Here is a 57,671-nt window from a genome sequence, read left to right as displayed (position 1 = left end):
TTCACCCGCTGCTGTTCGCCACCGGAAAAGGTGGTGGGCGACAGCGCCCACAGCCGTTCGGGGATGTTCAGCTGCGCCAGCAAATCCCGCGCCCGGTTTCGCGCCACATCAATATCCACGCCCACCGCCAACAGCGGTTCGGCCACCACGTCCAGCGTTGGCACACGCGGCACCACACGCAGGAACTGGCTGACATAGCCCAGCACCTCGCGCCGCAATGCCAAAATCTCGCGCGGTTCCGCGCTGGCCACATCCACCCCGCCCACGCGGATCGTGCCGCCATTGGCCAGATAGTTGCCATAGATCATCCGCATCAGCGTGGATTTCCCCGCACCGGACGCCCCGATCAGCGCCACGCATTCCCCCGGTTTCACCGTCAGGCTGGCCCCTTCCATCACCGGGATCACCGCGTCGCCCTGATTGTGCAAAACGAACTGCTTTGACAGGTTTTCGATCTGGATCATTCCATTAACCCTTTGTTAGAAAAAGAAATGTTTCGCACGCGAAACACTCATACCTGCAAAACCGAGCTGACCAGCAATTGCGTATAGCCATGCTGCGGATCGTCCAGAACCTGATCCGTCAGCCCGGTTTCCACCACATGCCCGTCCTTCATCACCATCAGCCGATCCGCCAGCAATCGCACCACCGCCAGATCGTGCGTGACGATAATGGCGCTTAGCCCCATTTCCCGCACCAAACCGCGCAGCAGGTCCAGCAAACGCGCCTGCACCGAAACATCCAGCCCCCCAGTCGGTTCATCCATGAACACCAGACGCGGCCCTGTCACCAGATTACGGGCGATCTGCAATCGCTGCTGCATCCCCCCGGAAAAGGCGCTGGGGCGGTCGTCCACGCGATCCTCGGCAATTTCAACTCGGCCCAGCCAGTCAATCGCCTGTTCGCGGATGGCACCATAGTTCCGCGCGCCCACGGCCATCAGCCGTTCGCCCACGTTACCGCCCGCGCTGACCCCCATCCGCAGCCCATCCCGCGCATGTTGATGCACAAAGGCCCAGTCGGTCCGCCCCAGCATCCGGCGTTCGGGTTCGCTCATCGTCACTGTATCGCGCAGCCCATCCGTCCGCGTATTGAAAAGAACCTCGCCGGTATCCGGTTCCAGATGACCGGCGAGACAGTTCAGGAGTGTCGATTTCCCCGACCCGGATTCGCCCACGATCCCCATCACCTCGCCGGGATACAGATCAAAGGACACGTCCTTGCAGCCAATGCGGTTGCCATAAAATTTCGACAGGCTTTTTACCTGAAACAGGGGGGTCATGCCGCGTCCTCCTCGAACGGTGTGCCCTGCACCCCGATATGGCCAGCAGCGCGACGGCCCCGGCAGAAATCCGTATCCGAACACACGAACATCCGCCCGCCCGCATCGTCCACGATCACTTCGTCCAGATAAGAGGTTTCGCACCCACACAGATCACAGGCGTGATCGGCCTTGCTGGCCTCGAACGGGTAATCCTCGAAATCCAGACTGACCACATTGCAATAAGGCGGCAGCGCATAAATCCGTTGCTCGCGCCCTGCGCCGAACAATTGGATCGCGGCCATTTCCAGCTTGGGGTTGTCAAACTTCGGGATCGGGGACGGGTCCATGACATAACGCCCTTCGACCCGCACCGGATAGGCATAGGCCGTGGCAATCGCGCCATTGCGGGCGATGTCCTCGTATAGCTTCACATGCATCAGCCCGTATTCTTCCAGCGCGTGCATCTTTCGCGTTTCGGTTTCGCGCGGTTCCAAAAACCGCAGCGGTTCGGGGATCGGCACCTGATAGACCAAAATCTGATCCTCGCGCAGGGCTTCTTCGGGGATACGGTGGCGGGTCTGGATCACATCGGCATCGCTGGTGCGTTCCGTTGTGTCCACCCCTGCCGTGCGTTCAAAAAACTTGCGGATCGACACGGCATTGGTGGTGTCATCCGCGCCCTGATCAATGACCTTCATCACGTCTTCGGGCATCAGCACGGCGGCGCTGACCTGCACCCCGCCGGTCCCCCATCCATAAGGCATCGGCATTTCGCGGCTGGCGAACGGCACCTGATAGCCCGGCACCGCCAGCCCCTTCAGGATCGCCCGGCGGATCATCCGCTTGGTCTGTTCGTCAAGGTAAGCGAAGTTATACTCTTGCATCGCCCCACCCTTTCATCTTGCTAAAAATACTCAATTCCGCCGCGCCCGGCGCAGCATTGGCCTTGCGGGCCTGTATGATCCGGTTCATTCCGCCGCCTCTTGCAATGCGCCCATCGCGTCGGCCCGCATTTTGCGCACCAGTTCCAGTTCAGACTGGAAATCGACGTAATGCGGCAGCTTGATATGCTCCAGAAAGCCGGTCGCCTGAATATTGTCAGCGTGGTACAGCACGAATTCTTCGTCCTGCGCCGGGGCGCCTGCGTTATCTTCGCCCAGTTCCTTCCAGCGCAGCGCCCGATCCACCAGTGCCATCGAAATCGCCTTGCGCTCGGTCTGGCCGAACACCAGCCCATAGCCACGGGTGAATTGCGGCGGCTCCACTTTGGAGCCTTTGAACTGGTTCACCGTTTCGCATTCGGTCAGTTCGACCTCGCCAATTTCAACGGCAAAACTCTGTTCGGGAATGTCCATTTCCACGGCACAGGTGCCGATCCGCAATTCCCCCACAAAGGCGTGGTTTCGCGCGTAACCCCGCTGCGTGGAGTAAGCCATGCCAAGGATAAACCCTTCGTCGCCACGGGTCAGCGATTGCAGCCGCAGCGCCCGGTCGGCGGGCAATTCCAGCGGTTCGCGGGTCAGGTCGCGCGGGGCGGTATCCGATTGCGGTTCTGACTGGATCAGCCCCTCTTTGTTCAGGAATTCGGTGATATGCGGCACCGGGGCCGGTTCGGTTTCCCGTGTCGGGGCTTCGGGCACCGTGCCATCGGCGGCCAATTTGAAATCCAGCAGGCGGTGCGTGTAGTCAAACGTTGGCCCCAACACCTGCCCGCCCGGTGCATCCTTGAAGGTCGCGCTGACGCGGCGGATGCAATCCATATCCGCCGTTTCCACAGGCCGCGTCGCGCCGAAACGCGGCAAGGTGGTGCGATAGGCCCGGATCAGGAAAATCGCCTCGATCAGATCGCCCCGCGCCTGTTTGATCGCCAGCGCCGCCAGATCGGGATCATACAGCGACCCTTCGGCCATCACCCGGTTGACCGCCAGCGTCATCTGTTCGCGGATTTGCGCCACCGACAATTCCGTCACCGATACATCGCCGCGCCGTTCTTCGGCCAGCCATGCGTGGGCGGCATCAATGGCTTTTTCGCCGCCTTTGACTGCTACATACATCAGGCCACCTCGATCCTGGTGCTGCGGGGCAATGCGGCCAGCGCGTCCCCACAGGTAAAGAAGAAATCCAGCCCCAGCGGGAACTGTGCTGCGTTGCGTGCTAACTGCGCAGGGTCCGGCAGGTTCAGCGCCGCGCTATCCTTGATCCCTGGACCGCGCAGGATTGCCCCCGCCGCCGTCAACGCGGGCATTTCCACGATCAGCGTCGCGCTGCGATCCGGGTATTCCGCCATACCGATCCGATAACCGCCCAGCGGCATCAGATCGTCCCACGCGCCAAAGGCAAAGGCGCAAAATTCCCGGCCCGCAAACGGCGCACCCGTGTGAAAGGTGATCCAGTCACGCACCTGCGGGCAATCCAGCGCCCCGGCCAGATGCACCGGCGTTTCCCCATCCAACAGAACCAGCGCAAGCACCCCGGCGGCTTTGGACATGGGCGCGGGCGGCTCTGCGCCGTCGACCTGTTCAATCAGACCGGGACGGGCCATTGCATTCATTGCGGCCCGAAACGCACGAGCGGATTGCTGCGGGGCATCGGAAAAGCCCCCGGTCAGCGCCGTTTCTGTCATTGCTGTCTGCTGCATCAATCTTCCCCCCGTACCATCGTGAAAAATTCAACCTTGGTCGCGGCGGCCTTGGCCGCGCGGGCATTGCGACGCGCCTGTATTTGATCCGCCAGCGGGGTCAGAATGGCGGCGCGGACATCCGCAGCCCCCGGCCCCTGCATCAGCGCATCCACCTGCGCCGCGATCCGGGCCTTGTCCTTGTCCCGGCCCTGCACATAGGCATGACCCACCGGCCCATCCGTCAGCCGCAGCGAACAGCGGGTCACGGTCATTTCCCCCAGATTAAAGGCCGCGCCCGTGCCGCCCATCCGGCCACGCACCATTGCGCCGCCGATTTCCGGGGGCCGCAGCCAGTCGAAACCGGGCTGCGCCCCATAGTTCGCCCACAATCCGGCCAGCACCCCCGACGGGGCTTTGGCCAGCAGGCTCATCCAGTTTTTGCGTTCTGCATTCGGGTCCATCTAGACACCTTGCCAATTTGTCCATTTAACTATACAACTAGACAAATCATAGACCCGAGTCGCCCCACCCGTCCAGCGGGGTTTTGTGAAATATTGGTGAAACCTGATGACACGCACCCCCGTCTGGCGCGCAATCGCCACCACATTGACCGATGAAATCGCCGCCGGGCATTACCGCCCCGGCGACAAACTTCCGACCGAGGCGGAACTGTCCGCCCGTTTCGGCGTGAACCGCCACACGGTCCGGCGGGCGCTGGCGGAATTGTCGGATCAGGGGTTAACCCATGCGCGGCGTGGCGCGGGGGTGTTCGTGATGGCCGAACCCACGGATTACCGGATCGGCAAACGGGTGCGGTTCCACCAAAACCTGACCGAAGCAGGCCGGATGCCTGCCAAGCGCATTCTGGCAATCCAAACCCGCCCCTGCGACACTGACGAGGCCGAGGCGCTGACCCTGCCGCCCGGCGCATTGGTCCATGTCTACGAAGGGTTATCGCTGTCAGACGGCACGCCTGTGGCGCTGTTTCGGTCCATCTTTCCGGCGGAACGCTTTGCTGACCTGCCGGAACAGCTGGAAACCTATCAATCCGTGACCAGGGCGCTGACCGCTGCCGGGATCACGGATTACACCCGCGCCAGCACCCGCCTGACGGCCAAGGTCGCCACCGCCACGCAGGCCCTGCATCTGGGTATTTCCGAAGGCGCCCCAATCCTGCGCACGGTGGCAATCAACGTGGACCCCGATGGCCATCCGGTTGAATATGGCCATACATGGTTTGTCGGGGATCGGATCACGCTGGTTTTGGGGGACTGATAAAATCCGGCGTAATGCTTCTGGTTGTCACACCGCCGACACGCAAAACCCTTAGAACAGGGAAAATTGTGCAAGGCAGGGCAAATCAATGAGCCGGATGCTACCCCCCCTGCGCCTGACCGGCGCAACCATCCTGCGCGATGGGTGTCTACAGGATCGGTCCGTTGTGATCGAAGATGGACGGATTTCCAAAGGGCCGCGCCCGGCTGTGGACCTGCGCGGCTATTACATCCTGCCCGGCATTATCGACCTGCATGGCGATGCGTTCGAGCGCCATATCGCCCCGCGCCCATCCGCCCCGTTTCCGATTGCCACCGGATTGCTGAACACGGACCGCGAAGCGGCAGCCAATGGCGTGACAACCGCATGGCTGGCACAAAGCTGGTCTTGGGAAGGTGGCATTCGCGGCCCCGATTATGCAGAAATGTTTCTGGCGGCGATGGATGACTATCGCGCCCATGCGCTGACCGACCTGCGGGTTCAAATTCGATATGAAACCCATATGGTTGATACCGGCACCCGGCTGTTGGCGGCAGTGCAACGGCATGGGTTGGATTACGTTGTGTTCAACAACCACCTACATGAAGCCACGGATTACGAACGCGAAAATTCGCTGGCGCTGGCGCAATGGGCCGCCCGCACCGGCCGCACCGGGGCTGAATTGCTGGACGTGGTGCGCGATGCCCTGTCGCGCAGCCGTGATGTGCCTCGCCACCTGTGCCAACTGGCCGAGGCCTTTGACGCGCTGGGAGTTCTGTACGGATCACATGACGATATAGATGCCGAAAGCCGGGAACGCTTTGCCATGATCGGGGCGCGGATCTGCGAATTCCCCACCGCACGCGGCCCTGCCGCCGCAGCCAGCGCAATGGGCGACCCGGTGTTGATGGGCGCGCCCAACGTGGTACGGGGCGGATCGCAATCGGGGAATATCGCGGCAGAACGGTTGATCCGGGACGGGCTGGTGACGGCGTTGGTGTCGGATTATTTCTATCCGGCCCTGTCCCGCGCAGCGTTCCGGCTGGTACAGGACGGCGTGATGGACCTGCCTGCCGCATGGGCGTTGATTTCCACCAACCCCGCGCAGATCATGCGTCTGCATGATCGGGGGCAGATTGATTATGGCAAACGGGCCGATCTGGTGGTGATCAACAAAGCAACCCACGCCATCGAAGCCACAGTCGCCAATGGCTGCCTGTCCTATCTGGCGGGCGAGGCGGCCAGACGGTTCATGGAAGCTGAACAACCGATGCGGCTGGCGGCGGAATAATCCGGCACCGCAGCACACCCAACTGGGTTATTCGTATTTTTCCAGGAATGCCTCGGCGCTCTGGCTGCGGAAATCCATCAGTGCCGCCCGCAGGCGGGCGTGATCCCAATCCCACCACGCCAAGGCCATCAGCCGATCCGCCACCTGCGCCGGGAACCGTTCGCGCATCGGCACTGCCGGGATACCGGCCACGATCATGTAGGGCGGCACGTCCTTTGTGACCACCGCGCCAGACGCAACAATCGCGCCATGACCAATCGTTACCTCGGGTTTGACCTGCACGTTATGGCCCAACCATGTGTCATGGCCAATCGTGGCGCGGCGGGCATGACGATGGGCAAAAAATGACTCGTCCCGCTGTGCATCATCCCAGTAATCCTGTGACCGATACAGGAAATGGTGCAGGCTGGCGCGTTCCATCGGGTGATCCGTGGCCCCGATCCGCACGAAAGCCGCGATATTGGCGAATTTACCAATATCCGCGTTGGCAATATCTGCATAACGGTCACAATAGGAATAGTCATCCATATCGACATGGCCCAGACGGCTGCCCTTGCCAATTTCGCAGAAGCGGCCAAAGGTGACTTCGGTCAGTTCCACATCCGCATGGATCAGCGGTTCGTGTTCTTGTAATTTCGCCATTTCATTCTGCCTTACAGCAATCCCAAGTCAGGATTGCCTTGTTACCCTTTGATCAGCTTGCGGCGCAGCAGGCCGGACAGCCAATCCATCACCATCACCATCAGGATGATCAGCACGATGTAATAGCTGACTTCTTCCCAATCTTTTTGGGTAATGATGGCCTGTGTCAGCAACAGCCCGATCCCGCCGCCAGTGATTGCGCCGATGATGGTGGCGCTGCGGGTGTTGGATTCCAGGAAATACAACACTTGGCTTAGGAAAACCGGCGTCACCTGCGGGATCACACCGAAACGGTAGCGTTGCACAGGTTTCGCGCCGGTGGATTGGATACCTTCGATCTGTTTGCCGTCGACATTTTCCAAGGCTTCGGAAAACATTTTCCCGAAACTGCCCGTATCCGTAATCAGGATCGCCAAAGCGCCTGTTAGCGGGCCGGGGCCAAACGCGCGGGCCAGAACGATGGTCCAGATCAGCGCATCAACACCGCGGAAGAAATCGAACAGGCGGCGGGCGGCAAAGCGCAGGGGCATCAGCGGGGTAAAGTTCCGGGCCGCCAAAAAGGCCAGCGGCAAGGCCACCATTGCAGCCCCAAAGGTGCCAAGAAACGCCATCAGGATCGTTTCAAACAGCGCCCATGCCACATCAGCGTGCCGCCACATGGCGTTGCCCCAGAAATCATCCCAGATCGCCCCGGCTTCGCCCGAAACGGCCTTGGACAGCAGGGTGGGAAATCCCATCCCGTGATAGGGGCTGTCCAGCGTGAAGAAGAACAGTTCCCAGCCAAAGGCGTATTTGAACACCTCAACCCGGTTGCGGGTCACAGTCACGCGGGCATCCGGCAATGTTACCATCAAACGGTTTTTCGAGGCGCTGATCATATCCGGCAGCGGCCCGGCGGGCAGATCGGCATTCACCCCATCGCGGTCCGGACGGGCAGTCACGGTCAACCCGTCCTGTTGCACGATCCGGGCAAAGCCCTGTGCGAACTGAACGCTGTTGCCCCGGCCCAGATCCACCACGGTCATCCCGTCACGATCCGACACCCAATCAGGGCGCATCCCGTCAGGATAGGTGCCTTTGCGTTCGCCTTCGATGGCATAGGTGATGTCGCCGCTGCGATTATCCAGCGTGACATGGGTTTTATAGCTGTAACTGTCGCGGATCAGCGTCTTGCCATTGTCCAGATTGGCGCGGTCCGCCAGCCCCGGAATATCGAAGGCAAAGAAAATATAAGCCAGATAGACCAGCACCGCAGCAGGCAGGGCAAACCCCAGCAGACGTTTGCGCAGAAACAGCGTATCGGCCCGGCCTTTCAGATCGGTGATGACATCAGTGGTGACGGTGGTCATAGGGTGGCCTCCAGCCGGGCGCCGTGGGTCAGGCGGTCGCGCAATGCGGACGAAATTTGATCGACGATGACAATCGTGCCAAACAGCAGCAGGAAAATCGCGGCGGCTTCGTCATACTGCCCCTTGCCCCAGCTCATTGCGTTTTTCAGGTCATAGCCAATACCGCCCGCGCCAACGAACCCCAGAATGGCCGAGGCACGAATGTTGATTTCAAACCGCAGCAACGCATAGGACAGATAATTGGGCGCGACTTGTGGCATGATCCCCAGCACCATGCGCTGAATCCAGCCCGCGCCAACGGATTGCAGCCCTTCAACCGGCTTGAGCGAGGCGTTTTCATTCACCTCGGAAAACAGTTTCCCCAAGGCACCGGCGGTATGAAATGCGATGGCGATCATCGCCGGAACCGGGCCGCCGCCCAGCACAAAAATCAGCACCAGCGCCACAACGATTTCAGGCATAGCGCGGGTAATATCCATGATACGGCGAAACACCGGGATCAGGCGCGGCCAGCGGGCCAGCCCACGGGTGGACAGCAGCGACAGAACAATCGCGATCATCGCGCCAAACAGCGTGGAAGCCGCCGCGATATTGACCGTTTCAATCAGCGAGGGCAGGAAATGCACGAAATGCGCAGGCAGGTCCGTCAGCTTTTCGCTGGCTTCGCTTAGCACTTCGGCCGGGAAATCAAACAGGCGATGCAGGCCGGACCAGAAGCCGCCAGCGTTACGATCATCGGCCAGAACAAAACCTGACACCATCAACGCAACGAACACCGCCAGCATCAGCCCGGAATACAGGCGTTTGCGGTGTGTCATCTCCAGATAGGCAGAGCGGATTTCCGAGGTCGGGGTGTGGGCGGATATATCGGCCATAGGAACCTGTCACATGGGAAAACAGGCCCCCGGCGTATCGGGGGCCTGTTTCAATAAAAGAAAGTGCTTAGTTGGACTTCAGCTTGCGAGCTTCGATGATCACTTCGTAAGCGTCATGCGTGATCGGCATGAAACCTTTGGCTTCGCCCGCTGCAACGCTGTAGAAGCATTCGTCATCCATCGACTTCAGCGACGCCATCAGCGCAGTCATTTTAACTTTCACGTCTTCCGGCAGCGCCTTACGCAGCACAACGGGGCCTTCCGGGATCGGCTTGGATTTCCAGATTTCGACCAGGTCGTTCATGTCGACCAGACCGGCATCCACGGCCTTGCGCAGTGCGCCGGAATTATAGCCATCTTCCCATTCGCCCAGACCATCGGCCCAGCTTACACCGGCGTCGATGTCGCCGTTATACACTGCAACGATGGTTTGTTCGTGACCGCCGGTGAATTTGACTTCGCCGAAATAATCGCCCGAGGTCATCGACGCGCCAGTGGCCTGCGGGATTTCAATCGACGGGATCAGGAAGCCCGAGGTCGAGTTCGGATCACCAAAGCCGAACACTTTGCCTTTCATGTCGGTCAGGCTGGTGATGCCGCTGTCTTTGCGGGCAAAACCAATCGAGTAATAGCCATAACCGCCGTCGTTGTTGACCTTCACCAGCACGGGTTCCACGGCTTCGGGGTCCGACAGATAGGTTTTGGCATAGCCCGATGCACCCAGCCAAGCCATGTCGATGGTGCCGCCCAGCAGGCCCTGAATCACGCCGTTATAATCGGCAGGGGCGAACAGTTTGGTTTCCACGCCCAGCAGATCCTGAGTTTTGGAACGCAGGCATTCGTTGCTGTTCAGACGGTCTTGGGCATTTTCACCGCCCAGAATGCCGATGCGGAATTCTTTGATTTCGTCAGCCATGACCGGGCTGGTCAGGGCGGTGGTTGCCAGAACGGCGGCGATCAGTTTTTTCATCTGTTTCTCTCCGAGTTGAGATGTCGTTCGTAAAAGATCAGGCCAGTTGGGCCTGTTTTGCCAAAATGGGGCGATCCAGCGTGTCGATGCTGGTGCTGGTTGCGGATTCGGAAAACGACCCATCCGCGCCATAGATGTCCCGCGCGGCCCCGGTGGTCAGTTGCGCCGGGGTTCCATCGAACACCACACGCCCGGCGCGCATACCGATCACGCGGTCGCAATAGCGGCGGGCCGTGTCCAAAGTGTGCAGGTTGGCAATAACCATGCGCCCGTCTTCGTCGTGAATGCGGCGCAGGTCATCCATGACGATCTGGGCATTCATCGGGTCAAGGCTGGCAATGGGTTCGTCTGCCAAAACGATCTTGGGATCTTGCATAACGGCGCGGGCGATGGCCACGCGCTGTTGCTGCCCGCCTGACAGCGCCTCGGCCCGTTTGGCGGCATGGGCGGCAATCCCCAGACGATCCAAAATGTCGATGGCACGGTGAATGTCCGCCTGCGGGTACAGGTTGAACATGGTCGCCAGCGCCGAACGCCGGTTCAGCGTGCCATGCAGCACGTTGGACACCACATCCATGCGCGGCACCAGATTGAACTGTTGGAAAATCATCGCGCAATCGGCCTGCCAGCGACGTTTGTCCGCGCCTTTCAGGGCGGTGATGTCGCGCCCGTCGAAATGAATCGACCCCGACGTTTCGGTTTCCAGACGGTTCAGCATCCGCAACAGGGTGGATTTCCCCGCGCCAGACGCCCCAATCACGCCGATCATCATCGGGCGATCAATTTTAATCGTGACGTTATCGACGGCTTTGTTCGCGCCGAACGCTTTCGTCAGGTTTTGGATGGTCAGCATAATTCACCCCGTTTCTGAAGCTGCGGGGTACGGGCTGACCAAAAAGAATTCTTGACGAAGGGGTTAAAGTTTTATGACGAAAATCGCGGGTTAGGCGATGGAAGACACCTACTAAACCATTGATTAAAAAATAAAGTTAGCTAATCCTGCGGCTACTCGGTACATGACAATTTTATGAATTTCGTCTGCGCAGGGTATAAGATTGCACAATATGGCGCGGCAAAATCCAGAAACAGCGCATGTAACGCATGAACAAACGGCCCGGATTTTCCAGCATCCGCCACAGCCATTCCATCTGAACCTGACGCACCCATTTGGGGGCGCGCTTCTGTTGGCCCGCCAGAAAATCCAGCCCCGCCCCGATAGACGCAAACCCAACCGACGGCGCAACCGACCGGCCCCGCGCGGCAAACAATTCCTGTTTAGGGGCGCCCAGCGCGATGAAACACAGGCCAACGCCCGCCTGTTCCAACTGACGTAGAATATCATCCGCCTGCGCGCCCTGCGGATCAAACCCAAAAGGCGGCGCGATCCGGGCCACAACCCGTAGCCCCGGCACCTGTCGTTCCAATTCCACGGCTGCGCGTTTCAGGCTGTCGTCAGTGGTGCCAACCAGCCCAATCGGCACCTGCATATCCGCCGCCAACTGACACAGGGGCAGGATCAGATCAGATCCGGGTAATAGCTGCACAGACTGCCCCGCGATCCGGGACATCCAGACAATAGGGTTGCCATCGGCCACCACCAAATCCTGTGCCTTATAGGCTGCGCGAAAATCCATATCGCGCCGCAGCTTCACCAGATGATCCAGATTGACCGTCGCCAGCGCAAAGCCCTGTTTCGCGGCGAACCGATCCCGTAGGCGGTCGCTTAGCGTGGGCCAGTCGGGAATATTCACTGTCAGTTCATAGGTTCCGATTGTGAATTTCACCGCTATCGCCTTCCTCGCGCCTGTTATCAGCCCACAGGATACGCTGTCCGGCCCCGTTAGCAATCAGAAGATACCCAAAAGCCGCTTTCGGACAGACAAACTGTTGCCATTTTCTTATGTTGTTTTGCGGCAGAAGGCAGATTGATACAGTCAGGCAAAACAATGCGGGTGGGCGCTGGAATAACAGAACGGCACAGCGGGGGTGCAGCATGAGCGGTGTTGCCCTGATCGGCTGCGGATTCGTGGCGGACCTGTACATGAGGTCGCTTCAGGCATCCGGGATTCCCGTATTGGGGGCGTATGACCTGCGTCAGGACCGGGCGCAGATATTCTGCGACTACTGGAAGATTCCCCGGTTCGACAGTTTGGACGATCTGTTAGCGGCACACCCCCATGATGGGGTGGTGCTGAACCTGACCAACCCATCGGCACATTATCAGGTGAATCGCACCTGTTTGCAGGCCGGGCATCACGTTTATTCCGAAAAGCCGCTGGCGCTGGACATGGCACATGCGCTGGAATTGCACGAACTGGCCGGGGAACGCGGGCTGATGCTGGCATCGGCCCCCTGTTCGGTGTTGGGCGAAGCGGCACAAACACTGGCCAAGGCCGTGCGCGATGGCGTGGCCGGGACGCCTCGGCTGATCTATGCGGAACTGGATGACGGGTTCATATCCCAAGCCCCGGTTCAGGACTGGAAAAGCGAAAGCGGCGCGCCGTGGCCGTTCGAGGATGAGTTTCGCGTGGGCTGTACGCTGGAACACGCGGGCTATTACCTGACATGGCTGATCGGCATGTTCGGAACCGTGCGCAGTGTCACGGCAGCATCCGCCACGGTTGTTCCCGATAAAATGGGCGTCACAGGGACCGCGCCGGATTTTTCCGTGGCAACGCTGTTTTTTGAAAACGGCCCGGTGGCGCGGCTGACCTGTTCCATTGCCGCCCCGCACGATCATCAGATTCGGGTGATTGGCGACAGCGGTGTACTGGCGCTGAAAAAGGCGTGGGATAACGGAGCAAAGCTGCGGTTCCATCGGCGGATGCGGATTCGGCGGCGGCTGGTTGATATGCCACTGGGGCGGCGCATTCGCCTGTCTGGCCCAACCCACCCAAAGGTGGGGCGCTGGGGGGCCGCTTCGATGAATTTCGCGCTGGGTGTCGCGGAAATGCTGGACGCGATCCGCGAAAACCGCCCCTGTCGCCTGTCTGCGGATTTTGCGCTGCACCTGAACGAAGTGACCCTTGCCATTCAAAACGCCGGGGACGGGACTGGCGCGCAAATCATGACCACACGTTGCGACCCGCTGGAGCCAATGTCATGGGCCCGATGACCATCATGATCACCGGAGCCGCCGGGTATGTGGGCCGCGCCTGCGTGTCCGAAGCGCGGGCAGGCGGGCATCATGTGGTAGCCGTGGTACGGCTGGCCAGCGTTGCCCCCGATGACTGGACCGGCGACGATGAAATCGAAATCGTCGAGGCGGACCTGTCCACCCCCGATTGTGTGCCTGTGCTGAATATGCTGGGCGTTGACGCGGTGATTCACGCCGCCGCCAGCCTGACGGGCAATGATGCCGAACAAGAGCGCACGACGCTGGCAGGCACCCGAAACCTGTTGCAGGCGATGGAAACCGCAGACGATCCGCCGCGGCTGGTTTTGGTCAGCTCAATGTCCGTCTATTCCGGGATGGGACTGAAACCCTTTGCCGTGGTGGATGAAACCACCCCGCTAGAGGACAAAGGCACCGCGCGGGATGCCTATTGCAGGGCCAAGCTGGAACAGGAACGGATCACCGCCGAATCCGCGATGGATCTGGGGGCAGAGCTGCGGATCATGCGCGTTGGTGCCGTTTATGGCCCGGAACGGTTGTGGAATGCGCATATCGGCGCGGGTTTTGGCCCGCTGTTGCTGCGGTTGGGCCGTGACGGGGAAATCCCGCTGGCACATGTAGATTATGTGGCCCACGCCTTGATCCGCGCCGCCGAAACCCCTGTGCCGGACAGCCCCGATGGCGCGTTAGAGGTGCTGAACGTGGTCGAGGACGATTTGCCAGATCGCGTGCGCTTCCTGAACGCCATGTCACGCAGCGGTTGGCCAAAGCTGTTACTGCCGATTCCGTGGCGGGTCTTTGATGGGCTGGCGTGGCTGTTACAGGTCTGGCCCTGTCGTCCCGGCCTGTTGCGGCGTGAAACACTGCGGGCGCGTATGTTCCCAGTGACCTATCCGAACACACGGCTTAGGGCGCGGTTGGGGCTAGGCCCGTCAGATTTGTTTGAACGATCCTTTGCTTTGGCGATGGGCGATAAAAGGACCGGGGAAAACTGATGGTAAAAATCGCCTATCTGACCGGGGAATATCCCCGCGCCACCGATACGTTCATCCAGCGCGAAGTTGCCGCCCTGCGCGATCAGGGGATGGAGGTTCTGACCTGTTCCATCCGGCGCACCGGGGTGGAACATCTGGTTGGCCCCGAACAAAAGGCCGAAGCGGCCCGCACCTTTTATGTATTGGCGGCGGCGAAACGCCCGCTGCAATTGCTGCGCAGCCATGCACAAGCGTTGATCCGATCACCGGGCCGGTATTGGCGCGGGCTGCGGCTGGCGTTGCGCACCTCGCCCGGTGGGGCAAAGGCAGGGCTGTATCAACTGTTTTATTTCACCGAAGCGGTGGTTCTGGCGGATCATTTGCGGCGCAACGGGGTGCAACATCTGCACAACCATATCGCCAAGGCCAGTTGCACCGTGGCGATGCTGTGTGAACAGGTCAGCGGCATTCCCTACAGCTTTACCCTGCATGGGCCGGACATCTTTTTTGAACCGATCCGCTGGCGGCTGGATGAAAAAATCGCGCGGGCGTCCTTTGTCGCCTGTATCAGCGAATTTTGCCGGTCACAGGGGATGGTGTTTTCCGATCCGGCCCATTGGGATCGGCTGCATATCGTACATTGCGGGGTAATGCCCGACCGATACGCCCCCCCAGCCAACCGCACCGGACAGCGGGCGCTGTTTGTCGGGCGGCTGGCCGCGGTAAAGGGGCTGCCAGTGCTGTTTCAGGCGGTACAGAGCCTGATTAAGACCCTGCCTGATTTTCACCTGACGCTGATCGGGGACGGGCCGGAACGTGCGGCGCTGGAACGGATGGCAGCGGATATGGGCCTGTCTGGGCATCTGTCCTTTGTCGGATATAAATCACAGTCCGAGGTGGCGACCTATCTGGGCCAAAGCGACCTGTTGGTTCTGCCCAGCTTTGCCGAAGGTGTTCCCGTGGTCCTGATGGAGGCTATGGCCGCGCAATTGCCCGTGGTCACAACCCAAATCGCCGGGGTGCCGGAACTGGTGCGCGATGGGGTCAGCGGGCGGTTGGTGCCGCCCGGCGATGCGAATGCCCTGCATGACGCGCTGGCGCAGGTGTTGGCCGATCCCGAACAGGCGGCGAAAATGGGCGCGGCGGGCCGGGCGCATGTATCCGCGCAATACGACATCACGAAAGAAGCGGGATGGCTGGGCAGCCTGTTGCGTGGCTATATCGCAGGCACCCCACCCACAACCAAAAGACCAAAGGACACGGCATGAGCAGCATCGCAGCAGTTGCCATTGGCCGAAACGAAGGCGACCGTCTGGTGCGCTGCCTGACCTCGTTAAAGGGGCAGACGGATCGGATTGTTTATGTGGATTCCGGGTCAGATGATAACAGCGTGGCAATGGCGCGGGGCATGGGGGTGCAGGTGGTGGAACTGGACACCAGCGTTCCCTTTACCGCAGCGCGGGCGCGCAATGCCGGGTTTGCCGCGCTGAAACCCGACCTGCCGGATTACGTGCAATTCGTGGATGGCGATTGCGCGGTACAGGCCGGGTGGCTGGACAGCGCGGCGGCGGAACTGGACGCCCGCCCGGAACTGGGGATCGTCACCGGATGGCGATCTGAAATCTATCCCGAACGAAGCATCTATAACGCCATTGCGGATTTTGAATGGCACCGCCCTGCGGGGGAAATCGCGGCCTGTGGCGGTGATATGATAGTGCGGGCCACGGAATTTGACGCCATTGGCGGGTTCAACCCGGTGGTGATTGCCGCCGAGGATGACGAGTTTTGTGCAAGGATGCGCAAATCCGGCAAGCGGCTGTGGCGATTGCCGGAACAGATGACCCACCATGACGCCAACATGACCACATTCAGCGAATGGTGGCGGCGGGCGGTTCGGTCCGGGCATGGCTTTGCCCAGGTGGGGGCCTTGCATCCCGAACATTTCGTGGCGGAACGCAAACGCGTGTGGGTCTTTGGGGCGCTTTTGCCTGCGGTGATGCTGTTCAGTCTGATGTCAGGATACTGGCCCCTGTTGCTGCTGGTGGCGCTGGCCTATGGCCTGTCTTATTTTCGCACGGTTTCCGGGCTGCAACGCGAAGGGCTATCGCGCCAACAGGCAAAACGCCTGTCGATCTTGCTAAGCCTGTCGAAAATCCCCAATTTTTGGGGGATGCTAACCTATTATAAACGCCGCCTGACCGGGGCGGATATGAAGATTATCGAGTATAAATAAGGGGGTTTCAGCGATGGGCGCTGGGGTAAAAGTGGGCCTGATCGGGGCCGGATATATCGCCACATGGCACGCGGACGCGATCCGCGCCTGCAAAGATGCCGAACTGACCTGTATATGCGACGTGTCGACCACCGCCGCCAAAGCCTTGGCTGATGCCTATGGCGTGGCGGCCTATAGCTCGGTTGCGGATATGGTGGCGGCTGGCGGGGTCGAGGCCGTGCATATCCTGACGCCGCCAAACCTGCACCACGCCATCGCGCTGGAATGTATTGCCGCCGGGCTGCATGTGGTGGTGGAAAAACCCGTGGCCCTGTCCGTTGCGGAAACCCGCGAAATCGTGGACGCCGCCAGCGCCAAAGGCGTGCAATTCGCCGCCGGGCATAACTTTCTGGGGGTGCCATCCTATGCCCGCCTGAAACAGGCAGTCGATGCCGGGGATTTGGGCCGTGTTTCGTCAGTAGAGGTCAACTGGTGCCTGCCGATGGGACCGCTGCGGGCCGGGCCTTATGGGCTGTGGCTGCTGCGCGATCCGCAAAACCTGCTGCTGGAACTGGGGGCGCATCCCTATGCCTTTGCGGTGGACCTGCTGGGCGATCTGGACATTCTGAGCGCCGAACAAACCCAACCCGTCACCCTGCCGGGTGGGGCCGTGCGCTATCAATCATGGCGCGTACTGGCCAAGGCGGGGATGGTCGATGTGGCGTTCAATTTTTCGCTGGTGGAAACCTATGACGACCGATCCGTAATCGTGCGCGGGTCCAGCGCGATGGCCCGGCTCGATTATGCCGCCGATACGCTGATCGTCGCGCGGGACAACACCGCCGATCTGGTGATGAACCCGCTGCTGAAACAGTTGGACCTGTCGTGGCAACACCTGCGCGAAGGGATGCGCAATGCCGGGCGGCAACTGGTATCGTTGAACCAGAAATCCCCCTATGGGCTGTCGTTCCGGGGAACGGTGAACGCGATTTACGACGCAATCCGTTATGGTCGCGGGATCGACGCGCGGTACAACGGCACGGCGGCGCTAAAGGTCATGTCGGGGCTGGAATCGACGCTAGCGAAACTGCCCGTAGCAATGGACCCGCCCCCGGTCGCCGGAACGCCGAAACCCACGGTGATGGTCATCGGCGGCACCGGGTTTATCGGGCGCAACCTGACCCGCGAACTGGTGCGGCGCGGCTATGATGTGCGGGTGCTAAGCCGGGGCAAAACCGGGCCGTTCGACGACATTGCCGATCATGTGGAAACCGTATCTGTTTCCCTGTCTGACAAGGCTGGACTGGTCCGGGCGATGGACGGGATCGACGCTGTTTTCAATCTGGCAAAATCAATGGACACCACATGGGACGATGCGTTGAAAAACGATGTCGGCGTGGCCGTCCGTGTGGGCGAAGCCTGTCTGGAAGCAGGCGTGAAACGGCTGATCTATACCGGCACGATTGCGTCCTATGACATGTCGAACCCGGATCAACACATCACCGAGGACACCGATTTCGGTGATATGGAAGAACGCAATCTTTACGCCCGGTCCAAGGCCGAATGCGAACGCCGCCTGCTGGACATGTACGAAGCACGCGGCCTGCCTGTGGTGATTGCCCGCCCCGGTATCGTGGTGGGCGAAGGCGGACCGTTACAGCATTGGGGTATCGGGCGCTGGCATGGTGCTGGGGCTGTGCGCATCTGGGGCGCGGGGCGGCATAACCTGCCATTCGTGCTGGCCGATGACGTTTCAGACGGGCTGATCCGTATGATGGAAGTGGACGAAGCCGTGGGCCAATCCTTTAACCTGATTGGCGAACCGATGATGAGCGCACGGGATTATTTCAACGCCATCCACACCGCGCTGGGGGCCAGGATCAAGGTCACACCCGGCGACCTGACCAGTTTTTATGCGGCAGACGGGGTGAAATACGCGCTGAAAAAATTCGTGCTGCGCAAAAAGGGTGTGGTGCGCCCATCGCTTTCGGATTGGAAATCGCGGGCGCATTTCGCGCAGTTTGACAACAGTCGCCCGAAAAAGGTTCTGGGCTGGACCCCGGAAACAGATCGGGGTGCCTTTGTTGAAAAAGCGATCGTAAAGGCCAATCTGTTCGGACTGTAGGACGGAAGGGCCGGAAATGCTGTGTTTCCGGCTTATTTTCGCCCAGATGTTTTGTTCATTTGGCGTAAACAAAACTCGGATTCGTCCGATGCTGTTAACTGATTGACAAGAGTTTCAGCCCAACACAGGGGCACGTACAAATGGTGGACTATATCCTGCGCCGCAATCGGCGGGATCGCTTGGAAAAGGACGAACGTTCCAGATTGCTGGAACGTGTCGCGCGTCATGCAGCCGAGGCAGAGGCACAGGAAAAAGCGGTGCGCGCGGCCCTGCGCGGTGAAGCTGCGCCACAACAGGCCGATCTGTGGTCTAAGCTGCGGGATATTCCGGTCAACGAATCCCTGATGGATGAAAACCTGATCATCACCGCTACGCGGCACGATCCGGCCCACGCCACGTTTGACGTGCTGCGCACGCGGCTGGTGCAAACGCTTTCGGACAAAGGATGGCGGCGGGTTGGCATTACATCCCCCACGCGGGACTGCGGCAAAACCTTTGTTTCTGTGAATCTGGCGATTGCGCTGTCGCGGTATGAAAACTGCCGCACCGTGCTGATGGACATGGACATGCGCAACCCCAGCGTTGCCGGGGTTCTGGGGCTGAATGATGTGGGCAGCATGGGGGCCTTTCTGCGCGGTGATCGACGGATCGAAGATACGTTTTGCCGGTTCGCGGAAAACAAGCTGAAAATCGGGCGGCAACTGGCGCTGGGTCTAAATGACAAGATCGAACCCTATGCCGCAGAACTGCTGCAAAAGCCCGAAACCACCGCCCGGATCAAAGAGGTCGAGGAAAAGCTGGACGCCAATATCGTGCTGTACGATCTGCCGCCCGCCTTGGCGCAGGACGATGTGATCGCGTTCAGCCGGATGTATGACGGGGTTTTCATTGTCGCCGGTGGCGGCACCACAACCGCGCACGAAGTCCGCGAGGTCATGCGCCGATTGGGGGATGACGTGCCGTTGCTGGGCGTGATCCTGAACCGCGCCGAAGGGCAGATGACCGAAGAATACGGATATTGATCCAAGATACAGCACAAGTCAGGGGCTGGACCAATGGGACCGGCCTTTTTGCTGTACCCGGTGCAATATGAAAAAGCCGGGCGCGTTTCCGGCCCGGCCTTGGTTTTTGGTGTTTGTCGCTTAGCCGCGTTGCGTGCGCGGGGTGCGGCGGAAAATATTCAGCACATCGGCCAGATCCTGCGCCCGCCCCTTCAGCAGTAATGCCAAGCCCGTAAAGGCAGCCCCCAAGGCGACCACCCATACCAGACGGCGGCGGCGGCGGGATTTCTGACGATCCAGATTGGGGATCACCACAACCGGGCGGATGTTCAGTTCCGCCTCTAGCTGCGCTGCGGTGCGGATACCGGCATTCATGAATTCCAGCGACAGCGCCAGCCCCACGGCCAACATCAAAGACCCCATCGCCCCAGCGGCAGCCAGCTTCCGACGCCCCGATGACACCGGATATTCCGGCGCAATCGCGGTTTCCAGCACCTCGAACCGTTCAAACTGGTTCTGGCTTTCTAATTGCTGGTTCATTGCGGCTTCGGTGCGGCGTGCGGTGATCACGCGCAGTTCGTCCTGCAACTGGCCCAGCGTCCGTTCCATCGCGCTTAGCTGACGCTCCACCTCGGGGGCGGCGCGCAGGGCCGCGTCGATGATGGCAATCCGTTCCTCCAGCAGCAGCTTTTGCTGACGCAACAGGCTGGTCTGACGGGCCATATCCTCGGCCCGGATACGATCACTTTGGGTTTGCAGTTCAATCAGCTTTTGCTCGACTTCCAGCAGGTTTTCCTTCAGCCGGGTCAACTGACCCTGCTGTGTCACCAGATTGGCGGGCAGGGATGCCTGATTGTCGGTCTTATAGGTGGCCAATTCTTCTTCCAGCTTGGCGATTTCACCGGAAACGCGGGTTTCCTCGGACTCGAAAAACGCCAACGTGCGTGCGGCCCGACCCGACCGGCGGGACTTCCCTTCAATCAGCACACGGGACAGCAGATCATTGGCCACATCGGCCGCAACGTCCGGGTCTTCCATCCGCACAGTGATAATCAACCCCGAAGGCTGCACATTCGGACGCCATGCCATTTCCGGGTCAATCAGTTCCTGAATCTGCGCCACATCCCGGAACAGCGCCACCTTTTGCGCCATCGACATGGCTGGATCGCCGCTGAACAGATCGAATTTTTCAATCACGTCAATCAGGCTGTCACGCGACATCAGCTTTTGTTCAATCAATTTCAGCCGGGTTTCCGCCCCGCTGGTCCGGGTGGCCGAGCCGGGTACGGCCAGGTTTTCTTCGACCTGCGCCATTTCAATTTGAATGACGGCGGTTGCCTCGTAAATCGCGGGGCGACTAAGGGCGAACAGAACCGCAGCCACGGTGCCAACCACCGTGATCAAAAAGATCATCCAGAAACGACGCATCAGCGCCGACGTGATTGAAGAAATCGAAAAAGCCTGAGCCATTGGGTATCCTCACACAATTCCCCGGTCCAGACGAAGCCCGCCCAAACCAGTTACAACAAGTGAGACACCTTTCGCCCCCAGACGCGCCTGACGCATCAGAAAGTTGCCTTAATTAGGTCACAATCTATCGAACCCGCCACATTCTTTCCATCTTTTACCTGCGCATTTTCGGAAACAATACATTTCGGATACGTAGACCAGCGCCACATTTTTGACATATTCATGCGGATTTCGGGGTGTTTGTCGGGAATACGCCCAAATATTCCCTGAAATTCAGGCAAAACAGTGGCATTTGGACGGGAATCGACCCGTCGCAGAATGTGGCAAAAGTTGGGAAGGGTGTCGTTCAGGCCAGTTGGGCGGCGGTCACAATATGCCGCGAATCGATATACACCCGGCCTTGGATGCAATCGCCGGGCTGGAACGGGCCTGCGGCACTGCGAAACATGGCCTGAAATCGGCCCGCGCCAAGCGTCAGGTGCATATCGTGAAACCCATACAGCACCCGACTGATCGGGTATTGCGCCTTATAGGCGGCTTCCTTGGCGGAAAAAATCAGCTTGGCCGTCAGGCCCGGATCGGGCGTGTCGGCAATTGCGTTCTGTTCTTCGGGCAGCAGGATCGCATCCCACAAATCGCGCGGCAGGGCCGTAGCCGGTTCAACATCAATCCCCACCGCACGGGTGTGGGGGGTCGCCACCGCAAGACACAGATCATCGCAATGCGTGATCGACCCGGCAAATCCATCGGGCCAGTGCGGCAACCGATCTGTACCCGAGGGCAGGGCAACAGATGGGCCACCGATGGCCGACAGGGCAATCCGGGCGGCCTGACGGCCAGCCAGAAATTCGTTCCGGCGTTTGGGAATGGCGCGAACGATGGCCGCGCCTTCCTGTGGATACACCGGGGTCTGCGGCAGGCGGGGGTCCGTAACCCCCACCCCCACCGGACAGGAAAACAAGGATGAAACGGTTTCGGGTGTCATCCCGCCCGCGTCATCCGCCGCGCACGCATTTCACGCCGCTTGGCCATTGCATCGGCCCGGTTGGTTTTCTGTTCCGCCTCGGCCTCGGGTGCGGTCGTGCCCGGCGCGGCGGGCGCAATGTCCCCTGCCCCGGTCATTTCCACCACCTTCGCTGACAGGGCCGACAAAACCGGGAAGCGGAAAATATCGGTGATCGACAGCTTATCAGCCCCCAGTTTTTGCCGGATTTCCCGGTGCGCCTGCACCGCCAGCAGCGAATGCCCACCCAGCGCAAAAAAGTTATCCTTGGTCCCGATGCCGGTGACACCCAGAATACGCGACCAGATCGCGGCAATATCCTGTTCCACGGTGTTTTCAGGGGCAACATAGTCAACCGAGGACTGCGCCCCCCCTTCAGCGGGGGCAGGCAGGGCCTTGCGGTCCACCTTCTTGTTCGGGGTCAGCGGGAAGCTATCCATCGCCACGAACGCCTGCGGCACCATGTAATCGGGCAGAGCCTGATTCAATCTCTGTTTCAGGGAAACTTCGCAAACCGGACCGCTGGCGGTATAGTACCCAACCAACCGCACGGCACCCGGCGTATCTTCGCGCGGGATCACCACGGCCTGACGGATCGCGGGGTCGGCATCCATCAACGCCTCGATCTCGCCCAGTTCGATCCGATAGCCACGGATTTTCACCTGATGGTCCGCGCGGCCGATGAAATCCAGCCGCCCGTCATCGCGCCAACGCACCAAATCGCCGGTGCGGTAAATGCGATTGCCGGGGATAAACGGATCGGACAGGAACCGTTCATCCGTCAGATCAGGCCGCTGCCAATAGCCACGGGTCACACCCGCGCCACCAATGTACAATTCGCCCGCCGCGCCCACTGGCACCGGCTGCATCGCATCGTCCAGAACGTAAACCTGCGTATTAGCAATCGGCGTGCCGACGTTGACGATGGTTTCCCCCATACCCGCCGTCTGGGTGGTGGACCAGATGGTCGTTTCGGTGGGACCATACATGTTTTCAATCGTCGCGCGGGTGGTTTCACGCAGGTCGCTGACCAAGGCACCGGGCAGCGCTTCGCCGCCGATCATCAGGTGTTTCACGCGACCAAGGGCAAATCGCGCCTCGTCATTCATGGCAATCATCCGCGCCATCGACGGGGTGCATTGCAGGTGCGTCACATCATGGCGGATGATCTGCGCCGCGATCGAGAAATCGTCAGCCTCCAGTTCGTCCGTCACATTCGACAGCTCGCGCACGCGGGCCAGATGTTGCAACCCGTTCAGCACCGTTTGCTTTTCGATGCCGTAATCAATCAGACAGGCGATTTCATCCACCCCGATACGTTTGAGTTGTTCAACCCGGTTCAAGCAATCCTCGACCGTGCCGAACAGGCCGGAATCCTCGAAATACCGCAGGAAGGCAAATTCCAGAATGGCGTCCAGTTCTTCGTCCGACAGGGTGCCAAGATCCAGCTCGAACGGGTTACTGACCCCTTCGGGACGTTTGAAGGCGGGGAACACCCACGCGAATTGCTTGATCAGCGCCGCAGCCGAAGCCAGGTAGTCCTTCATCGGGCCACGGGCAATATCGCGGGCCTTTTCGCGGTCTTCCGCCACGAAGGTGTGCAGCATCAGCGTGACCTTGAAATCCGCCGGATCATGGCCCGCCTCGCGCAGGGCGTCGTGATACAGGCGGATTTTGCCGCCCACCTCGTCAATCGACTGACCCAGAAGGTGCGTCAGAACGTTGGCGCCGATTTTGCCCGCCTCTTTCCACGTTTCGGGGTTGCCTGCGGTTGTGACCCAGACCTCCAGCTTTTTGGACACCGGGCGGGGTTGGGTGACAACGCCGTGCGTCGTGCCGTCGCCCATCGGGAATTCCACTTCCTCGCCGCGCCACAGTTTGCGCAGGGTTTCGATGCTGTCCAGCATGGCCGCCTTGTTATTCGGCGGGCGATTTTCCGGGCGCAGGACAAAATCATGCGGCTGCCACCCCGAGGCAATACCCAACCCCGTGCGCCCGTTGGTCAGGTTGTCGATCACGGCCCATTCTTCGGCCACGCGGGCGGGATGGTGCAGGGGGGCCACGCAGCTACCGGCACGCACGGCCAGATTTTTCGTCAGCGCAGCCACGGCGGCCCCGGTCACAGACGGGTTGGGATAAGGGCCACCAAAGGCGTGGAAATGGCGTTCGGGCGTCCAGACCGCGACGAAACCGTTATTGTCGGCGAACTTCGCCCCCTCGAACAACATTTCGTATTTATCGCGGCCCACGCCATCGTCATTGCCCCAGTAATACAGGCTGAATTCCATACCCTTGCCGGTGACATTCATCGCCCCCGAGGACACAAGCGCACGGTTTTCATCACCGCTGACCACCAGCTTGAAGCCGCGGGCCAGAGTGTAGAACAATTCCAGCACCGAAATATCAAAGGACAGGCTGGTCACGGCCAGCCATGTGCCGCCATCGTGCGGGATACGCGCATCCATCCCGGTAAAGAAGTTGGATACGTTGCGGTGTTCCACCATCACGCCCTTGGGCCGCCCGGTCGACCCCGATGTATAGATCATATACGCCAGATCACTGCCCTGAACGCCGCTGTTCGGGTTGTCGGTGGGGGCCGCCTGAATGGCCGGGTCGGTGTCGATGCTGACCACCTGCGCCTGACCTGCGGGAAGGTCCGCGATCAGCGCGTTTTGCGCCACGATCACCGGGCAGGCGGAATCTTCGATATACAGTGCGATCCGATCCGCCGGGAATGCCGGGTCCAGCGGCACATAAGCGCCACCTGCCTTCAGGATACCCAGCGCCCCGATCAGCAGATGGGTGGACCGTTTGGTATGCAGCCCGACCAGCGTGCCGGGCGTGACGCCCTTGGCCTGCAACACATGCGCCAGTTGGTTGGCCCGCAGGTTCAGTTCGGCATAGCTCAGGGTTTCGCCCTCGAACACCAGCGCGGGGGCATCGGGGGTTTGGGCAACCTGGCGTTCAAACATCTGATGAATGCACAGGTTGGCGTCATACTCGGCGGCGGTGGCGTTCCATTCTGTCAGCACCAGTTGGCGTTCCGCGTCGGGCATGATGTCCATAGCCGCCACTGCGCCGCTGACACCAGCAGCCAGTTTTTCCAATCGGGCAGCCATACGATCCAGCGCATCGGATGACACGCGGGCGGCATCCGCCATCAGTTTCGCCTGACCATCCGCCATGAACAGGGTAATCGCCGCGCCGGGCGCCTGTACCGGAACCAGAGAGAGCGCCACATCCGGCACAGCAATATCTGCCAGATCGGGACGACGGATCAGGGCATCGCGCGGGAAACCGCCCTTGTCCTGCGCCTTGGCAATTTGCAACTGTACGGCATCGTATTGTTCAGCAGCATCAGCGTGCAGTTCCACACGGATCGGCGCCCAGCCGGTCACATGGGGCGTGCCATCGCCCAGTATCAGCGCCACGTCCGCGTGATCCGTTCCCGCCAGCCGCGCCGCAATCAGCGCCATCGCGGGGAACAGCCCGTCATGGGCCGAAATGCTATGCTCACGAATGCCAGTGTCGCGTGTCGGGGTAAAGGCCAGCCGCGCAGGGGTGTAGCTATCCAGCGTCGCGCGATAGGTCAATTCCGCAGCAACAGCGGGTTCCATCGCCCCGGTCAGCGCGGCATCGGGTTTGTCCAGCACCTCGCCCGCCCGTGGCAGCCGCGCACCATGCAGCAGGGTCAGCCCGGTCAGCATCACAGCACCATCGGCGGTGGCAATGGTCAGCATGTCCTTGGTGGTTTCCAGAACCGTGCCGGGAACGCCTGCACCATCGGCGGGGTCGGCATGACGCGCGGCAACCACCACATCCCCCATCTGCACCTTGGGCAGGAACAGCGGATTGCGGAAACTATCATGATCTAGCGCCTTGACCACGCGGGTCAGGTCAGCCGTGGAACGGGCGAAATCCAGAACCGCCGCCGCATCGGGCCGGGATTTCAGCCCGAAATAGCTGCGCTGCGTCAGATCCTGAGGCTGTCGCTGAAGCCCCAAAGCCAGTTGATCAACCAGCGCCGGGAAAGTTTCAATCGCCGCCTCGTAACACCGGGTATTCAGCGTCAGCGCCGTATCGTCGGGGTGAATGGCAAATTCGGCCTGCACCAGAATATCGCCTTCGTCGATACCGCCTTCGATCAGGTGCCATGTGATCCCGTGCCGCGTTTCACCGTTCAACTGCGCCCAGACCGGCGCGTTCAAACCCGCGTAGCGCGGCAATGGCCCATCGTGGAAGTTCACCGCCCCCTTGGCCGCACGATCCAGCAAGGGCTGGGGGATGATGTCCAGATTAGCGATGGACAACAGCCAGTCATAAGCCACGTCATCCGGCAGATCGCCGGGGGCATGAACTGCCAATCCCTTGCCCATAGCCCACGCCGCCACGTTGCGGTTATGGGTGACAACAGCGGAAATGTCGTGGCCCTTGGTCAACAACACGTCACCGCATTGGATCGCAAGGGATTCATTCCCGATCAGCAAACTGGAAAACTTGGACATGGCGAATACTCCGAATAGGCCCTTTAGCTGTTGGTGCGGTCAGCCGGAACCGCGCTGTTTGGGCTGGATTTCCGCGCCCCACCCAGGGCGCGTATGGCAAATGTCAGATCGTGAAACAGCATCGTCCGCAGGAAATGCGGCGGCTGGTTCTGCGGTTTGCGGTCAATCTGGCGGCGCAGCCAATACAAACCGCCCCCCAGCAGATGCGCAATGGTTGCGGCAGCGGCATAAGCTGCGCCGTGATTTTTCGTGAAATAATGCAGACGGGAATCGAACCAGTAGCCCGGCACGCGGGACCATTCCTTCATCCCCGTAGAAACTGAACCGATGTGCATCACATGGCTGTCACGCACATAGACAGACCGATACCCGGCACGGGCCGCCCGCAAAAACAGATCGGTTTCTTCAAAATACAGGAAAAAGGTTTCGTCAAACGCCCCGATCCGATCCAGCACATCGCGGCGCATCAAAACGCTGGCCCCGGCCATCCAATCGGCATGGGTATCCGTATCCGGCACCGGCAGCGGCACTTGTTTACCGCGCAGCAGTTTTGACACCGGACCAAAGCGAATGGCCCCTTCAAATTCCGAAGCAATAGACGGGAACCGGAACAGGGTTTGGTGCGGGGCATCATCCTGCCCGTGAATATAGCTGCCCGCACACCACAGTGTTTGATCCCGCTCCAAGGCAGCCAACAACAGGCGGATCGCATCCGGGGCCGGGAACGCATCGGAATTCAGGATATAAACGTAATCCGGTTGCGTCCCGTTGCTTAGCCCCGCCCGGATACCAAAGTTATTCCCAGCCCCGAACCCGCCATTATGGCCGCTTTCGACCACCCGCACGCGGTTATCCTGCGCCCATCCATACGCTTGCGCATGGTTTAGCATTTTCTGGAACGATCCATCGGCTGACTCGTTGTCCACCACGATGATTTCCCCGGCAATCCCGTCCATCGCGCGCAAGGCATGATCGACTGACCGTAATGTCATGTCCGGGGTTTTATAGTTCAGGATAACCGTCAAAACGGTGGGGGTAGTCATTCCGCCGCCTCCTGAAAATCGGGGCTTTCCGGGGTAGGGTATGCTGCCTCTGCCGTCTGGATACAGTCACGCATCCGGGCTGCCAGCACCCGCACATTGGGTTCCAGAACCATTGAATCGTGATCCCCCGGCACCTCGACCACCCGCACCTGCGGGGCGTGTTGCGTCCAATCGTTATCGTCCAGCACATAGGCCCGTTCACTGTTCACCCAACGATCCGGCCCGACCTGCCATTTGCCCACAAGCGGCGGCCGGAACAGCGCAAGCGGACCATCCCAACCATGCACCTGATACTTGGCAACGCTTTCCAAAAACGCCGCTTCGATCTTTTCGTTATGGAAGACATGACCCGCCTGCGGCTGTTCTGCTTCCCCGCCTTTGCGCTTTGCGATTTCCCATTTGATCCGGTTCATCGCCCAACGGACAATATAGGACGGACCGCCAGATTTCAGCTCTTGCCACTGGATCACCATACGGTCACGTCTGGAAAGCGGACGACGCACAGGCAGCGGCGTGTCCAGCATCACCAGAACCGAAATATCCTCGCCCGCCAATTTCAACTGACGCGCAATTTCATAGGCGGTGATGCCGCCCCCGGAAAATCCACCAATCATATACGGGCCATGCGGCTGCACCTGTCGCATTTCAGCGATATAGTCGCTGGCCGCCTGCACCAGATCATCATGCGGTTTGTCCTGCCCATAAAGCCCCCGCGCCTGAAGCCCATAGAACGGGCGATCATGCCCCAACAGATGCGCCAGATGGCGTAGGTTCAGCACGTTGCCAAACATCCCGGCGACCAGGAAAAATGGCGTTTTCAGGCCACCTTCGCCGCTGTGCATCGGCACGATATGGGTAAAGCGCCGCGCAGGTTTGGCGGGTTTTGGCGCCCCTTCGGTACTGTTGCTTTCGGCAACGCCACCCGCTTCGGCAATCAATGCCGCGCATTTGCGGATTGTCGGCGCTTCAAACAGAACCGAAATCGGGAAATCCACGCCAAAGGCTTTCTTCACCTTCGCAAACAGCCGCACCGCCACCAGCGAATGCCCGCCAAGGTCAAAGAAGCTATCCTCGGCCCCGATCTGATCCACGCCCAGCAATTCCTGCCAGATTTGGGCCAGCTTGGTTTCCAGTTCACCTTCGGGCGCGATATATTCGCTGTCCAGTTCCGGGCGCTGGAATTTTTGTTCCGACGTTTCCGGTGTTTCTGTCACGGCGGTTTGCGTGATCAACGCGTTCAGATCCATCGAGGACACCACAACCTGCGGCAGCCCGCTTGCCAAAGCGCGGAAAAACGCTGTAGCCCCTTCGTCCGGGCGGATGCCTTGGGTCAGGTTATGCTGCAACCGCAGTTCCGCCGGGGACAGCGGGCGCACCTGCGGCGCGGCAGCTTTGGGGGCCGCCGCATCGCGGGCAAATTCTGCGCCACGTTCCAGACGCCGAATAGTGAAGCCTTCGATCTGAACACATACGGTTCCGTCTGGTTTGCAGATCGTCACATCGAAACTGGCGGTCATTGCATCGGCACGGTTCGCCCCCGCATTGCGCACATGGCTGACCGCTTGCGCCCCGACAGATTCATAAACCCGCACCCGGCCATAGGACATCGGCACCCACAGATGGGTAGGTTGATACCCTTCGATCAGGTCCATCGCCCAGCCGGTCGCCAAATCCATCAGCCCCGGATGCAACCCGGTCCGATCCGCGGCATAGGTATCGGCCAGCCGCAAATGCGCCACGCCTTCGCCCTGACCCAAGGCCGTCTGACGCAGCACATGCCAGCGCGGGCCGAAATTTAGATGCGCCTCTTGCGGGGCGCGGATATGCCCGGCGTCCGCCACTTGCTTACGCGGGCAGCGCGCTTCGATCCCGGCCAAATCCAGCGGCGCGGGGCGGGCCAGCGGCAGCAGCGACAGCTCTGCCTGCGCGTTCAGGTCAAACCCTGCCCCCGCCTCGGCGCTTTCCACCCGGAAATCATAGCCCAGATCGCTGCGCGGCAGGGTCACTTTGACCTGTTTTCCCGCCTTACCCACTTGTAGCGGCTGCAAGAACGTCAGGTTCTGAATCTCGAACGCGCCAGTTTCGCCTTGGGCCTGCAATGCCTCGTATGCCAGTTCCAGATAGCCAGTGCCGGGCAATAGCGCATCGCCCGCGCGGGTCCGGTGGTCGTGCAACACCCAGCGATCCGCCACCGTATAATCCGCACCAAACACCCGGTTCCCCTGCGCATCGAAACTGGACCAGTCCAGCAAGGTCGCTTCAATCGCCACCTCGGGCGCGGGATCATGTGCGCCGGTTCGGGCGGCCATTGCTTCGGCGGCCATGCCAACCTGCGCCCAAATTCCCCAATCCAGTGCCAACACGCGGGTTTTACCACCCGATCGCGCCTTTGCAAACGCATTCAGATATTCGTTGGCGGCCACATAATCGACCTGCCCCGCCGGGGCCGTCGCGGTCGAGGACGATGAAAACAACACCATCCAGCCCAGCGTGCCGTCAGGGAACAATCCATCCAACACCTGCGTGCCGTGGATTTTCGGGGTAAACACATCCTCGATCTCGGACAGGGATTTGCCCAAAATCGGTGCGTCACTGATCACACCCGCCGCATGGATGACGCCGGTGATCGGCCCCAATTCCTGTTCGGCACGGGCCTTGGCCTGCCCCATGTCTTCGACATTGGACACATCCGCCGCCAGCACCAGAACCTTGCCGCCTTGTGCCTCCAGATCTTGCACCGCCTGAATACGACGCACCACCGGCGCGTTGGGGGCGGTTTTTGCGATCACGTCATCCCATTCCAACCGCGGCGGCAGCCCGCTGCGCGACAGAAGCACGATATTCGCGCCATGCCGCCGGATCAGTTCCCCCGCGATAGTCAGGCCAATGCCGCCAAAGCCCCCGGTGATCATCACCGTACCGCCCTGCGCCATCGGCACCGCATCGTCAGACAGCGGAACCTGTTTATACACTTGCTCAAACCGCTTTTCGCCCCGCAGCGCCGCCACGGTGTTCGCGGGGTTGGCCAGCAATTCCTCTAGCACCGGCAGAATATCCATACGCTTGCGTTTGGTATCTACGGTCACATCCAGCACAGCACAGGTCAGCCCCGGAAATTCACGCGGGATCACGCGGGCCGGTCCCATGACGGTGGATTTTTCGGGATAGGGCAGCGCCTCGTCCCGCACCTGCGCCGCGCCGGACGTAAAGATGCTCAGATGCCCCTGTTCCAATCCTTCATCGTTCAGCGCTTGGGCCAGAAACGTCAGGGAATAGAAGCCCTGTTCCACATTGCGATGGAAAAAGCTGCTGCCGGGGCGGAACGTTTCACGATCCGTCACCAACCAGAAATGCGCAATCCGATCCGGCAGGGTGCCATCCACGGCCAAGGCCTGAATCAGATGGTCATACCCTTCGCGCCCCTGTTCAGGGGACAATACATAAGCATCCGTGCCGATTTTGCCGAAGCCATCGCCGGGGCGGACCGTCATCACCCGATGCCCGCCATCGCGCAGCCCCGCCACCGCCTGATCCGCCAGCCCGGTATCATCCGCGAACACCAGCCAATTCAGCGGCGCGCCCAATTCCTGCGTTACATCCAGATCGACATCGGCAAAGCGCGGCTTCCAGAATGGTTTGTAGCCCCAGCTTTCCGGGTTGTCGGACCGCATCAGGAAATCCTGCGCCGGAGCCGCCTGTTTGCTGCCCGGTTCGATGAAATACTCGGTCCGCTGGAACGCATAGCTTGGCAGCGGCACCCGGTTGCGCCGCGCATCCCCCCAGATTTGCGCCCAATCGAAATCGACGCCCACGGCCCAGACCCGACCCAACATCGCCATGAAATACTTATCGTCGAAAATCGCGTCGTCAGCATGGCGCAGCGTGCCAATCACCTGATTGGCCTGCACATTCGGATGCTGCCCCGTCAACGACGCCAGCGCCTTGCCCGGTCCCACCTCGATATATACACGGTCAGCCACATCGCTAAGCGTTGTGATGCAATCGGCGAAATGCACCGTGCCGCGCAGATGTTGCACCCAGTATTCCGGGTCGGTGGCCTGCGCATCGGTGATGTAATTGCCCGTCCGGTTGGACACGAACGGAATGGCGGGGGCGTTCAGCTTGATTGACCGCAGATAATCCCCGAACCGGCCCAAAATCGGGTCCAGCATTGCGGAATGCGCGGCAATGTCGATGGGAATACGTTGCGCCTGAATGTCCATTCCGGCCAACACCCGCTCCAAATCGTCCAGTGCATCCTGTGGACCGCTGGCCACGCTTAGCCCCGGCGCATTAACAGCCGCCAAATCCAGACGATCCCCCAACAGGGGTTTCAGTTCTTCGGCATCCATTGGCACGCTCAGCATTCCACCGGCGGGGACCGTATCGAACAGCGATCCACGCAGATGCACCAGCCCGATACAATCCTCGAAACCAATCACCCCCGCCAGACAAGCGGCGGTATTTTCCCCCATCGAATGCCCCACCAAGGCAGCGGGCTTCACGCCCCAGGACATCCACAACTGTGCCAGCGCGTATTCCGTGATCATGATCAGCGGCAACTGGACCGAGGGGCGTTTCAGCGCCGTATTCGCGGCATCTTCTGCGCCGTCTTCGGGCAACCACAGGGCGCGAATGTCATAGTCGATCTTGGCCTGCAAAACCTCTAGCCCGCGATCCATCCAATCGGCAAAGACTGGTTCGGTTTCGTACAGATCCCGCGCCATGCCTGCATATTGCGCCCCACCGCCGGGGAACATGAACACCACATCGGGGGCATCGCCCACCACCTGATGCGTGAACACCCGGCGGGGATCGTTTTCGCGCAGCAACGCAGCAGCCTCGGCATGGGTTTCGGCCACCACCACGCGGCGGCGATCAAAGGCGCGGCGGCCTTCTTTCAGTGTCCACGCGACATCGGCCAAGGGCTGATCGGAATGCGCCTCCAGATGGTCGGCCAGATTGGCGGCGTTGCCATCCAGCGCCTTTTTCGACCTTGCCGAAAGCGTCAGCAATTGGAACGGAAAATCCGCCTGATCCGATTCCGCCCGCTCGGGGGCTTCTTCCAGCACGATATGGGCATTGGTGCCGCCCACGCCCAGCGAATTCACCCCGGCGCGGCGTGGCCCCTTGTGGGATACCCAATCCGTCAGTCGATCGTTCACCAGAAACGGCGAGCCATCAAAATCAATCGCCGGGTTCGGTTTTTCATACCCTAACGAGGGCGGCATCTGCCGGTTCGTCAATGCAAGGCTAGCCTTGATCAGACTGGCCACACCCGCCGCCGTATCCAGATGGCCGATATTGGTTTTGACCGACCCAATCCGGCAAAATCCCGCCTCGTCCGTGGTTTCGCGGAACGCGCTGGTCAGGGCCGCCACCTCGATCGGGTCGCCCAGATAGGTGCCGGTGCCGTGGCATTCGATATAATCAATCGTGTCGGCGGGAATATTTGCCAGCGCATGAGCATCAGCAATCGCCGCCGCCTGCCCTTCGACGCTGGGGGCCAGATACCCGGCCTTGTCCGCGCCATCGTTGTTGACCGCCGATCCCTTGATCACCGCCCAAACATGATCGCCATCCCGCACCGCATCCGACAGGCGGCGCAGCACCACAACCCCGGCGCCCGATCCGAAAACCGTTCCCTGCGCCCGGTGGTCGAAGGCATGGCAATGGCCATCCGGCGACAGGATTTCGCCCTCTTTGTACAGATAGCCGCGCGCGTGCGGCAATTCGATCGTCACCCCCCCGGCCAGCGCCATGTCGCATTCGCCATTCAACAAGGACTGACAGGCGTAATGCGTGGCCACCAAGGACGTGGAACAGGCCGTCTGCACATTCACAGACGGTCCCTTGAGGTCCAGAATGTGACTCAGCCGGGTAGACAGGAAATCCTTATCATTGCCTGTATGGCGCAACAGGAACATCCCGACATTTTCCACCATGTCGGGATTGGAACAGATGTTGAAATAGAAATAGCTGCCCATCCCGCAGCCCGCGAAAACCCCGATGGGACCATCGAATTTTTCAGGCGGATGACCGGCGTTTTCCAACGCTTCCCACGCAACTTCTAAAAACTGGCGGTGCTGCGGGTCCATGATAGCGGCATCCTGCGGACCCAGACCAAAGAAATCGGCATCAAACGCCTTGAACCCCTCTAGCACCGAGGCCGAAGGCACGTAATCCGGGCGGTCGATCAGGTGGGGGGCTTCGCCCGCATCCAGCAAGTCCTGACGTGACAGGGGACGAATCGATTCCACACCATCCCGCAGATTTTCCCAATATTGCGCAACGGTTTGCGCCCCCGGAAGGTGCGCCGCCATACCGACAATCGCAATATCGGCACCGAAATCGGGTTCTTGCTGCTGTTCGTCCGTCATGAAACCCACTCACAAATAAGATCAGGTTTAGATGTGTCAGAAAAATAAGGTACTTTTGGGGCAGCAACGTGCATTTCCGGCCAATATTGGCATTTTTGCGCGATTGTTTACAGCTTTCCGTAACTTACTGAATCAATACGGAAACATCGTCCCAATGAAGCCAGAATATGGCCGCAGCAAGCCCACCGCCTATCACGAAGAATACCATATCATGCAGCGGATCCCACGCGCCTTGTTTGCGCGCCAGCCAGATCACCACCGGGTAAATCACGATCATAGCAACGCCTTGGGCGATCAATGCCCCGAACAGCCCCGCCAGTTCAAACCCCAGCAACAGGCCCAGCGTCATCGCAGCCGCCCGCGCCGCTGACAGCACGAAAAACCGCTGCGAGTCCCCCTCGGCCAGCGCGGCCTGATCATAGGTCAGAACGATGATCTGCGGCACCTGCATACAGGCCAGCGCCACCACAACAGCCCCGGCCATCAGATACCGTTCGTCATACATCAGATCCACCAGCCAGATGCCCAATGCCGCCACGCTAAGCAGCATCGCCATCAGAACCGCCGTCGCGATAAACCGCATCTTGCGCAGGCGCAGGAAATTTTCCCGCGACACGCGCGGCGGGCCTTCGCGATGCACTGGGATCACCACCCGACGGATCACCATCGTTCCCAAAAGCAACGGGAAAGACGCCAGAAAATACCCGATATTATAAACCCCGAACTGATCCAAAGACAGGTATTTGCCCAAGATCACCTTGTCCCCCTGAAGGATCAGGAACCCGCATAGCGTGGACAGGAAAATCCATTTGCCGAAATGCATCAGTTCGTGCGCGGCGGCTTTTTCCAGCCGCCATCTGTTGCCACGTCCGGGGATCAGAATGTGCATGAACAGCAATTGCGCCAGTGCGCTGACAATCCCGGAAACCACCAAGGCCCAGACAGACTGTGTGAGCCATGCCAGCGTAATCGCCGCGATAAGCCCCACCACCTGCGTGGCGATTTCCACCACGATCACCCGACCCGTGCGCAAATGCCGGTTTGCGGTTTCAAACTTTGTCGGATTGAACCCCGTAATCAGCAATGTCAGCGCCGAAACCGGCAAATACCACGCCAATTCCGGTTCTGCGTAAATCAATGACAGCGGATAGGCCAGAACACTGGCCGCCACCCACAGCACGCCCCCCCGGATGATATGCAACGTCCACGCCGTATCCAGAAAATCAGGGTCGTCGCCGCGTTTGCTTTGCATGATGGCCGGGGCAACGCCCATGTCGGAAAACATCGACAGACCCACCAGAAACACCGTGACCAGCGCCATCATCCCAAAAGCTTCGGGAAACAGGATACGCGTCAGCAACAGGTTCGACAGCAGGCGCAGCCCTTGATAGGTGCCGAACCCCAATACCGTCAGCAGCGAACTGCGCACCGCGCGTTCGACCAGCGAATTCCCTTTGATGAAACGTCCCAGCCCGCGGCCGATCATTCGCACTCCTTGACCGGGTGCCGCCACCCAGCGCCCATATCCCTATCTTCCACGGTTCCAAGAGGTGTCCGCCTGATCCTGAGTGGCTTTCACCACAACAGCCACCAGACCGTACACAAAGAATCCTACCGGATGACGCAGGGCCAGTTCCAGCAGGTTCGACAATCCCATCGGCGTTTTTTGATCATTCTTCAATAGATCAGGGTACAATCGGGCCACCTCGGCCACGCCAATATTCTGCCGCCGCCGCACCTTGACCAAATTCCCAAACCCTTCGACGATGGGCCAGTCATAGCCCGCGCGGGTGCGCACCCGTTCCTGCGGCGCAAAGCTAAGCCGCACAAAGGTGTCATCGGAAATGATGTCTGGGAATTTTCCCCACCGCTGGCGCGCCACTGCGTTCACCGCAAAGACCCCACAACCCGGCACATCCTGCGTAAAGAACGGCACACGCTTGTAAATCTGGCGATAGGCGCGGCTGGCAAAGCTGTGCGCCGGGGCAATCCGCACATCGCCGCTGGCATAGACCGGGCCATCGGCAGACAACGCCGCCGCCAGATCGGCCAGCAAATCGGGATCAACCACCACATCCGCGTCCAGATAAACCCGCTTATCGCCCTGCGCGGCGGCATCTGCCTGATTCAGCGCGTTCATCTTGCCGCCCTGTTTAATATCCAGCACCACCAGCGCCCAGCCCTTCGCCGTTACCTGATCCTGCCAGCCTTGCGCCACCTGCGCGGTCGCATCGGTGCAACCGTTGGCGGCCACGATAATCTCTACCGCCTCCTCTATAGGGTCCGAGGCCAGCAGCGCCGTTAAACACTGCGGGATCATCCTCTCCTCGTTATTGGCGGGGATGATGATGCTGATCACGAAACGCTCCTTGGATTCCCGGTTCGGCATAGGAATTAGTCAATGTTTATGTTTTTAATTGGGCCGCTTCACGGTTTATGTTGCAATCGCAAACACCTTGACAGTCAGGACAATTTCGTGACCGCGCCCCGTAAACTTGCTTATCTTGTGCCTCAATTTCCGGGGCAAACCCATATCTTTTTCTGGCGGGAAATTCAGCATCTGGAACGGATGGGGATAGATGTGCATCTGTTTTCCACCCTACCCCCGCCGCCGGGGTTGATTTCTCACAGTTGGTCTGATCAGGCGATTAACCGCACCACCTATTTGGCCAGCCGTTCGGTAGCGCAGGTGTTGACCGCCCTGCCCCGCCTGCCGCTGCGCGAATTATGGGCGGAAATTATGCGTGACGGCAGCGCCGCCGCCCGTGATATTCTGGTGTCCATCCCGGCGGCCCGGCGTCTGCTGGCCGAATGCAAGGCGCGGGGGATCACCCATGTTCATGCCCATTCCTGTGGACGGGCCGCAATGATCGCGGCGTTGGCCAATCGACTGGGCGGGCTGAACTACTCCGTCACCCTGCACGGCCCGATGCAGGATTATGGCCCCGCCCAGCATTTCAAATGGCGCAAAGCCACGTTTGCCACGATCATCACCCATAAAATCCACGCACAGGTTCAGCACGATCTGGGGACGGACCTGCCTGCCCGTATCCGTATTCAGCCAATGGGCGTGGATGCCGACACACTGCGCCGCGACACCCCTTATCAGCCGCCGCACCCCGGCGAACCGCTGCGCATTTTTACCTGCGCCCGGCTGCATTTCGTCAAAGGTCATCAGGATTTGATGGATGCCGTTCGCCTGTTGCTGGATCGTGGTCACGATCTGCGGCTGGACATCGCGGGCGAAGACGATGATGGCGGCAGCGGCTACCGCGCTGTGCTGGAACAGAAAATCCACGATCTGAACCTTGGGGATCATGTCACCCTGCTGGGTGCCATCGACGCGGACGAGGTGAAACGCCGCCTGTGTGACGCGCATTTGTTCATTCTGGCCAGTTGGGCCGAACCGCTGGGCGTCGCCTATATGGAGGCGATGAGCTGCGCCACGCCCACCATCGGCACCGATGCAGGCGGGGTTCCCGAACTGATCGAAAACGGCGTGGATGGCGTTTTGGTTCCCCCCCAAGATCCCGAAGCTATGGCACAGGCCATCGCCGCACTGGCCGCCGATCCCACAAAACTGACACAGCTTAGCGCCGCCGGGCGCGATACGATTGTAAACCGCTTTGATTCCCGCGTGGGTGCGGAAACGCTGGTACAGGAAATTTGGCCCGATTAACCCGTATCAGAGCCGCATATCAGGCTCTATTCCGGCAGTGACAGCGCCATCACCTTGCCCGGTTCCGCGGTGAATTCCAGCGCCTCGATCCCGCGCAGGGCGACCTCTCCGTTTGGGCCAATCGCCAACAGGGTTTGCCCCCACAGGGCCAATTCGTAATCGGCGGCATAGCCGACTAAAACCGCTGTGTCCTGCCCATCGCCGCCCAGCAGGAAATCCCCGCCGCCGCCCGCAATCAGCCGGTCATCGCCACCCCGTCCCATCAGAATATCCGCCCAACGGGTGCCTTCCAGCACATCGCCACCATCGCGCCCCGACAGGAAAACCCCGTCCTCGAACGCATCCGAGGCGCGCCCCTTGGCCCCGCCTGCGCTGGCGTTATAGGCCATCAACGCATCCCAGCGCGGGTTTTGATCTGCCAGATGCCGCCGGGCACCCCAGCTTCCCCATTTCATCGGTTTGGCCACATCAACAAAAGCGTTGAACATAGTGCCGCCCGCGTCTTGCCAGCCTTGAAGTAGCGTCTGGTACAATTCGCCCATTTCAGACGAATAGTTATAGGCATTGAACAGCTTGGTCAGGTCGTCATTATCCACCCATTCCCCGATCCCAACGATATGGGTGCCGCCTTCGTACATGATCAGGTCCAGCCCGTTTTCCCGCGCCACCTTGGCGTGATAGGGAAACAAGTTTTGGGTCAGTTCCTTCAGCGGCCCATCCCGTAGAAACGCGGTCAGCTTTTCCGTTGCCACCCCTTGCCGCGCCCAGCGTAAAATGCGGGTCGGCATGTCCTCCATCCCTGCCTCTAACCCGAAATAGCCCGTTACGGCATAGGCATCGAAACTGCGCACCGGCGGTTCATTGCCCGGCTGTTCGGCCACATATAACGGCGCCTGCAACAGCGCGTCTTCCAAACCCGGCCACGCGGTATGCACCGAAACCACCCGCACCAGCCGGTCAGGATCGTTGAACACCCGCGCCCAAATACCCATCATCTGCGCCGCCCGCATCCCGGTCCATTGCATCCACGCGCCATCCTGATCAGTGTTCCAGCGCGCCTTAGCCTGTTCCCCGGCCCACCGGGCCTGCTCAAACAGGAAATTCCACATCTCGTTTGAATATTCGACATAGGCCACCCGCCGGTGATCCAGATGATCCCGCACATAGGTAGCGAAGGCCTCGACATACTCATCGTCGGCATGATGCGGCATGGTAAACCACGGGTCCGCGGCGATCAGATTGGCCAGTTGCACCATCACCTCGACCGGGACACCACGGCGACCATAGGTGTAATCCGCTGGCCGGGGCCGGGCCTGCCAGTCCGACACGAAAGACCCGTTCGTGATCATCCAGTCCATGAACCGCACCGCCCGTAAATCGCGGATCAGGTTCACCCAGGCCGGATTAAACACCACCCCCATATCGTACAGGTCGGCGTGATCCTGATGCACGATGACAATGTTGCGGATATGGTCCGCCGGATCGGTCTTGCTGATGCCGATCACCACCGGGCCATCGCCGGGTTCAAAGGCAAATGTAATCTCGCCTTCACCATAGCGGACATTCCGCGCCCGGCCACCAACGCGCAATTTCCCCTGCCCTTCATAGGTCAAACGATACCGTCCGGTGAAATACTGCGCGTCTTGCGGCAGGTCGGTCAGCAGATAGCTTTCCAGCTTTTCCACACCTTCGGGAATTTCCATCGGCCAGCCGTTTTCATCCAGATAGCCTTCGTCCTCCAGCCGCGCCGCATCGAACCCACCCCACTGCCCCTTGATATGACCCAACCACGGGCGGGCGGTCTTCATCACATTGATGAACGGATATTGGGTAGACCAGTCATGGATACCGTCCAACCCCATCGCCAGCGCAGGCTGCGCCACAGGCGAAACCGCCCCGCCACCCGTCAGCGCCGCGCGTTCCGTGCCGGTCTTTTCCGCGATTTTCGTGGCAATCATCCCATAGTTCGCCCGGATCAGCGGATGGATCGACGACGGCAACACCAAAGATGCAGGCGGGGCCACATCATACAGCACCGCATAAGTCACCAGCGCCGCCAGAAAATACATGCTGGGCGTACCATGCGGGGCATCGTCGCTATAAAGATCCGTCGCCTCCAGATCCTTGAGCGCGGGATCAGCGAACACCTCGGACAGGACGCTGGCAATCGGGATCAGCTTCGGCGGATTATCGGGATAAGCCGCCCCCAGCGCCTTTGCATAGTCCACATACCAATCATGGTAATCATCACCGTTAAACCGATGATATTTCGCCAATTGCCGTTGTGACGGCGGAAAGCCCCGGACCACCCCGGCCATATCGGCCCAGCCTTCATAGATGAACAACCGCGCCTTGGGGGCTTCGGCGATCACGTAATCAAACACCTGACGGCTGGCCTGCAACGGGCTGATATTTTGCGGATTTTCCCATTCATAGGGTTTATCCGCCGCCTGATACTGGATGAAATTCGTCGGCGTCAGGACAATCGCATCATAGCCAGACGAGCCCAAATCACCGCGCCATGCCGTTCGTACCCCCGGCACTGACCATTGTGAAATCGCGGGCAGCTTTGTTCCGTATTCCCGCAGAAATCCCCACATCCCATCCCCGGCAAACTGCTTGCTGGTGGCCTTGGCGATATAGCCCAGCCAATACACGGTCGAGGTTTCATGCGTTTCGCTGGGATGCTCTACCAGTGAATTACCAAAAAAATATGCCTTTATTCCCGCCCGTTCTGCCGCCTGCGCCGGTAGCGCCGCCAAACACATCAAGCAAATTGCCAGCCGGATCATGGCCTGTCGCATAGGTCAATTCCACTTCTGTCACATCACACTTTTCAAAATTGCTTTTTGCCGCTTCTGCACGATGGCTTCCCCTTCCTCATCGCGTTCCGCATAGCCCAACAGCGATCCCATCAGCAGCCATGTCAGCGGCGTCAGCGTCGCATTGGGCAGCAGGTCAAACACGTTCACGGCCAGCAACAGGCTCATGCCCGTCACATAGGGCGAAGCATCCTCAAATCCATGTCGTCGAAACCTGAGCCACAGCAGGAAAATCGGCAGCAGCAACAGCCCGAACTGGCTAAGCCATCCCGCCCAGCCGAACATGCCCAGCGTGATCACCCAATATCCATCAGATACAGTTTTGCTGACCCCCGTTACGGGATCAAGGATTTGGTTGCGCCCCCAGCTTCCCCAGCCAAACACGGGCTTTTCCATTGCCCGATCCAGCAGCACATTTTCATTCTGCAACCGATACCGCAGCGATCCGGCCCGGTCAGGGCTGATCTTTTCGGCCTGCGCCAAAAGCTGACGTTCGGGAACCAGCCCCGCGCCTTTCAGAACAGGATAGGATAGCGCCAAGACTGCCAGAACCAGCGCCACCCACAACTGAATGCGCCGCGGCAAAAACAGCACCAGCGGCACCAGCAGAACGCAATACATCAGCGATGCCAGCGATTTACACAGCACCAATACCGCAAACAGATAGGCCGCTGCCAATAGGGCATAGACCTTGTGCTTCCCTTCCTCGGCCCGCAACAAGATCACTGCAGATACCACGCAAGTCATGATCAGGAACGCAGCCCATAACCCATGATACAGGAACACGATCGGACGGAATCCACCGTCGCGCATCATCTGCTCAAAGCTGTGCTGGAAGAACCCGTAAATCCAGATGTTCAACTGTGGCGACAGGCGCACCTCTAGCAGCATCGGCAACGAATAGATCAGCCCGGCAACGACGAAGGCGATCAACAATTCCCGTTGCTGACTGCGCGTGTGTAAAAAATTCCGCGCCAATAGAAACGGCGCGATGATCAAAATCTGCCGGAACAGGGTGGAAACCATGTCTTTCAGGCTCATCCCCGGCAGGCCGATCCTGCCGAAGAACACAGGTTCCAGATTGGTTAGTGTCGTCCCCAACGGGGCCACGATGAACAAAAGCAACAGCGCCCGCGCCGCCCGCGAATCCGGGATCAGCTTCATTTGATCACGATACATTGCCAAACACAAAAGCAGCACGGTCAGGCTGGGCAAGGATTCCTTTGTCAGTGCCGGTAACAGCGGGAAATCAAATGCCGTGGGCTGCGGCGGCAGGAACAGATAGGCCCCCAGAAAGCACACAATCAGCGCACGCCCCGGCGGCATCGACCGGAACACCGCGACGCAAACCAGCGGCGACAGCGCCAGCACCAGATATGCTAAACCGTTGGGCATGTTTTGCCTGTATGTACATTCTGCGTGGTTGATTGGCCACGTCTTGCCAAATTTCTGCTACTTTCACCGGATACACCAAGCATAAGGCAAAAAAATGTCCAGATGGGGTTCCCCTCGGTCAACTATTAACGGATTTTCGGGGTATAGATTAAGAACCCAATGCAATTTACTCAGACCAACCCCATTTCGAGATGACACCCCGCAAGACCCCAAAGAACCGTTCCGACGTTAGAATCGCCTATTTGTGCGATGTGTCCCCGCTGGACACGTTGCCCTATTCTGGCGGCAACAGCCGCATTTACACCGCGTTAAAGGGGGAGTTCCCCAACATCGACATTATCAGCCAGTCGTGGGGGCTGGCGGAACCCGTGCATCGGCTGATCTATCGGCTGTCGGATGCCCTGAACCTGCGCACCCGCTGGCGGGCGCATCTGATCCTGTCCGGCTTCATTCGTCGCGTCGTGGAAAAGCAACTGGCCGAAGGCCAATATGACGCGCTGTTCTGCGCCTATAGCTTTCAATCGCTGTTCCGGGTGCGCCCGCCCTATCCGATGACGGTGGTCTATACCGCTGACGCCACGCCCACCACTTACAGACAGTCAGTAATCGGGCGGTCTTTTGGATCGTACATGAAGCTGTCACGCCGCTTCGATCCCCTGATCCTGAAGGCGGAAACCCAAACCTTCGCCTCGGCCGATCTGTTGCTGTGGCCGTCACGCTGGCTAAAGAATCGCGCAGACAGCACCTATGGGCTGGACCCGGAAAAATCGCATGTCGTACCCTGGGGCGCGAACATCCCCGCGCCCGATATGGATTTTCCACCCCCAACCCTGTCAGCGGATGCCCCCGTGCGGCTGCTATTCGTCGGGCGTGATTGGTATGCCAAAGGCGGGCCACTGACGGCGCAAACTGTCGCTACCCTGCGCAGACAGGGCGTGGATGCACGGCTAACCGTCGTGGGCTGCACGCCCCCCGATACCGGGCTGCCGGATCATGCGCTGACGGTCCACCCTTCCTTGAACAAGGCAATCCCCAAGGAACTGGCGCTGTTTCAACAACAGTTCCAGCAGGCCCATTTCATCATGATGCCATCTTTTGAATCGTATGGCTTTGCCTTCTGCGAGGCATCGGCTTTTGGCCTGCCATCGCTGTGCCTGAATGCAGGGGGGGTGCCGGTATTTGATTGTGAAAACGGTCACGCGCTGGATCTGAACGCCACGCCATCGGATTATGCGGCCCAGATCCGATCCTATCTGGCCAACCCGAACCAATACGACACCCTGCGCCGTACCACCCGACAAGTTTACGAACAAAAACTGAATTGGCCCGCCTGGGCCAAAACCACGGCGGACCTGATCATGGAGGATATCGCTAAACGCGCGGAATAACCGGGGCCACAGTGGCCCCGTTCCCCTTAGTGTCCCGTCGCTTTCACCACCACCCCAAAGGTTTTAACCACGATTGCCAGATCGGTTTTGAACGACAGATCGGCAAAGTAATCCGCGTCATAGCTGGCCCGTTGGCGAAAGCTGGTCTCGTTCCGCTCGGAAATCTGCCAATATCCGGTGATGCCGGGACGCATGGCGTAATATTCGGTCCCCGGATAGATTGCGCGCTGCGAACACATGATCGGACGCGGCCCCACCAGCGACATATCCCCGGTCAGCACGTTCAGAAGCTGCGGCAGTTCATCCAAAGACGTAGCACGGATAAAGCGCCCGACTTTGGTGATGCGCGGATCGTTCTTTAGCTTCTGATCGCGATCCCACTCGGCCTTGGCGGCGGGATTATGATCCAGATATTCATTCAGAACCTTATCCGCATTGGGAACCATGCTGCGCAGTTTCCACATACGGAACACGCGCCCGTTCAGGCCAACGCGGCTTTGGCTGTAAAACGGCGATTTACCATCGGTCATCACCAACAGGCTCAGCACTGCTGTCACCAGCAACACAGGACCGGCCATCATAAGGACAAACAGAATATCCAGCGTCCGTTTGCCACGAGCGCGGTACATGCCGAATCCAGTCGACTGTACGGGGCGCGGATTGGTACGGACAGAAGCCTGCGGCGCGGCAATTGCCGCATGAGGGGTATCAAATGCTGTTTCGATTTGGATATTCACGGCTCACCTTCCCCAGGTTTTCGCTTCACTCGTCTTCACCGGACGCCCGGCACTATCCACCCGATCCATCAAGGTTGCCCCTGATGGCTACAGCCACTCGGTCTTTGGTAAATCCACAAGCGCGGCAGCTGCGCTTGCGAAACTCTTAAGGCACCTTCTGATGCCGCCTGCCTTGGCGCGGTCCCACCCAGCTAACCGTCAGCAGTTGAAAGAGATTTATCTATCTCTTGCGTTCATTTTTACGAAATTGAGCAATTATCCGTCAATTGATACAATGAAAATGCAACCGCCGCACGACGCCCAATTTTGCCCGGATTTCGGCAATCAAGATGGGCCTGCTCGCGTCTTTCCGCAACGTCACTCAACCTGTAACGGAATAGCCGAACCACACATCCAACGGTGACATCGCACATTTGGCAGACACCCCGCACTTCGCGTATTTTATACATCAATTCGGAAACAAAGATGTGTTTTGAGCGGATATCTTGGGCTTTGCGAAAACAATACGCCAGTACTGCGCCGCCTTTTTGCCCGAAACTTAACGAACAATTTCGGGCAAACCGGGCAAGAAAGAGGCGACATTCCCGCAAATCAGCCCAATTAAGGCGAGAATGAGGCAGGTTGTTGTCGAGGGTGTGTCGGCCTTCTGGTCGAAATCTGACGCAGCCCTCTAAATTTAAATTTTCTATCATTAGTTGCAAAATGTCGTCAGACAATTCGTTGAAAACTCACGGATTGTTCCGAAATCACCCCCAATCGTGTCCATGAGGTGATTCGCTGACACATGTTTTTCTGATCTAGTTCGCTTGCGAACGAATTCAGAATGTACTTAAATCAAATCAAGGCCGTACTCGGCATGTCGGGGCGCAAACAAAATTCGGACAGGACAATCATGATCTCATCGCTGCTGCTCGTTCTGACCAGCGGGGCCGCCATCTGGGCCTTGTTCAATGGCGGAGTTACCGCCGCCATTCTGGGTGCCGTCGGATTGACCAGTTTCCTGTTCATGGAATTTCCCCGACTGGCCCGTGTTGGCCGCATTTTGTTTGCGCTTTGCCTGATTGTGCCTGTCGCATTCTGGGCGCTTGATATTCTGCGCACGGACCTTCTGCTGCGCGCAATGGAACGGGCGGCGTTTTTGACCTTCTTCGTTTCTGTCCTGAGCTTTCTTCAGGCGGCGGCTGCCTCCTCTCCGCTGGTGCAGCGCAGCGGCAATGCGCTGGTGAACCAACCGCCGGGACGTCGCTATACGGTGTTATCGTATGGGGCTGCCGTTTTTGGCGTTCTTCTGAATATGGGAACGCTGACATTATTGGGAACAATGGTGAAATCCGGCGTAGATGCAGCCCGCCACCAGACAGAACCACGCATCAGCGACATCCGCCTGAAACGCATGATATTGGCAATCCTTCGGGGTTTCTGTTCGATCCCCCTTTGGTCGCCGCTGACAGTGACACTGGCAATCATTCATGCCTCGATTCCAGAGGTCAGTTGGTTCACGCTCTTGCCCTATAGCGTTCCACTGGGGCTGGCTTTTTTGACGACGGGTTGGCTGGTGGATCGGTTCACCTTTCCCCGTGGTGGGCAAAACACACTGAAAAAAGGGGAATCTCTGCTGGTTCTGGTCCCATTGGTTGGGATCGTCCTGATGATCCCCGCGACCGCATGGGGGTTATCCCAACTGTTGTCGCTTAGCATGATCGCATCCTTGCTGGTGGCCCTGCCGCTTTTGTCATTGGGGTGGGTTGCGGTCCAGAACTGGGATGCGCAGCCGCTAACCGCCGCGAAGCATCGCCTGATCCATGATATTCTGCCCGCGATGCCCGTTATGCGATCTGAAATCGCAATTTTCGCCAGTTCGGCCTTTTTGGGCGCTTTGATCGGCCCAATGATCGACACGGATTATCTGGGCGACGTCATTCAATCCTCTGGCTTGTCCGCAGGCTGGGTGCTGGTGCTGACCTTCTGGCTGATTGCGCTGTGTTCTGGCATCGGGATTAACCCCATCATCTCCGTATCTGTCGCCTGCGAGGTACTGCCCCGTCTGGAAAATCTGGCCATTGCCCCAATCACGGTTGGCGTATTGGCTGTGGGCGCTTGGACGGTTGTTGTGGGGTATTCACCCTTTTCGGCTGCGGTTCGTATTGCCGGGCGCATCATCAATCAGGAAGCGGCCCGGATCGGGTTTATCTGGAATGGCCTGTACAGTATTCTGTGCGGCGCCATCCTGACTGTGGTCCTGCTTGTAATCGCCTGAATAATTCGCTTGTGAACTACCATTGCCCCCCCTACAGTTTGGACAGGCCCCGCGCCAAATTGCTGCACCAGCGGATGAACAGCCGCCTTCGGGCCTGTTTTTATTGCCACAATGCAGTTTTTTGCGGATAAGCCGTCAACTTCAATTGGAAACCAACAGGTATGACGGATCACGATAAAATAGAAAAACGGGTCGGGCTGGTCTTTCAGCATGTTGCACGGCTACGCAGCCGCTACTTCGATCAGAAACTGGCCGAACACGGTTTGACCGCAGCACAGGTTTATGCGCTGAACTATCTGTTCCGCGAAGATGGGCTGACCCAAGTCGAACTGGCGCGTTATCTGGGCATTGGCACGGTCGCGGTCAGTGGCTTGATCGACCGTCTGGAAGCGGCCAACTGGGTTATCCGAAAACCCGATACCCGCGACCGGCGATCCAATCGTATCTGGCTGTTGCCTGCTGCCGCAGAAAAAAAACATGCCCTGCAAGATTCCGGGAATGCCGTGAACCTGGCATCCATGGCGGGCCTGTCCTCGGACGAGGTCGACCAGCTTTTGGATATGATGCACAAGATCCGCAAAAACCTGTTGGAAGCATTGAAAGACGATCCCGAAATCGTCTTGCCGCCGCGTGACAAGAAATAACCGCCATACGGACCCACAACGAAAAAGGCCCCGGACATGTCCGGGGCCTTTTCTGTTTCAAAACCGTTCGGTCAGAACATCGTGTTCGGCAGGAACAGCGACAGGGCCGGGATGAACAGCAGCAGCAACAGCACGACCACATCCAACACCAAGAACCGCACCACCCCAAAGAAGATGGTTGTCACCTGAATTTCACGCCCCACCACGGAACTGATCACAAACACATTCAGCCCCACCGGCGGCGTCACCAGACCGATTTCCAGCAGCTTGATCACGATCACACCAAACCAGATCAGATCATAGCCCATGCCTTCGATCAGCGGCACCACGAAGGGCAGTGTCAGCAACATCGTTCCCAGCGGATCAAGGAACATGCCCATCACCAGATACATCGCCACCAGACACAGCAGCACCGCCCAGTTCGGCAGTCCGGCATTTGAAACCATGTCCACCAGAACATGTGTCACGCCGGTCAGCGACACGAAGGCCACGAAAATCTTGGCACCCACCGCGATAAAGAACAGCGACGCACTGGAATGCGCGGTTTCCCGCATCGATTCCATCACATTCGCCCAGTTCAGGCGACGCGTGACAAAGCCGAAGATCAACACAAAGGCCAAGCTGACAGCAGCGGCCTCGGTTGCGGTAAAGAAGCCGCCATAGATCCCGCCGATGATGATGAACATCAGCATCGCAGCGGGCCAAGCCTTGACCATCGCCTCGATTTTTTCGCTGGTGCTAAAGCTGCCTTCGGCTTTCGGGGCCACTTCTGGGCGCAGTTTCACCCAGATCACAACCGTGATGATAAAGCCCAGAACGCTTAGGATGCCCGGAATCACGCCCGCCAGAAACAACCGGCTGATCGAGGTTTCCGTGAAAATCCCGTACACGATGAACAGCACGGAGGGCGGGATCAGCGATCCCATCGTTCCCCCGGCAGCCACCGCCGATGTCGCCAGTTGCGGGCTGTAGTTATAGCGCAGCATTTCCGGCACACAAATCCGCCCCATCGAGGACGCACAGGCCACCGACGATCCGGTGATGGCCGAAAACCCGCCGCAGCCAATGATCGACGCAATCGCCAGACCGCCGGGCACTTTGCTCAGGAACACCCGGACGGAATCGTAAATATCCGTCGTGATCCGCGCGTGATAGGCGATATGCCCGGCAGCAATGAACATGGGGATCATGCTCAGCGAATATGAATGCACGAAATCGAACGCGGCGGATTCGATCAGCCCCAGCGCCGGTTTCCAGCCGCGCACCAGATTGAAATCAAATCCCGGCCGCCAGCTATAGGCGACCAGCGCACAGGTCGATGCCACTGCCGTCAGCGTGAACCCAATCGGTACACGGAACAGCAGCAGGATCAGCGCCACGACGAAGCCGATCATGCCAATTGTGGATGGATCCATTCCTTATTTCCCCCCGGCGCGGGCAACCGCCGCCGCGTCAGTAACCAACAACACCAGAAGCCGGATCATGAACATCAGATAGCCCAGAAAAAACGCCAACCAGCCCGGCCATTCCGGCAGGTTCAGGGTGCCGAAATTGTAATCACCGTTTTCAACGGCTTTGATCAGGCTTTCAAACCCGGCATAGGTGATTGGCAAAATCGCCATGATCCCAATCACAGCCGCCAACACATGCAGCACCGCATCCATGCGCGGCCCGATCATGCCATTGAACACCTCGACCGCAACAAAACTGCGTTCTGCCGCGCAATACCCCAGCGGCAAGACAACAGCGGCTACCATCATTTCACTGATGATCACGACCTCGTCCGGAATTTGGCTGCCAAACAGGTTTCGCGCAATCACACCACTACAGACATAGGCGCACATCAGCAGAATGCAGATGGCGGAAAAATCTGTCAGCCCCGCTTCGACCCGGCCCAACATGCCTTTCCCGGCATAGGGGGATCGGCCCTGTTGGGCCGATCCGGTTTCCGAGCTTAGCGCGCCCACGGGTAGCCCTCGCCGTCACGGGTTTTGGTGTATTTGTCCAGCAAACCGTTCCATTCGGCCCAGATGCCCTGACCGTCGAAACCGTCAGCAGTAAATTCGCTGACCCATTTTTCAACAAACGGCTGCGCCGCCGCGATCAGTTCTTTCTTGGCTTCCGGGTCGATATTCGTCACCGGGATCACACGGCCATAGGCGCCGCTGGTCAGATCCGAAACCACCTGATCAATTTCTTCGATTTGCAGGCGGGCGAATTCGTCGATCATCTTCGATCCGGCTTCGCGCAGGATGGCCTGCTGTTCAGGCTTCATCATTTCCCACAGGTCTTTGTTGATCACGATCGGGAAACCGCCGATCTGGCCGTAATCCGCACGGGTTACGTTGTCGATCAGTTCGTACAGCTTGTAAGCGCGGATGGTATAGAAATACCCGGCTTCGCACTGGATCAGACCGCTGTCATAGGCTTGGTATACCTTGTCGTAGGTCATCGAAACCATGCTGGCACCAGCCTCGGCAAAGACGTTGGTATAGATACCACCGGCGCGCATTTTCACGCCTTTCACGTCTTCCAGCTTTTCGATTTTGTGGCCCTTGGTGCATTCCAGTTGCAAACCCGTCGTGTGGAAGTTCGACAGATAAACCAGATTTTGTGCGGCCAGCGATTCCTGAACCTGCGGGTTGGTGGTTTGCAGCTCGTACATGGCGCGCATACCGATCCACGGATCAGCCGCTTCACCAGCGGGCAAATCCGCAATCGACGTAGCCTTCAACTGGTTCGGCGCATAGGGGGCCAGCAGCGTTCCCATGTCAGCCGTCCCGGCACCGATCCCTTCCAGTGCGCCTTTCCATTTCAGCAGCGCGCCGCCCCAATGGATGTCGAATTTCATTTCACCGCCCGACAGCTCTTCGACTTGCTGGGCGTAATATTCCAACGCCTGCGCACGGGTGCCACGATTCGGGCCGGGTTCGTTATAGCGCAGCACCATTTGCGCTGACGCAGCAGCAGCGGACATGGCCAGCATGGCCAGGCCGGTGACGGCAGATTTCATAAATACGTTCATTGTGTCCTCCCTCTAGAACTCTGAACAGTTTCGACCTTTGACCGTCACGTTTCCGCATCAGGCCAAATCTATAAAATTGGCAGGCCAACAGCCCCAACTTCTTTCACTGGGTAATAATACGGTAGCGAAGCTTATGCAAATCGCAAACCCTTTCTGACCATTGCCCCAAAAGACTTTGGGCAATGTCTACCCTTTAGATAATACCCCATTCCCTCAGCACGTCCTGCGTGTGTTCCCCGACACGCGGCGCGGGGGCGGGCAGTTCCGTTACAGCCTCGCGGAAGCGCGGGGCCGGGGCGGGCTGGGGAAATCCGTGACTGTGGTCATAAATTCCACGCGCCACGTTATGCGGATGGTTCAGTGCCTCGTCCGGGGTCAGCACAGGGGCGAAACAAATGTCTGTTCCTTCAAACAGGTCACACCAATGCGCCCGTGGTTTCGAGGCGAATATCTCCTCGAACAACGCCTGCTGACGCGGCCAGCTTTCCGGCTTCAACCGATCTTGGAACTCCTCGGCGTTCAGTTCCAAAAGCTTCAGGAACAGCGCATAGAATTGCGGTTCCAGCGGGGCAATAGACACCCACAGCCCGTCCGCGCATTCAAACACACCATAAAACGGCGCACCGCCATCCAGCCGGTTTGACGCCCGTTCATAAGCCCAGTTGCCGCGATTGTGCATTCCCTGAATAAAGCCAAACAGGCTGGCGGCCCCGTCGCAGATTGCAGCGTCCACCACATCGCCCTTGCCAGTTTCCCGCGCCCGGAACAGCGCCGCAACAACACCAAAGGCCAGATACATCGCACCCGCGCCGAAATCGCCCAACAGGTTCAGCGGCGGCATCGGTTTACGCCCCTCCTCGCCCATCGACCACAGCGCCCCGGACAACGAGATATAATTGATGTCATGCCCAGCCGCATGGGACAGCGGCCCATCCTGCCCCCAGCCGGTCATCCGGCCATAGACAAGATGCGGGTTCCATTTCAGGCAAACATCCGGCCCCAGACCCAGCCGTTCCATCACGCCGGGGCGAAAGCCCTCGATCAGGATATCGGCTTTCTGGACCAAGGCCAAAGCGGTCGCTACGTCCTCGGAATCTTTCAGGTTCAGCGCCACGGATTTCCGCCCGCGCGAAATCAGATCGCCGGTCGGGTCGGGGGCTGTCACCCCTTCGGGCAAGGCCCGGTCAATCCGCACCACCTCGGCCCCCATATCCGCCAGCATCATGCAAGCGAAAGGTCCGGGGCCAATTCCGGCAAACTCGACAACTCTTACTCCGGTCAACGGTCCCATCTTACACCTCAACCTCGACACGGCCGTTATTCAGCACCACCACATCACGTTCTGCGGCGATAGACCGGAAGCTGATCACATTGCCATCCTTCCACATTTCCGTGCGGATGGTTTCCCCCGGATACACCGGCGACGAGAAGCGCAGGTTCAGCGATTTGAACTTGCTGGCATCGTAATCGCAATAGGTTTTCAAAACCGCATGGCCCGCCACGCCCAGCGTACACAGCCCATGCAGGATCGGAGCCTTGAACCCGGCCTGTGCGGCCACTTTCATACGGGCGTGCAGCGGGTTCGGATCACCCGACAAACGATACAGCAAGGCGGCTGTTTGTTGCGTCGGCAATTCACACACCGCATCGGGGGCGCGATCCGGCAAGGCGTGGACATCGGGCTGCGGGCCGGTATCCCCGCCGCATCCCCCATTCCCCCGGGCAAAGCTGGTCGAGGTCAGCGTCGCCAACAATTCCCCGGTTGCCTTGTCGGTCACGGTGCGTTCCTGATAAATCAGCGCGCCTTTACCTTCGCCCTTGTCGATCACGCGCAAGATACGGGTCTGACCGATGATCGTGGCCGCCGCAGGCAAGGGGCGGTGCAGCACCATCCCCTGTTCCCCGTGCAAGGCCTTCTGCCAAACGATCCCGGTATCCGGTTCACGCGCCCAAAAACCGGGACTGCCCAGCACAACCGCCATAGTCGGCACCGCAGACAATTCCGGTTCTTCAAAGACAAAGGGAAGCATCCCTTCGTCCAACGGATCGTATCCGAACCCTACACCCAGCGCGTAGATGATCGAATCCCGTTCCGTATAGGTTTGCTCGACCGGGGGAAATTCCCGGCCGATGATTTTCCGAGGATCGAAAACAGCCATTAAATCGGGTCCCAGCAGAACACGTCACCCGAGCGTTCCAGCGGGGTCAGGTTCGGGCTAAAGGCCGGAATTGCATGTTCCAGAATGGTTTCCGGGGTCCAGCCTTCGGGGCGGGCCATACCACGAACCGGGCGCGGCTGGCTCATCAGGAACACTTCGCCGCCACGCGCCACGAAAATCTGGCCGCTGACGTGCTGTGCCTGATCCGATGCCAGCGCCGTCACCAGCGGGGCAATCTTGGCCGGGGTCATCTGCTTCATGCGCTCAACGCGCTTTGCTTCGGCTTCGTTCGTCACCGGAATCGTCCCGATCAGGCGCGACCATGCGAACGGACCAATGCAGTTCGAGGTCACGTTATACCGCGCCATATCCAGCGCGATAGACCGCGACAGACCGGCAATGCCCAGCTTGGCCGCGGCATAGTTCGCCTGACCAAAGTTCCCGATCAACCCCGAGGTCGAAGTCATGTGGATCATCCGGCCCGATTCCTGTTTACGGAACTGGGTCGCCGCGTGGCGCGATACGTTAAAGCTGCCTTTCAGGTGAACGTCGATCACGATGTCGAATTCTTCTTCGGTCATCTTGTGGAAAATCGTGTCGCGCAAAATGCCCGCATTGTTCACCACGATGTCGATGCCGCCCAGTTCATCCATAGCCTGTTCGACCATCCAACCGGCTTTTTTGAAATCGGCAACGCTGTCAAAGTTGGCCACGGCTTCGCCACCCATCGCCTTGATTTCCTTGACCACATCAGCCGCCGGGCCTTGGTCGCCGCCATCGCCACCTGCGCCGCCGCCCAGATCGTTTACGACCACCTTGGCGCCCTTTTTCGCCATCAGCAGCGCGATTTCGCGGCCAACACCACGGCCCGCGCCGGTTACGATTGCAACTTTACCAGCAAGAAGTTGTTCAGACATAGGATCCTCCCTCGTTTCGATCCACGGGCATCTATACCCGAAAATGACTCACAGAATCAGAAATAATACGCTTGTGAACTATTAGCAACATTATTACCATGCAAATCTGAGGAGAAACATGCAAGCCCGTCCAAACATGGGCCTGTCCACATTTCACGGAGGACCACAAGTGACCCGTCGCAGCCATAAACACCCAAAGGTGGCAGCATGATCCGTATGACTGACCTGTTGGCCAAGGCCGCTTTCAACTGGCCTGACCACCCTGCCTTTACCTGTGGGTTGCGCACGCTGACGTGGGCGGAACTAAACACCCGTACCCGGCAACTGGCAACGTCCCTGCACGGCTTTGGCGTTCAGCGCGGGGATCGCGTGGGCTTTCTGGGCTTCAACAGCCATGTTGGTGCGGAATGCTACTATGCCCCGGCGTTGATCGGGGCGTGCGTGGTGCCGCTGAATTTCCGTCTGGCAGCGGGCGAAATGGTTCAACTTCTGAATAACTGTCGCCCTCATGTGCTGATCGTTGACGAGGAACATGCCGAAATCGCGGCGCAGGTGATCCCGCACTGTCCCTCGATCCAGAAGGTGCTTTATGCCGGAACCGGCCCTGTCCCACAGGGAATGCTGGACTATGAAGAAACCCTGTCTTCCGCGGGAACAGAGCCTGATTTCGATACTCTGGCAGGCAGCGATGACGATACGCTGATCATGTTCTATACCGGCGGCACCACTGGCACCCCAAAAGGCGTGATGCTGACCCATTCCAACATCTACGCCAATGCAATGGGGATGATGATCAACTGGAACATCGGACAGAATGAAACACATTTCATGTCTGGCCCAATGTTCCACACCGCTGGCGGATCGCGTGTCTATGCCACCACGCTGATGGGAACGCACCTGATCACCATGCCCAAATTCGATGTCGGCGGGCTGTTGCACTTGATTCAGCACCACCGGGTCAATCTGGTGCAATTCGTCCCTACGATGATGGTGATGATTTTGGATCACCCGGATTTTGGAAAATACGATCTCAGCTCTCTGAAAATGATGACTTATGGCGCATCCCCCATGCCGCCCGAACTGATGAAGCGCGCCATTGCCGCCTTTCCCGGTGTTGGCTTCGGGCAGGCCTTTGGCATGACCGAGGCATCGCCGATCCTGACCATCCTGAACCCCGAATACCACGTCGTCGATGGCCCCAATGCCGGGCGGCTGAATTCGCTGGGCAAGCCCCTGCCGTTTGTTGATCTGCGCGTGGTGGATGAAGACGATAACCCCCTGCCCCCCGGACAGGTAGGTGAAATCATCGCCCGCGGCCCCAACATCATGAAAGGCTACTGGGAACAGCCCGAAATGACCGCCGAGGTCATGCGCGGCGGGTTCTATCACACGGGCGATGGCGGCTACTACGATGAACAGGGTTTCCTGTTCCTTGCGGGTCGGATCAAGGACATGATCATCACCGGCGGCGAAAACGTTTACCCGATCGAAGTCGAAGATGTGGTTTCAACCCATCCCTGCTGCAAACAGGTGGCTGTGATCGGCACGCCCGATCCGCAATGGGGCGAACGGGTTCATGCCGTGATCGAACTGAACCCCGGCACCACCGCAACAGCACAAGAGATCAGGGAACTGTGCCGCGCCCGTCTGGCCCACTACAAATGCCCCACCCTTGTCAGTTTCCGCACGGAACCGCTGCCGCTGACCAAGGTGAACAAGATCGACAAACGCGCCCTGCGCGATGAATACAATGGAAAGACCCCTACATGAACCGCTTTGAATCCGTCACGCAAACCATGACCGGCTTCAACAGGATGATGGATTTCCGCCTTGTCGGCTGGGAACCGGACCTGTCCAAAACCTTTGCCACCATCACCCCCGACATGCTGAATTCCCAAGGCATCGTCCACGGCGGCGTTTATTGCGCCTTTCTGGATTTCACCTGTGGCATGGCGGGCGTTTATCATGCCGAAGGCGAAGAACCGCGCACCTGCATGACCCTGTCGCTGACCACCAACTTCGTCGCCTCGACCGGCACCGGGGCTTTGCACGGCACCGGGCGGCGGATCGGCGGCGGTCGGTCCATCTTCTATGTCGAATCTGAAATCCGCGATGATGAAAATCGCCTGCTTGCCACATCGCTGGGAACCTTCAAATACACCCGAACCAAGGACAAAACATGAGCGACATCCTGATCACCCGCGACGGCGACGTGCTGGTTTTTACCCTGAACCGCCCCGACCACCTGAATCCGTTGTCCCCCGCCATGCGCGAGGAAATGATTGCCACCCTGAACGCTGAAATGCTGAACCCGCAAGCCCGCGCCATTGTGATAACGGGTGCCGGACGCGGGTTCTGCACCGGGGCGGATCTGGATCTGTCGACCATCATGGAACGCCGCCCGTTGATCGAAACGCAGATGATGGGCGGGATCAATCAGGTGATCCAATTGTTGCGCAACATCCCCGTGCCAGTGATTGCCGCCGTGAACGGCCCGGCAGCCGGGGCCGGGTTTGGTATCGCGCTGGCTGCGGACATCATGATTGTCGCCGACAGCGCCAGCTTCCACCTTAGCTTTGCGAAAATCGGCGCATCGCCCGATGGCGGTTGTGTCGCAACCCTGTGCCGTAAAATCGGCGAAGCGCGCGCCACGGCGATGGCAATGCTGGGTGACAAAATGGACGCGCAACAGGCCTTTGATCTGGGCGTCGCGCATCAAATGGTCCCCACCGCAGAGTGCCTGCCTACCGCAATGGAACTGGCGCAAAAACTGGCCAAAGGGCCAACCACATCTTACGGGTTGATCAAACAACAGGTCGCGGCGGCAGCATCGTCTTCGCTGGACGATTCTTTGCGTCTGGAAGCCTCTTGCCAGTACCGCGCCTTCAATTCGCAGGACTTTGCAGAAGGCGTAACCGCCTTTGTCGAAAAACGCAGCCCCAAGTTTCAGGGCCGCTGATTTACGAACTTTGCGCATTGCCCGAAATGGCGATGCGCCCCTTTCCGGGACAGTTTCAGGGGTAAAAGCCCCTGAACCGCACCCAAATGGCCTTTTTTCCGCCTATCTTCCCGCCTACATCCAGCAGGATCACGCGAAAACGACCGAAAGGGAACCCGGTGGCAAAGGATGGACAGAAACGGCCCAGCGTTTTGCTGCTGGCGGACGAATTCAATCCTGAATGGCCGTCCCTGCCGATTGTCGGCTTCAAATACGCGCTGGAAATCGCCAAACATTGCGATGTCGTGGTGGCCACCCATGTACGCAACCGCGAAAACGTGGAAAAGGCCCGGTCAGGCCTGCATGTTATCTATATCGACAACGAAGTTATCGCGGCGCCGATGTACCATATGGCCCGCCTTTTGCGCGGCGGGGAAGAGGTGGGATGGTCCACCTCGCAGATGATGAACTATCTGCCCTATCTGGCCTTTGAACGTGGAGTTTGGAAACATTTCAAACGCGATCTGCAAAATGGCCGCTTTGACATCGTGCATCGCATCACGCCGATGACCCCGACCTTGCCCAGCTATATCGCGCATAAATCCCCGGTGCCTTTCGTCATCGGCCCGCTGAATGGCAATCTGGACTGGCCCGCAGCCTTTGCCGCCGAACAGGAACGCGAAAAAGAAGGCCTGCGCCGGTTCCGCGATTTTTACAAATACCTGCCCTATGCCCGCAGCACCTATGACAATGCCACCTGTGTGCTGACCGCATTTTCGCACACCCGCGCCGACCTGACCCGCGTGGCGGATGACCGGATCGTGATGTTCCCCGAAATCGGCTTTGACCCCACGATTTTCAACGACACCGGCAGCCTGCCCGCTGGCACCCGTGGCGGCGATAAAGTGCGATTCATGTTTGCTGGCCGACTGGTGCCTTACAAATTGCCGGAACTACCGCTGCACGCCTTTGCGAAATCCGATCTGCTGCGCCAGCATCATCTGCATATTCTGGGCGATGGGCCGGAACTGCCCCGAATGCAGGCATTTATTGATCAACATGGGCTTGCCGATTGCGTCACGCTGGAAGGCCGTAAAACCCAAGCGCAGGTCGCGCAATGGATGCGTGACTGTGATGTTTTCGTCTTTCCATCGATTCGCGAACTTGGCGCGGGTGTCGTGATCGAGGCAATGGCCTCGGGGCAGCATCTGATCTGCGTGGATTACGGCGCGCCGGGCGATCTGACCGGCCACGGCACCCGTGGCGATGCCGTGCCAATGGCCCCTTTCGATGAACTGGCACGGGGGTTTCAGGCCGCAATGGAACGCGCTGTCACAGACCGCCCGCGCAGCACAGCCTTGGCTAAATCTGCCCGTGATTACGCAGTGAATCTGTTCCCCTGGTCCGTCAAAGGCGCCCGTACCGCCCGAATTTATGACGCAATATTGTCGGATTTGCCTGCCCAGGCCTTTGCCTATAGCTAGGCTCAGGACCCATTAATCGGCTTGAGATCGCATTGGTCGCATGCTTCAAATCCCCAAACTTTCAGGGGGTATCATGAGCAATCTATTTTGGCTGACCGACGAACAGATGGCGCGGCTGCGACCGTTCTTTCCC

At 59.2% G+C, this 57,671-nt stretch carries 44 protein-coding genes (1 of these 44 running past the window's edge); 16 read left to right on the top strand and 28 right to left on the bottom strand.

What is annotated here, in order from left to right:
* The 6 genes from phnL to phnG all read right to left on the bottom strand — a co-directional run.
* Positions 1-464 carry the 5' portion of a phosphonate C-P lyase system protein PhnL gene (phnL, locus tag FN828_RS13420; protein WP_142493987.1) on the bottom strand. 220 nt of this gene lie to the left of the window's left edge, so the window shows 464 of its 684 coding nt (coding positions 1-464); it begins with the start codon at positions 462-464; the stop codon falls past the left edge of the window.
* Between the two features lie 47 nt (positions 465-511).
* The gene (gene phnK / locus FN828_RS13415; RefSeq protein WP_142493986.1) at positions 512-1,282 is read right to left on the bottom strand and encodes a phosphonate C-P lyase system protein PhnK; all 771 of its coding nucleotides are present in this window, start codon (positions 1,280-1,282) and stop codon (positions 512-514) included.
* Positions 1,279-2,148 carry an alpha-D-ribose 1-methylphosphonate 5-phosphate C-P-lyase PhnJ gene (locus FN828_RS13410; RefSeq protein WP_142493985.1) on the bottom strand — a complete coding sequence of 290 codons (870 nt, stop codon included), beginning with the start codon at positions 2,146-2,148 and terminating at the stop codon, positions 1,279-1,281. Before FN828_RS13410 ends, phnK begins: the two co-directional genes overlap by 4 nt.
* Before the next feature lie 84 nt (positions 2,149-2,232).
* Positions 2,233-3,318 carry a carbon-phosphorus lyase complex subunit PhnI gene (locus tag FN828_RS13405; RefSeq protein ID WP_142493984.1) on the bottom strand — a complete coding sequence of 362 codons (1,086 nt, stop codon included), beginning with the start codon at positions 3,316-3,318 and terminating at the stop codon, positions 2,233-2,235.
* The gene (gene phnH / locus FN828_RS13400) at positions 3,318-3,887 is read right to left on the bottom strand and encodes a phosphonate C-P lyase system protein PhnH (protein WP_142493998.1); all 570 of its coding nucleotides are present in this window, start codon (positions 3,885-3,887) and stop codon (positions 3,318-3,320) included. Before phnH ends, FN828_RS13405 begins: the two co-directional genes overlap by 1 nt.
* Before the next feature lie 14 nt (positions 3,888-3,901).
* Positions 3,902-4,345, bottom strand: coding sequence for a phosphonate C-P lyase system protein PhnG (phnG, locus tag FN828_RS13395; protein ID WP_142493983.1), 444 nt, complete (start codon positions 4,343-4,345; stop codon positions 3,902-3,904).
* A 106-nt stretch (positions 4,346-4,451) separates the two neighbouring features.
* On the opposite strand from phnG, the gene phnF reads away from it, so the two are divergent.
* Positions 4,452-5,159, top strand: a complete 708-nt coding sequence (gene phnF, locus FN828_RS13390; RefSeq protein WP_142493982.1) for a phosphonate metabolism transcriptional regulator PhnF — start codon at positions 4,452-4,454, stop codon at positions 5,157-5,159.
* Positions 5,160-5,247: 88 nt separating this feature from the next.
* Entirely contained in the window at positions 5,248-6,429 is a 1,182-nt protein-coding gene (locus FN828_RS13385; RefSeq protein WP_142493981.1) for an alpha-D-ribose 1-methylphosphonate 5-triphosphate diphosphatase, read from the top strand.
* A gap of 27 nt (positions 6,430-6,456) precedes the next feature.
* On the opposite strand, the gene FN828_RS13380 is transcribed toward FN828_RS13385, so the two are convergent.
* The 6 genes from FN828_RS13380 to FN828_RS13355 form a co-directional block, all read right to left on the bottom strand.
* The gene (locus FN828_RS13380) at positions 6,457-7,071 is read right to left on the bottom strand and encodes an LbetaH domain-containing protein (RefSeq protein ID WP_142493980.1); all 615 of its coding nucleotides are present in this window, start codon (positions 7,069-7,071) and stop codon (positions 6,457-6,459) included.
* A gap of 41 nt (positions 7,072-7,112) precedes the next feature.
* Positions 7,113-8,420: a phosphonate ABC transporter, permease protein PhnE gene (phnE, locus tag FN828_RS13375; protein WP_142493979.1), complete on the bottom strand. Its 1,308-nt coding sequence runs from the start codon at positions 8,418-8,420 to the stop codon at positions 7,113-7,115.
* Entirely contained in the window at positions 8,417-9,295 is an 879-nt protein-coding gene (gene phnE / locus FN828_RS13370; RefSeq protein ID WP_142493978.1) for a phosphonate ABC transporter, permease protein PhnE, read from the bottom strand. Before phnE (FN828_RS13370) ends, phnE (FN828_RS13375) begins: the two co-directional genes overlap by 4 nt.
* A 67-nt stretch (positions 9,296-9,362) precedes the next feature.
* Positions 9,363-10,265 carry a phosphonate ABC transporter substrate-binding protein gene (gene phnD / locus FN828_RS13365; RefSeq protein ID WP_142493977.1) on the bottom strand — a complete coding sequence of 301 codons (903 nt, stop codon included), beginning with the start codon at positions 10,263-10,265 and terminating at the stop codon, positions 9,363-9,365.
* A 37-nt stretch (positions 10,266-10,302) separates the two neighbouring features.
* Positions 10,303-11,118 carry a phosphonate ABC transporter ATP-binding protein gene (gene phnC, locus FN828_RS13360; protein WP_142493976.1) on the bottom strand — a complete coding sequence of 272 codons (816 nt, stop codon included), beginning with the start codon at positions 11,116-11,118 and terminating at the stop codon, positions 10,303-10,305.
* Positions 11,119-11,290: 172 nt separating this feature from the next.
* Entirely contained in the window at positions 11,291-12,049 is a 759-nt protein-coding gene (locus FN828_RS13355) for a WecB/TagA/CpsF family glycosyltransferase (RefSeq protein ID WP_142493975.1), read from the bottom strand.
* 209 nt (positions 12,050-12,258) lie between these two features.
* On the opposite strand from FN828_RS13355, the gene FN828_RS13350 reads away from it, so the two are divergent.
* The 6 genes from FN828_RS13350 to FN828_RS13325 all read left to right on the top strand — a co-directional run bounded on the left by FN828_RS13350 (position 12,259) and on the right by FN828_RS13325 (position 19,713).
* On the top strand, positions 12,259-13,380 hold the full coding sequence (locus FN828_RS13350) for a Gfo/Idh/MocA family protein (protein ID WP_142493974.1): 1,122 nt from the start codon (positions 12,259-12,261) through the stop codon (positions 13,378-13,380).
* Positions 13,368-14,375, top strand: coding sequence for an NAD-dependent epimerase/dehydratase family protein (locus tag FN828_RS13345; RefSeq protein ID WP_142493973.1), 1,008 nt, complete (start codon positions 13,368-13,370; stop codon positions 14,373-14,375). The genes FN828_RS13350 and FN828_RS13345 overlap by 13 nt, the downstream gene beginning before the upstream one ends.
* Complete coding sequence (locus FN828_RS13340; protein ID WP_142493972.1) at positions 14,375-15,622, top strand: glycosyltransferase family 4 protein; 1,248 nt, start codon at positions 14,375-14,377, stop codon at positions 15,620-15,622. Before FN828_RS13345 ends, FN828_RS13340 begins: the two co-directional genes overlap by 1 nt.
* On the top strand, positions 15,619-16,587 hold the full coding sequence (locus tag FN828_RS13335) for a glycosyltransferase (RefSeq protein WP_142493971.1): 969 nt from the start codon (positions 15,619-15,621) through the stop codon (positions 16,585-16,587). Before FN828_RS13340 ends, FN828_RS13335 begins: the two co-directional genes overlap by 4 nt.
* Before the next feature lie 13 nt (positions 16,588-16,600).
* A complete protein-coding gene (locus tag FN828_RS13330) occupies positions 16,601-18,691 on the top strand; it encodes an NAD-dependent epimerase/dehydratase family protein (protein ID WP_142493970.1) in 2,091 nt (696 codons plus the stop codon).
* A 140-nt stretch (positions 18,692-18,831) separates the two neighbouring features.
* Positions 18,832-19,713, top strand: a complete 882-nt coding sequence (locus tag FN828_RS13325) for a CpsD/CapB family tyrosine-protein kinase (protein ID WP_142493969.1) — start codon at positions 18,832-18,834, stop codon at positions 19,711-19,713.
* A 120-nt stretch (positions 19,714-19,833) separates the two neighbouring features.
* Here the strand turns inward: FN828_RS13325 and FN828_RS13320 are convergent, their stop codons facing one another.
* From FN828_RS13320 to FN828_RS13290, 7 genes are all read right to left on the bottom strand, one after another.
* Positions 19,834-21,162, bottom strand: a complete 1,329-nt coding sequence (locus tag FN828_RS13320; RefSeq protein WP_142493968.1) for a GumC family protein — start codon at positions 21,160-21,162, stop codon at positions 19,834-19,836.
* 346 nt (positions 21,163-21,508) lie between these two features.
* Positions 21,509-22,147, bottom strand: a complete 639-nt coding sequence (locus FN828_RS13315; RefSeq protein WP_142493967.1) for a 4'-phosphopantetheinyl transferase family protein — start codon at positions 22,145-22,147, stop codon at positions 21,509-21,511.
* A complete protein-coding gene (locus FN828_RS13310; protein ID WP_142493966.1) occupies positions 22,144-26,670 on the bottom strand; it encodes a MupA/Atu3671 family FMN-dependent luciferase-like monooxygenase in 4,527 nt (1,508 codons plus the stop codon). Before FN828_RS13310 ends, FN828_RS13315 begins: the two co-directional genes overlap by 4 nt.
* 23 nt (positions 26,671-26,693) lie before the next feature.
* Positions 26,694-27,713 carry a glycosyltransferase family 2 protein gene (locus tag FN828_RS13305; RefSeq protein WP_142493965.1) on the bottom strand — a complete coding sequence of 340 codons (1,020 nt, stop codon included), beginning with the start codon at positions 27,711-27,713 and terminating at the stop codon, positions 26,694-26,696.
* The gene (locus FN828_RS13300) at positions 27,710-34,093 is read right to left on the bottom strand and encodes a type I polyketide synthase (RefSeq protein WP_142493964.1); all 6,384 of its coding nucleotides are present in this window, start codon (positions 34,091-34,093) and stop codon (positions 27,710-27,712) included. The genes FN828_RS13305 and FN828_RS13300 overlap by 4 nt, the downstream gene beginning before the upstream one ends.
* A 124-nt stretch (positions 34,094-34,217) precedes the next feature.
* Entirely contained in the window at positions 34,218-35,579 is a 1,362-nt protein-coding gene (locus FN828_RS13295) for an oligosaccharide flippase family protein (protein WP_142493963.1), read from the bottom strand.
* A gap of 42 nt (positions 35,580-35,621) precedes the next feature.
* A complete protein-coding gene (locus FN828_RS13290) occupies positions 35,622-36,452 on the bottom strand; it encodes a glycosyltransferase family 2 protein (RefSeq protein ID WP_235891485.1) in 831 nt (276 codons plus the stop codon).
* Positions 36,453-36,569: 117 nt separating this feature from the next.
* Here FN828_RS13290 and epsE point away from each other — a divergent pair, with 117 nt between their 5' ends.
* Positions 36,570-37,772, top strand: coding sequence for an exopolysaccharide biosynthesis GT4 family glycosyltransferase EpsE (gene epsE, locus FN828_RS13285; RefSeq protein WP_235891484.1), 1,203 nt, complete (start codon positions 36,570-36,572; stop codon positions 37,770-37,772).
* A gap of 26 nt (positions 37,773-37,798) precedes the next feature.
* Here epsE and FN828_RS13280 read toward each other — a convergent pair whose 3' ends face one another.
* Both FN828_RS13280 and FN828_RS13275 read right to left on the bottom strand, forming a co-directional pair.
* Positions 37,799-40,576: a calcium-binding protein gene (locus tag FN828_RS13280; protein WP_142493961.1), complete on the bottom strand. Its 2,778-nt coding sequence runs from the start codon at positions 40,574-40,576 to the stop codon at positions 37,799-37,801.
* A gap of 18 nt (positions 40,577-40,594) precedes the next feature.
* A complete protein-coding gene (locus FN828_RS13275; RefSeq protein ID WP_185959017.1) occupies positions 40,595-41,989 on the bottom strand; it encodes a hypothetical protein in 1,395 nt (464 codons plus the stop codon).
* Between the two features lie 191 nt (positions 41,990-42,180).
* Here FN828_RS13275 and FN828_RS13270 point away from each other — a divergent pair, with 191 nt between their 5' ends.
* Positions 42,181-43,377, top strand: coding sequence for a glycosyltransferase family 4 protein (locus tag FN828_RS13270; RefSeq protein WP_142493960.1), 1,197 nt, complete (start codon positions 42,181-42,183; stop codon positions 43,375-43,377).
* A gap of 26 nt (positions 43,378-43,403) precedes the next feature.
* On the opposite strand, the gene FN828_RS13265 is transcribed toward FN828_RS13270, so the two are convergent.
* A complete protein-coding gene (locus FN828_RS13265) occupies positions 43,404-44,114 on the bottom strand; it encodes a sugar transferase (protein WP_328592214.1) in 711 nt (236 codons plus the stop codon).
* 892 nt (positions 44,115-45,006) lie between these two features.
* Between FN828_RS13265 and FN828_RS13260 the strand changes: the two genes are divergently transcribed.
* Positions 45,007-46,371, top strand: coding sequence for a hypothetical protein (locus tag FN828_RS13260; protein ID WP_142493959.1), 1,365 nt, complete (start codon positions 45,007-45,009; stop codon positions 46,369-46,371).
* A gap of 161 nt (positions 46,372-46,532) precedes the next feature.
* A complete protein-coding gene (locus FN828_RS13255; RefSeq protein ID WP_142493958.1) occupies positions 46,533-47,015 on the top strand; it encodes a MarR family winged helix-turn-helix transcriptional regulator in 483 nt (160 codons plus the stop codon).
* Between the two features lie 71 nt (positions 47,016-47,086).
* Here FN828_RS13255 and FN828_RS13250 read toward each other — a convergent pair whose 3' ends face one another.
* From FN828_RS13250 to FN828_RS13225, 6 genes are all read right to left on the bottom strand, one after another.
* Positions 47,087-48,430 (bottom strand): TRAP transporter large permease, encoded by a 1,344-nt coding sequence (locus FN828_RS13250; protein ID WP_142493957.1) that lies wholly within the window; start codon positions 48,428-48,430, stop codon positions 47,087-47,089.
* A gap of 3 nt (positions 48,431-48,433) precedes the next feature.
* Complete coding sequence (locus FN828_RS13245; protein ID WP_142493956.1) at positions 48,434-48,982, bottom strand: TRAP transporter small permease; 549 nt, start codon at positions 48,980-48,982, stop codon at positions 48,434-48,436.
* Positions 48,970-50,040, bottom strand: a complete 1,071-nt coding sequence (locus FN828_RS13240) for a C4-dicarboxylate TRAP transporter substrate-binding protein (RefSeq protein ID WP_142493955.1) — start codon at positions 50,038-50,040, stop codon at positions 48,970-48,972. Before FN828_RS13240 ends, FN828_RS13245 begins: the two co-directional genes overlap by 13 nt.
* Before the next feature lie 193 nt (positions 50,041-50,233).
* Positions 50,234-51,331 carry a CaiB/BaiF CoA transferase family protein gene (locus FN828_RS13235; RefSeq protein ID WP_142493954.1) on the bottom strand — a complete coding sequence of 366 codons (1,098 nt, stop codon included), beginning with the start codon at positions 51,329-51,331 and terminating at the stop codon, positions 50,234-50,236.
* Between the two features lies 1 nt (position 51,332).
* Complete coding sequence (locus FN828_RS13230) at positions 51,333-52,199, bottom strand: MaoC/PaaZ C-terminal domain-containing protein (RefSeq protein ID WP_142493953.1); 867 nt, start codon at positions 52,197-52,199, stop codon at positions 51,333-51,335.
* Complete coding sequence (locus tag FN828_RS13225) at positions 52,199-53,116, bottom strand: SDR family NAD(P)-dependent oxidoreductase (RefSeq protein ID WP_142493952.1); 918 nt, start codon at positions 53,114-53,116, stop codon at positions 52,199-52,201. The genes FN828_RS13230 and FN828_RS13225 overlap by 1 nt, the downstream gene beginning before the upstream one ends.
* 207 nt (positions 53,117-53,323) lie before the next feature.
* Between FN828_RS13225 and FN828_RS13220 the strand changes: the two genes are divergently transcribed.
* From FN828_RS13220 to FN828_RS13205, 4 genes are all read left to right on the top strand, one after another.
* Positions 53,324-54,886: a class I adenylate-forming enzyme family protein gene (locus FN828_RS13220; protein ID WP_142493951.1), complete on the top strand. Its 1,563-nt coding sequence runs from the start codon at positions 53,324-53,326 to the stop codon at positions 54,884-54,886.
* Positions 54,883-55,299 (top strand): PaaI family thioesterase, encoded by a 417-nt coding sequence (locus FN828_RS13215; protein ID WP_142493950.1) that lies wholly within the window; start codon positions 54,883-54,885, stop codon positions 55,297-55,299. The genes FN828_RS13220 and FN828_RS13215 overlap by 4 nt, the downstream gene beginning before the upstream one ends.
* The gene (locus tag FN828_RS13210) at positions 55,296-56,075 is read left to right on the top strand and encodes an enoyl-CoA hydratase-related protein (RefSeq protein WP_142493949.1); all 780 of its coding nucleotides are present in this window, start codon (positions 55,296-55,298) and stop codon (positions 56,073-56,075) included. The genes FN828_RS13215 and FN828_RS13210 overlap by 4 nt, the downstream gene beginning before the upstream one ends.
* 158 nt (positions 56,076-56,233) lie before the next feature.
* Positions 56,234-57,538 (top strand): glycosyltransferase, encoded by a 1,305-nt coding sequence (locus tag FN828_RS13205; protein ID WP_235891483.1) that lies wholly within the window; start codon positions 56,234-56,236, stop codon positions 57,536-57,538.
* Positions 57,539-57,671: the final 133 nt, after the last annotated feature.

Origin of the sequence: Thalassovita litoralis, from assembly GCF_900182725.1 — a bacterium.
Classification (GTDB): domain Bacteria; phylum Pseudomonadota; class Alphaproteobacteria; order Rhodobacterales; family Rhodobacteraceae; genus Thalassobius; species Thalassobius litoralis.
Note: the sequence above shows the minus strand (reverse complement) of the source record. Positions and strands in the feature narration are given on the sequence as shown.

Excerpts from the sequence above, each read along its gene's own strand:
- FN828_RS13300 (WP_142493964.1), bottom strand. The coding sequence starts at position 34,093 with ATGACGGACGAACAGCAGCAAGAACCCGATTTCGGTGCCGATATTGCG.
- phnE (WP_142493978.1), bottom strand. The coding sequence starts at position 9,295 with ATGGCCGATATATCCGCCCACACCCCGACCTCGGAAATCCGCTCTGCC.
- FN828_RS13320 (WP_142493968.1), bottom strand. The coding sequence starts at position 21,162 with ATGGCTCAGGCTTTTTCGATTTCTTCAATCACGTCGGCGCTGATGCGT.
- FN828_RS13220 (WP_142493951.1), top strand. The coding sequence starts at position 53,324 with ATGATCCGTATGACTGACCTGTTGGCCAAGGCCGCTTTCAACTGGCCT.
- FN828_RS13225 (WP_142493952.1), bottom strand. The coding sequence starts at position 53,116 with ATGTCTGAACAACTTCTTGCTGGTAAAGTTGCAATCGTAACCGGCGCG.
- FN828_RS13230 (WP_142493953.1), bottom strand. The coding sequence starts at position 52,199 with ATGGCTGTTTTCGATCCTCGGAAAATCATCGGCCGGGAATTTCCCCCG.
- FN828_RS13350 (WP_142493974.1), top strand. The coding sequence starts at position 12,259 with ATGAGCGGTGTTGCCCTGATCGGCTGCGGATTCGTGGCGGACCTGTAC.
- phnG (WP_142493983.1), bottom strand. The coding sequence starts at position 4,345 with ATGGACCCGAATGCAGAACGCAAAAACTGGATGAGCCTGCTGGCCAAA.
- FN828_RS13315 (WP_142493967.1), bottom strand. The coding sequence starts at position 22,147 with ATGACACCCGAAACCGTTTCATCCTTGTTTTCCTGTCCGGTGGGGGTG.
- FN828_RS13305 (WP_142493965.1), bottom strand. The coding sequence starts at position 27,713 with ATGACTACCCCCACCGTTTTGACGGTTATCCTGAACTATAAAACCCCG.
- FN828_RS13405 (WP_142493984.1), bottom strand. The coding sequence starts at position 3,318 with ATGTATGTAGCAGTCAAAGGCGGCGAAAAAGCCATTGATGCCGCCCAC.
- FN828_RS13270 (WP_142493960.1), top strand. The coding sequence starts at position 42,181 with ATGACACCCCGCAAGACCCCAAAGAACCGTTCCGACGTTAGAATCGCC.
- FN828_RS13345 (WP_142493973.1), top strand. The coding sequence starts at position 13,368 with ATGGGCCCGATGACCATCATGATCACCGGAGCCGCCGGGTATGTGGGC.
- FN828_RS13240 (WP_142493955.1), bottom strand. The coding sequence starts at position 50,040 with ATGAACGTATTTATGAAATCTGCCGTCACCGGCCTGGCCATGCTGGCC.
- FN828_RS13275 (WP_185959017.1), bottom strand. The coding sequence starts at position 41,989 with ATGCCCAACGGTTTAGCATATCTGGTGCTGGCGCTGTCGCCGCTGGTT.
- FN828_RS13295 (WP_142493963.1), bottom strand. The coding sequence starts at position 35,579 with ATGATCGGCCGCGGGCTGGGACGTTTCATCAAAGGGAATTCGCTGGTC.
- phnH (WP_142493998.1), bottom strand. The coding sequence starts at position 3,887 with ATGACAGAAACGGCGCTGACCGGGGGCTTTTCCGATGCCCCGCAGCAA.
- phnE (WP_142493979.1), bottom strand. The coding sequence starts at position 8,420 with ATGACCACCGTCACCACTGATGTCATCACCGATCTGAAAGGCCGGGCC.
- phnK (WP_142493986.1), bottom strand. The coding sequence starts at position 1,282 with ATGACCCCCCTGTTTCAGGTAAAAAGCCTGTCGAAATTTTATGGCAAC.
- FN828_RS13280 (WP_142493961.1), bottom strand. The coding sequence starts at position 40,576 with ATGCGACAGGCCATGATCCGGCTGGCAATTTGCTTGATGTGTTTGGCG.
- FN828_RS13410 (WP_142493985.1), bottom strand. The coding sequence starts at position 2,148 with ATGCAAGAGTATAACTTCGCTTACCTTGACGAACAGACCAAGCGGATG.
- FN828_RS13385 (WP_142493981.1), top strand. The coding sequence starts at position 5,248 with ATGAGCCGGATGCTACCCCCCCTGCGCCTGACCGGCGCAACCATCCTG.
- FN828_RS13330 (WP_142493970.1), top strand. The coding sequence starts at position 16,601 with ATGGGCGCTGGGGTAAAAGTGGGCCTGATCGGGGCCGGATATATCGCC.
- FN828_RS13235 (WP_142493954.1), bottom strand. The coding sequence starts at position 51,331 with ATGGGACCGTTGACCGGAGTAAGAGTTGTCGAGTTTGCCGGAATTGGC.
- FN828_RS13325 (WP_142493969.1), top strand. The coding sequence starts at position 18,832 with ATGGTGGACTATATCCTGCGCCGCAATCGGCGGGATCGCTTGGAAAAG.
- FN828_RS13260 (WP_142493959.1), top strand. The coding sequence starts at position 45,007 with ATGATCTCATCGCTGCTGCTCGTTCTGACCAGCGGGGCCGCCATCTGG.
- FN828_RS13210 (WP_142493949.1), top strand. The coding sequence starts at position 55,296 with ATGAGCGACATCCTGATCACCCGCGACGGCGACGTGCTGGTTTTTACC.
- FN828_RS13340 (WP_142493972.1), top strand. The coding sequence starts at position 14,375 with ATGGTAAAAATCGCCTATCTGACCGGGGAATATCCCCGCGCCACCGAT.
- FN828_RS13215 (WP_142493950.1), top strand. The coding sequence starts at position 54,883 with ATGAACCGCTTTGAATCCGTCACGCAAACCATGACCGGCTTCAACAGG.
- FN828_RS13310 (WP_142493966.1), bottom strand. The coding sequence starts at position 26,670 with ATGTCCAAGTTTTCCAGTTTGCTGATCGGGAATGAATCCCTTGCGATC.
- phnF (WP_142493982.1), top strand. The coding sequence starts at position 4,452 with ATGACACGCACCCCCGTCTGGCGCGCAATCGCCACCACATTGACCGAT.
- phnD (WP_142493977.1), bottom strand. The coding sequence starts at position 10,265 with ATGAAAAAACTGATCGCCGCCGTTCTGGCAACCACCGCCCTGACCAGC.
- FN828_RS13250 (WP_142493957.1), bottom strand. The coding sequence starts at position 48,430 with ATGGATCCATCCACAATTGGCATGATCGGCTTCGTCGTGGCGCTGATC.
- FN828_RS13255 (WP_142493958.1), top strand. The coding sequence starts at position 46,533 with ATGACGGATCACGATAAAATAGAAAAACGGGTCGGGCTGGTCTTTCAG.
- FN828_RS13380 (WP_142493980.1), bottom strand. The coding sequence starts at position 7,071 with ATGGCGAAATTACAAGAACACGAACCGCTGATCCATGCGGATGTGGAA.
- phnC (WP_142493976.1), bottom strand. The coding sequence starts at position 11,118 with ATGCTGACCATCCAAAACCTGACGAAAGCGTTCGGCGCGAACAAAGCC.
- FN828_RS13335 (WP_142493971.1), top strand. The coding sequence starts at position 15,619 with ATGAGCAGCATCGCAGCAGTTGCCATTGGCCGAAACGAAGGCGACCGT.